Origin of the sequence: Streptomyces sp. NBC_00016, from assembly GCF_045040885.1 — a bacterium.
In the GTDB taxonomy this organism is placed as follows: Bacteria; Actinomycetota; Actinomycetes; order Streptomycetales; family Streptomycetaceae; genus Streptomyces; species Streptomyces coriariae.
Genome location: NZ_CP108304.1, coordinates 796,753 through 854,423 on the forward strand (window position 1 = coordinate 796,753; position 57,671 = coordinate 854,423).

Consider the following 57,671-nt stretch of genomic DNA (forward strand, 5'->3'; position numbering starts at 1 on the left):
CCATCCGCTTCCGGGGTGCCTCGACAGCTTCAACCACAGCCGTGAGCGGTGGGGCCTGCCTCCCTACGAAGACGAACGGGAGACATTCGAGGGAGACCTTGTCCTTCTACCGACTTGCCCGGTACTCGACCCGGTGCAGCCACACACGAACAACGTCCATGTGGGCCCGCTGATGACGCCGCCGGCCCTACCGAATCACCGAAAACGCCGCAGGCCGCTTGTCGTTTCGTACCTGGCGGAGGGAAACAACCGGCCCGCGTCGGACTACCCACGGGCACTCTCCGCGATGGTGAGGGCCGAACGCAACGTCGATTTCGCCGTCCTGGGCGGCGAGCGATACCTCCGCTACTTCCGTACGGGTGACACGTTCCTGGGCATGGTTCCTGCGCAGCAGTATCTGGCTCTGCTGGACGAGGCGGATTTGGTGATCACGCACGGGGGAACCACTTTGGTACACGCCTTGGAGCGTTCCGTTCCGGTGCTGTGCCTGCCCTGGACATCATCGGAGGCTGCCTGGGCGGTACGGGTGGAGCAGCACGGCGCGGGTTTGATGTACCCCGCCTACTACCGTCCGCTCGAATGGCGGGTAGACGACGCCGTCCATCCGTCGATACCTCTGGCCGGACACTGGTCCCTGCAGATCACCGCAGCGGAACTTCTGCACAGTGTGCGGCGAATCCTCGATGAGCCGAGCTACCGAAGTGCTGCCAACGATCTGGGAGAGCAACTGTCGGCGGCCCGGAGCAGCTTCGACCTCGTCGACCTCGTGCGAAGCGCCACTCGTTAGGAGGAACTACCGTCGGCTCGGTCGGCCGGCGGGCCTTTTGAAGAAACGGGGGTGTCCTGCGTGCTTCGCTCTCGTCGAGAACTGCATGTTCTGGCCCAGCAACTGATGGAGCAGACAAGACGCCTTGAACCCGGAGCGAAACACTCGCTGACTGGGATGCTGGGTGACCGACTCCTGTCAGAATTGCATTCACACAACACACCGTCCACTCTTTACTACGTCCTCGCCGACGGCGAGACGTACGTGGTGAAAGTGGAGTTCGGGCACGCACAAACGCTGCGGGACGAGATCCAGTGGTATCGGGACGCGGTACGAAGGAATCTGGCAACAAACCTGTTCATCACCGGCCACGCCGGTCCGACCCTGTCATTCCTACTGCTGAAGTGCTTCGGTGATGGCTCTACCGTGGACGATCTCGCGCTCGCCGGTGCATCGGCCGGTGAGCTCGGCCGTCATATCTCACGTGCCGTGGACAGAGATATGGAGCTGTTTCACCGCACACAGCGTCACGTCAGCCCGTCACACATACACCGGTTGACCAAGAGGCGTCTTTCTCAACGCCGTCGGCAGGCCTCAGCATTCGCCTATTTGCGAGCACTCATGGACGCGGACGTCATAACGATCAACGGCGAAGAGTTGGCGGGTGCCTCTCGGTGCCTGCACCGGATCACCGAAAACCCGCGCCTGGTGTCCCACTTGACGCCCGACCGGATCGGGGTGACCTTCGGAGATCTGCACTGCGGCAACATCATCGTCGATGGAACGTCGACCGAAGTGGTCGACCCCCGAGGCGGCCCATTGCTGCCGATCACCTATGATTATGGAAAGTTGGTGCAATCCATCGAAGGCGGGTACGGCGCGGTCATGGCAGGCCGGTACGTACTGCGCCGGAGGTGCAGAACGGAGTACGAGTTCGCCACGGAGAACGTGCCGGGGTACGCGGACCTCGGTGTGCTCCTGGCGGCCCGCTGCGATGAGCGCCGGTACCTCCAGTCCCTGTATCAGGCCGCGTTGCATTTCGTGGCCATGCTGCCCCACCATGCCTCCGCGGAGGAGGAAACCACGGCCCTGTACCTCTGCGGCGTTTCGCTCTTCGACAAGCTGTTTGCGCGACTTCTCTAGGGCCTGTCCGGCGGATCATGCAACTCGTCGCGGACGGTAGGGTCGCCGGTGGCGCCGTGGAGAAGCGAGGGTTCACCTCATGACCGTCTGCTTTCACCGCAGACCAGGGACCGAGATCCTCCGGCACATCGAAAACCGGAACCTTGTCGACCAGGGACCAGCGCCTGCCATCGCATCGCTGAACTGAACCTCCAGCCCCACGGGCGCGCCCGACTGCGATCGACCCGACCTGACAACTCACACGGCGTCATAGAGCTGTCGGCCTCAGCCGCAAATGGGCGACAGCTCTATGCGCTACCTGGTGTCACACCCTGAACGGGCCAGCCCTCAAGCGTGTTCCTCTCGGCTCCGCAGGCCGTCCAGCGCGGCACGGGTCGCGCGGGCGTCAGGATGGTGCTCTCCCAACACTCTTGTTTGGCCAGCCGCCGCGCTCTCCAACGCTCTTCTCGCTCCCGCGACATCACCCGCTTGCGCCCGCCGCCGACCCAGTTCCGCATAGCTGACGAGCGTGTGGGGATGCTCGGTGCCCAGCACACGCAACCGGTCCGCCAGTACGTCCTCCAACCCTGACAGGGCTGCCTCCAGGTCGCCGTGCTCTGCCTGCCAACGGGCGAGCTCGTGCCGGGTCGCCAGCGTGTCGGGGTGATCGGCACCAAGAATGCGGCTCCGGTCCGGCAGTACGTCCTGGAGGCCCCGCACCGCACCCTCCGGATCTCCTCCGTGCCCGCTCCATCGAGCGACCTCATGCCTGGTGGTGAGCGTATCCGGATGATCCGGCCCGAGAACCCGAAGCCGGTCTATGAGGAGTACCTTGAAAGCGGCGGCCGTATCTATCGACCCATCGGCCTCGCCGCTCCACCTGGACAGGTTCGCCCGGGTGTCGAGTACGTCCGGGTGATCGGGCCCCAGCACCTTGATCCGGTCGCGCAGCAGGTCGCGGAAGGCTGCGGCGGCGCCCCTGGCGTCTCCGGCCTTGCCCCGCCAGTACGCAAGGTTGCTCCGGGTGGCGAGGGTGTGGGGGTGGTCGGCGCCCAGAATCCGAGTCCGGTCGACGAGTAACTGTTCGAGGGCTCGTGCCGCGCCGGCGCTGTCACCCGCTTCCCCTCGCCAGTAGGCCATGTTGTTACGTGTGTTGAGCGTGTCGGGATGGTCCGGGCCGAGGACCCTGAGGCGATCCTCGAGAAGCGCCTCCAGTGCTTGGGCCGCTCCCGTCGCGTCTCCTGCTTCCCCACGCCAATACCCGAGGTTGTTGCGGGCCTTGAGTGTGGCGGGATGGTTGGCCCCCAGCACATCGCGCATATCTTCGAAAACCTCTTCAAGGCCTTTCGCCGCAGCGGTGGCATCACCTTTCTCGCCGCGCCACCGGGCAAGCGTTGCCCGGCTCGCCAGGGTGTCGGGGTGCAAGGGGCCCAGTACGCGCCGTCGAGCGGCGAGAACGTCCTGCGTCGCGGCCAGCGCGCCACCCGCGTCACCCGCGTGGCCTCGCCATCGGGCCAGATCCTGGAGACTGGCCAAGGTGCTGGGATGCTCCGGGCCGAGCAGACTGGACTGTTCGGCCGCCACCTGCCGCAGCGTGCGCACGGCGGCTGCGGGGTCGCCGGCGTGACCTTGAGCCCGTCCGATCCTCGCCCGGGCTGCCAGCATCTCGGGATGGCCGGGGCCGAGAAGGCGTAAAGCGGAAGCGGCCATCTCTGTCCAGTAGCCGATCGCTGCCGCCTGCAAGCCGGCGTCGAACAGGCTGTCACCGGCGAGGTACAGCAAACGGTAACGGTTCGACGTCCAGAGATGGTCCCCGAGCGATCGCGACAGCGCGTCGACGTTGGCGCGCAGCACCGCCACCAGGTCGGCGTCGAGGTAGGTATGGGCCGGCCAGATTTCTGCAAGAGCGTCTGCCGCCGCGTCCGCCGCCTGCGCAAGATCGCGGGGATCGGCGGACTCCCGTACCGCCCGAGCGGTCACCGCATGAACGCCTACGACACGAAGGCCGCCCGCCGAGTCGATGTGCAGCAGACCGTACGAGTGCAATGCCAGACATGTCTCCCAGACGTCCTCCGGCGACGGCATCGGGGCGACTTCGCCGGAGGCGTTCGGTCGAGCCGCATGTGCGGCGGCTGCGTGGGTGTCCCAGACACTCACCGGATGACCCGCCGGATCGAGGAGCGAGGCCATCTCCAACACTTTCCGGGCGGCGCCTACGGGAGGCAGAGCGGCGGCGGCCTCCAGACCGAGCGTAAGCGTGACCGCGACAGGACGCCCGTAAGCCTCGGTGTCCGCCCACCCCGGCAGCAGTTCTGCCAGCGATGCTGACTGCTCCACGTAGCGTGCGAGGTAGTCGGCGCAGGTGAAACGTTGTTTGCGGATCAGGTAAGCGGCGGCGTGCGATAGCGCCAATGGCAGGTGCCCGAGCGCCTCGGCAAGGTCGTCGACCGATGTATCCACCAAATGGCCGAAGCCGGCCGACGACAGCCGCTGACGTAGGTAGGCAACAGACTCTTCCGGCTGGAACGTCCTCACATCGACCACATCTCTGCCTCCGCCGCTCAGCGCGGGCTCCTTCCGCCGAGTCGTGGCAACCACGTGACCCCGGTCACCGGGTCCACGCGGCCAGAGACCGTCGACGTCGCGCATGTCCGCTATGTCGTCAAGAACGACCAACCACGATTTCGTTCCGGCGGTCAGCCAGGACAGCAGGACCTCAGCGTCGTGGACGACGTCGTTCCCGGTGATTCCGTGGATGGCGAGGCGACGTGCCGCATCGGCGTAGGTCAACTGGATGGACTCGCGCGATATGGCAGTCACCCAGATGACGACGTCCCTCCTGTCGCCCTGCGGATCCAGCGCCCGATAGGCGAACGAGGCCGCGAGTTGAGACTTGCCGGCGCCACCTCCCCCGACCAGTACCTGCGTCGGTACCACTCCGGGGGCAGGGGGCCGCACGGAGATCAGCTTGTCACGTAGCGAAGCACGGGGCTGGAACGCCGAAGCCAAAGCCGGAAGAGTTCCTACGACGACGGGCCAGGGATCCGCAGGCTTGGGGACCCCGTGAAAGTTGATCTGCGTGTTCCCGCCTGAGCTGTTCACCTGGGAACCGTGTGCGGTGTCTGCGGACAAGGCGGGCACCACAGGAGCGAGCGGCGCTCGCGAAGGGCCGGCCGATGCCGCCGCACCATCGCCGTCGGCCGAACCCGGGCGGGCCCTGCTCATTCCAGACGCCATGCTCGTCGAGCCCTTGACACTTGGTTGTCTGCGGGTGCGGCTGCCAACCTTCCGGCGCGCGCTGGAGCGGCAACGCTACTCGCCGGTGAGTGCGGCTCACAAGGGCGCGTAAGGGGGCGCCCGGCAACCTGGGGCAGCGCCCTTCCCCCTTCGCCCTTCGCGCGCCTGACCGCCGCAACCCGATCCCGCTAGCATGGCGGCGGGAGCGGATACGTCGTGCAACCGGGGGTATCTCATGGAACTTGAAGCAGCGTCAGTAGTCATCGGAGCGCTTGCGGCCGGAGGTGCTCAAGGTCTGCAGGACACGGCGAGTGCAGCGGTGCGGGACTCCTACACCCGCCTGCGCGAGCTGGTGGTGGCCAGGTTCCGGGGGCACCGCCGGGCAGAGACCGTGCTCGACGACTACCTCGAGGATCCTGAGACGTGGCGCACACCGCTCGAAGTCTTCCTGCGGGAAACGGGAGCGCTGAGCGACCCAGCGGTCCTGGAAACCGCGCAACAACTGATGTCGTTGCTTGATCCCTCAGGCGCCACGCGGGGACAGTATGCCGTCAATATCCACAACTCTTCCGGTCTGCAGCTGAACCATCAGGGTGGAAACGTGCAGGTGAACAACTTCAAGGGCTGACACCGACGATGGGGGGCACCGTAACCGTCGTGGGTGCCGGCTTGTCAGGGGCGGCGGCGGCATGGCTCTTGGCGCGCCGGGGATTCACGGTCGAGGTCTACGAACAGGCGCACGTGGTGGGTGGTCATGTGCGCACGGAGTGGTTCCGCGGCATCCCCTACGAGCCGCATGGAGCTCATATCTTCCACACCAACCATCGCTCTGTGTGGGACATCGTGTCGCGGTCCGTCGAATTTGCCCCCTATCGACATCGCGTCCTCACCCGGCTTCGCGGTCACCTGGTTTCCTGGCCGCCGCAGAAGGCCGAGCTGTGCGCCCTGGCGGACTTCGCCGACATTGCACAGGAGTTGACGGATCGTCCCGGTACCGTGAATGAATCCGACTTCGAGTCCTACTGCGTCTCCGTGCTCGGTCCGACGCTCTACGCTGAGAGCGTTCGCGATTACACCGAGAAACAGTGGGGGCGCCACCCTCGCAGCTTGTCGGCAATGGTCGCAAAGGGACGTGTGGAGCTTCGGGACGACGGTTATGCCCTTCTCTTTCGGGACACCTACCAGGGATGGCCGCGCCGGGGCTACGGAGAACTCGTCGAAGCACTCCTCAGCCGGGCAATCGTGCACCTCGGCTCCAAGGTCACTGTCGACGACCTATCGGAAATAGCCCGAGCGGGCCAGCCGGTAATCGTCACCTCGGCCTTGGACGACTTCCTCGGTGAGCCCGACGCCCTTCAGTGGCGCGGCGTGCGCCTGCAACCGGTATATCTGCCTCAAACCACCCTGGCGCAGCAGGCGATGGTCGTCAACGAACCCGCCGCAACCACCGCGTGGACGCGGTCGATAGAGACGAAGTGGGCGCTTGGTGAACTGCACGACGTACCGGGCACCATTGTGATGCGGGAGTATCCCGGCGCCCAGGCCAAACACTATCCGGTGCTCGACTCGGCCGGCGAGAACCGAAGAGTTCAGCAGGAATTTGAACATCGGCTGCGCGCGTACTCCAGAAACCAGATCCATCCAGCCGGTCGATTGGCCACCTACTCGTACATCAACATGGATGCCGCCATACTGAGCGGGCTACGGGTCGCGGAACAAATAGTGGCTCAGGGAATCAGCTGACCTAGTGCTCCAGCCGTAGATCGTGATCTCGATGGTGAGGGGCGCCGAGGCCAGGGTGGATCATCTCGCCCGAGATCGCCCACGCCGTCACGGGCGTCGGCTCCTTCTTCGTCTACCCGAGTTCACCGAGACGGAGGGCGTCCCGTATCTCGCTGAGCTTCGCGGTCGTTGCCGGGGTACGCTCGTGCGCTTGTTCAGCGAGTCGGAGGGCGTCGTCAATCTCGCTGAGCTTCAGGGAGGACAGGACGGCCTCCCGCTCTATCAGGTCGTCCCGGGACACAGTGGTCAGCCACGTGCACGGGGTGAAGCCTGGACGCGGGAACGCGAGCCGCAGCACGCCTTCGAACGGCAGTCCTTCACCGGCGCCCACCATCACTTCGATGCCCAGACCACTGATGTCGACGCCCGCCGGAGCAACGACCTGCATCACCCGGATCCCGGACGTGTCCTCTCCCGACAGCAGTACGACCAACCTCCGCTCGTCGAACTGAACCCACCAGACTTCGCCACGTTGCACAAGTCCTCCAAATACAGGACGGCAGGCAGACACTGCGCGACCCTGACGCGCTGTGGAGACGGGCGCGGCCACCGTTGATCATCGGTGTGTGAAGACAAACGATCATGCGGTGGCCGCGGTTCACAGCGTAGACCCTGCCCGCCGGCAGGAAGCGTTCGAGGGCCTGATGAGCCGGATAGCGGGACGGTTCACGCGGGTGGAATCCCGGCGCCGGGCCCGGAAGTTGGTACTCGGCCCGCTGTCCGACCTGCCGCGCAAGAACTGCTGGACCATCGCCGAATGGGCCGGGGACAAAACCCCGGACGGCATGCAGCACCTGCTCGGGCGGACCAAGTGGGACGCCGACCAGGTCCGCGACGACGTGCGCGCCTACGTGGTCGAGCATTTGCACGACGACGAGGCAGTCCTGGCTGTCGACGAGACCGGCGACGTGAAGAAGGGCACCGACACTCTCGGTGCTCAGCGGCAGTACACCGGCACCGCGGGCAGGATCGAGAACGCCCAGGTCGCCGTCTATCTGGTCTACGCCGGCCGCCGCGGGCACGCCGCGGCGGACCGGGAACTGTACGTTCCGCGTTCCTGGACCTCCGACCCCGACCCCGACCGCTGCCGGGCAGCCGGCCTTGGCGACAAGACGGAGTTCGCGACCAAGCCGGAGCTGGCCGCTCGCATGGCCGATTTCTCGACGCCGACCACCGGGCCGCCTGGGTCGCGGGAGACGAGGTCCACGGCGGCAACCCGAGGCTGCGCGCTGGCGCACGCCTTCCTCGCAGTCGTCCACGCGAACGAACACGACCGTCATCCCTCACCCGACGAGCTGATACCGCTCACCTGCAACGAGATCCAACGACTGTTCATCACGCTTGTCATCCAACGCGCCTTTGACCCTGTCCACCGGCTTCGCTGCCCGTCTGGCGACGCCGCCACCAGGCTCGATCCCAGACCAGCCACTACCGGCGACAAGCCGCTCAAGCATGAAGATCACGATCTACGGCTGGAGTACTGGTGCTCCTTGCTCACCGGCAGGAACGGCTGCGTTCGGCGGGTCACGCGACGATCGCGTGGTCCGCGCCCGCGATGGTCTGGCCGAAGCGGGCCGGACCGTACGGCTAGCGGCCGGCCCGGGGCATCCGGACGACCGCGACTCCGCCGTCCAGGTCCACCGTCGTCCGGTTGGGAGGTGCGCCGTCCTCCTCGTCGTCCCGCATCACCAGAGCCGACCGGCGCTCCTTGAGCTCGTTCTGCTTCCCGGGCGAGAAGCTCGCGTGGAGTTGCTCGAACCCGGTCGCCGATATCTGGCCCTGCCGGGCGCTGTTGCGCCAGGGCAGCAGCCCCGCCCGCCCGGCGCGGAGAACCAGCTGGTCGGCGAAGGCCACGACGGTCAGCAGAATGACCAGCCCGGGTAGGGTCACGAACACGGCGAATCCCATACCGCCATTATCCGAGCCTGGACGCGGGGTGGACAGGCGGCCTCGGCGGATTCCCGGGGCCGATGTCCGGGGTCGGTGTCCGGAGCCGATGTCCGGGGTCGGTGACCGGGGTCGTCCAGGGCCGCCGGGCGGGCGGTTACGGCTTGCGTCCCACGCCGCAATAGGCGTCGACGGCGGCGAAGTTGGCTGAATCATCGGGGTTCGCGCGCCACTTCGTGACCTGGACGATCCCCGGTTCCACCAGCTCCAGCCCGTCGAAGAAGCCGCCGATCTCCTCGACGGCGCGGACGTGGTAGGGCACGGCGCCGCTCGCGTTGTACGCCTCCGACGCGGCGATCATGCCCTCGCTGGTGGCCGTGCTGTCGCTGATCACCAGGTGGCTGCCCGAGGGAAGACCGGCCATGAGCCGCCGGACCAGGTCGCGTGCCTGCGCGTAGTCGCCGACGTGGCCGAGCGTGTTGAGGATCATCAGGGCGACCGGCCGGGAGAGGTCGAGCGTTCCCGCGGCGGCTTCCAGCACGGCTTCCGGGTCGTACAGGTCCGCGTCCAGATAGGCGGTCCTGCCTTCCGGTGTGCTCGTGAGCAGGGCGTGCGCATGGGCCAGGACCACGGGGTCGTTGTCGACGTACACGATCCTGGCGTCCGGGGCCACGCTCTGCGCCACCTGGTGGGTGTTGTCGGCGGTGGGCAGCCCGGTACCCACGTCCAGGAACTGGCGGATGCCCTGCTCTTCGGCGAGGTGCCGCACCGCGCGTCCAAGGAAGTACCGACTCGCGACCGCCACGTCGACGAGGCCGGGGAAGATCTCCTTGATGTGGTCGCCGATCTCCCGGTCGACCTCGTAGTTGTCCTTGCCGCCGACGAAATAGTTCCAGAACCGGGCCGAGTGCGGCTTGGACGTGTCGATCCGGCCGGGTGTTCCGGCGGTCGTGGTGGTCTGGGAAGTCGGGTCCGACACGGCAAAGCCTCCTGCACGGCTACGTAGTTGATCAGGGCACCAACGTAGGCGAACTTTCTTTCCGGGCAGGGAAGTTGAGAGCGCTTACTGTCGTCTGCCGTGCCGTTTCGGCCATTCGACAGCTCCGTGCGGCGCGTCGGCTCCGGTGAGCGGTTTCTCGAGGGTGGTCCACGATGGCGGACGGTGAGCGACGGCCGCGGCAGCGCGGCGCGGGTTCGTCATGCGCCGCGCGAGCACCCGCCGGCGGGCTGGCGGTTCAGCCGGCGCTGTAGCCGAGTTGGCGCCTCATGTACGGCGTCATGAGGGTCTTCGCCTTCGCCAGCACCGAGGCGCGACCGCCCAGTACGGCGCTCTCGCCGCCCGGCACGGGCAGCACGGTCAGTCCGTCGGCGGGGCCGAAGGGCACGATGAGCGGGGTGCGCTGGACCGGCCGGTAGAGGCGCGGTTCCTTGCGGTGCCGGCCGGAACTCCTCAGGTGGACACGGATGTTGTGCGCCGCGAGATCGGCCTGGGCCAGCGCGGCGGGGGTGATCTTGAGTTCGGTGGCGTCGTTCACGTCACCGACCGCGAACACGTCCGGGCGCCCCGCGACCCTGAGCCTCCGGTCGACCTTGATGTGTCCGGCCGCGTTCAGCCAGTCGCCGTGTCCGGCCAGTCGCAGCCAGAGGGTGTTGGGTGTGGTGCCCGTGGCCCAGAAGGAGAGGTCCGCGTCGATGATGTTGCCGCGCGCGTCGCGATAGGTGCCGAAGTCGTTTCCGGGCGACATGAACGAGTCGAGGCGCACCTCCACGTCGTGGGACTCCAGCCAGGCCAGTGCCCGGCGCCCGGCCCGCCGGCTGCCGGCGGAGTTCAGCAGCGCCGCCCCCGCGTGGGCGAGCGTGACCCGGGCGTCCGGCCGGGCCAGGCGTATCTCGGCGCTGAGCTCGACGCCGGAGGGCCCGCCGCCGACGACGAGAACGTGTTCGGCGGCGGCGATCTTGCGCTGGTGGCCCGCGAAGGACTTGATCGTCTCCTCGGTGGTGGTGCCGGTGAAGCGGGCCGGTTCGGGGTAATCGGCGCCGGTGGCGATCACGACGACGTCGTAGGGAAGCCGCTCGCCCGTCGCCAGGACGACCTGCCGTTCGTCGGTGTCGACGCGGACCGCCTTGCCCACGACGATCCTGCCGTCGCGCAGCAGCCGGTCGTACGGGATGAAGGGGGTGACCGACCACTCAGGGCGCACGCCGGCGCGGAGCGAGGCGATGCGGTGGAAGAACACCTCTTTACGGTCCACCAGGGTGACCCGGGCCGTCGCGTCCAGTCGTTTCGCCAGCCGGACGCCCGCGTATCCTCCGCCGATCACCACTATGTCGCCGTCGCGCACGCGCGTCTCCTGAGCATGGGGGAAGCGAGCGGCCGCGCCGTGGGGACTTCCTCGACCACTCGAACTGCCGACGAGCGTAGCGCTTGAACTTTTAAGTTCACGTGGAGGCGTGTGCAGCTGTGTGCACGTTCGGTGAAGCCGTGCAGCCGTGAAGTCACGCGGGGTTCAGGTGCGCGCTGGGTCAGGTGGCGCGCGGGGTTCAGGTGGCGCGCGGCCAGGCGCGCAGCAGCGCGGCGATCCTTGCGGCGGTGCAGGACGGATCCCGCAGCAGGTCACGCAGGGCCACCGCGTCCTCGCGGGTGGGCTTGACCGGGATCCCGGAGGCGTCCAGGTACATCACGCCCGTCGCCGCGGCGACGGCCATGTTGGACCGCTCGAGCCAGCGGCAGCGGCCGAGGACGTGCACCAGGGCGGCGGCGCGGGCGTAGGGCCCGTCGTAGACGGGCTGCTCGAGCAGTTCGGCGCGGTGGCAGGCGACCGCCGCCACCGGTACCCCGTAGTCCTCGGGGGTGGGGTCGGCCGCGCCGGCGATCTCGGCGACCTGGAGGATCCAGGGGACGTCGATGTGGAGTTCCATCAGGCGGCGTGCGCTCCCGGGACACGCCGGTCGGCGTCCTCGGCCTCGTCGAAGACAGCCTGGTGCTCGTCCAGGAAGCGCCGTGCCGCGTCCAGGCCGCGCTGCCGCAGCCCGTCGGCGTCCTCGCGGACCAGGGCGGCGATGTACTCGCCGAGCGGCAGACCACGGTCCTTGGCCCGGGCCTTGGCCAGCTCCGCGATCTCGTCGTCGACGCGCGCACCCAACTGTGTCTTCGCCATACGCCGACGGTAACAGCTGTTACCAGCCCGCGGCAGCCCCCTTCTTCAGCGGCGCAGGTTCGCCGCGCCCGCGGCCGCGACGACACGGTCCCGCTCGGACCGCGCGAAGAGGCCCTCCGCCAGCCAGACGTCGGCCAGGGCACGCACCGCCTCCACGAAACGGGCGGCGGTCGCGAACGGCGCCTGCTGCCAGAGGACGTCGAGGAAGGTCAGGCCGTCCCCGCGGGCACGGTTCGCCACCCCCGAGTCGGTGGTGCCGAAGACGACGACCGGCTCGGTGCGCCTGAAGTAGGCGTGGTACGCGGCGTCGTCGGCGAGGTGGAACGGGGCCAGGGTCAGACCGTGCGTGGTGAAGTGCTGCGGGCGTCCCTCGGGCCGGACCGAGTCGGCCAGATCGCCCCGCAGGGTGAAGTCACGGTAGAAGGAGAACTGCCGGAGTGTTGTTTCCCGGCTCCGCGCGACCAGCAGGACCGGCCCGTGGAACAGCGACTGGACGGTGGGATCGTCCAGCGCCCTCTCGACGCGCAGGCGGTAGGGGGCCGAGACCGTGACCCGGTCGCCGCGCCGCCAGTTCCTGCTCAGGGTGAGGTAGCTGCCGGGCACGGCCCGAGCCGGTTGCGGGACACCGTTGACCGCGACGGTGAAGCCCGCGGTGGCCCAGGACGGCACCCGCAGCTTCAGATCGAGTGCGCCGCCGCCCTCACGGAACGTCAGGGTGCGCACGCCCTCGGTCGGATAGGTGCTCGTCTGCTCGATGACCAGCCCCCGTTCCGGAAGGCGCAGGGTGGAGGCGAGGTGGAGGTTGACGTAGACCGCGTCGCCGTCGGCGGAGCGGAAGTAGACCGAGTCCTGGTACTTGGTGTGGTTCTCCATACCGGTACCGCCGCAGCAGGTGCCGGTGTTGTCGTACTCGCGCACCACCCCCGGCCCCATGCCGACGAAGTAGGTGACCTCGGGACTGTCCGTGCCGGGGGCGTCCCGGCGGGAGGCGAGGATGTGATTGGTCAGGCCCCGCTCGTAGTGGTCCATGTAGGCGGGGTCCGGCTCGTGGAAGAACAACTGCCTGCTCAGCTTGAGCATGTTGTACGTCGCGCAGGTCTCGGCGTTGTTGTCGCCCAGGGTGGCCGCGATGGCGTTCCGGGCCCGGAACATCTCGCCCTGGCCCGTGCCGCCCAGGCTGTACGTCCGGGGGCCCGCCACCATGTGCCAGAAGTTGCGGGCGGCGGCCGCGTACTTCTCGTCCCCCGTGTGGTCGAACAGCCGCACATAGCCGGTGAACTGGGGAATGTGCTGGTTCGCGTGCCGGCCCTCCAGGATGTCCCGGCCGTCGGCGCAGGCGTCCAGCAGCGCGGTGTTGTCGAAGCAGCGGGCGGCGGAGAGGTGCTCCGCCCGGCCGGTGAGGGCGTGAAGATCCGCCATCACCTCGTTCATCCCGCCGTACTCACCGGCGATGTAGATCGACCACATGCGCTCCAGCTGCGCCTTCGGCAGCCGTCCCAGCCTGCTGTGCACCCAGTCGCCCATCTTCGAGACGATGGCGAGGGCCTGTGCGTTCCCGGCCAGGGTGTACGCGTCGAGGAGCCCACGCATGATCTTGTGGCAGGTGTAGTAGGGCGCCCAGATGGTGGGGTAGGTCGTGTAGCTCTCCAGCAGGATGAACTGCGTCTCCGGGTACGCCGCCAGATAGCCGGGGTGGCTCGGTCTCGGCGAGCCGTGCTCGGCCAGGGCCTGCTGGCATTCGCCGAGCGCCGCCACCAGCTGGTCGAGCTTGGCCTTCAGGGCCGCCTCGCGCGTGTCGGCGTACGCCTGGGAGACGAGGGTGAGGAAGTGGCCGCCGTAGTGGCCGCGCAGATTGCCGTCGGCGGTCTCCCAGCCGCCCGGCGGCCGGGCCCCTCGGGTGTCGAGCCCGGCGTTGGCCCGGAAGACGGCCAGGATGCGGTCGGCGGGGTAGGTCCTCGCGTAGTCGAGCATCAGATCGCGCTTGCGACGAAAGACACCGTCACCGAGGGTCACCTGGTCCAGCGGGAAGGGACGCACCGCCCAGGTCGCCGGGACGGCTGCCGGGACGGCTGCCGGGGCAGCGGCGGACGGGACATGTGACGGAGTCCCGGCGAGCGGCGCGGTGGCGGCGTCGGTGGTGGCGCTGGACGTGGTACGGGCTGTCGCCGGGGTCGCGTGCAGCAGCGGGGCGGCGGCCGCGGTCCCCGCGGCCAGCCTCAACAGATGTCGGCGAGTGGGGGGTTGGGACATGCTGGGCTCCGTTTGTGTGTGGGGGGGTGGGACGGAAGCGCGTGGTGGTGGAAGGTGTCGGTGAGAGGGGCGGGCGCGCGTGGTGGTGGAACATGTCGGGGGGCCGGACACGCATGGTGGAACGTGTGGGGCGGGCGTCGCTCGCTGTACGCGCGCACTGCCGGTCGCCCACCGGTGCACGACTACTCCCCGGGGGGCGCGGTCGGCGGCTCCGTCGTGGTCGGCAGCCATACGCGCATCGTCGAGGGCCCTCGGCGCGCCCAGGAGTGGTAGGGCACCAGGACGATGCCCGCGCGCTCGGCAGCGGGGGCAGGGGTCTGGCCGAGCGGCTGGTAGGGCCAGGTGGCGTCGTGCGGCTCGTCGTGCGGGGCGACGAGTTCACCGGGCGCCAGGACCGTGTCGTCCGGCCCGTCCTGCGGCGCGGCGGACGGATCCACGCGTACGGCGTCGACCTCGTGCCCGTCCGGCAGGTCCACGGACTCGGCGCAGTACACCAGCGGACCGCGCTGGACGGCGGCGGTGCCGCGCACCGCGTCGATGCGCGGGTCGGGCGTGATCCAGCGCGGGATCACGGGCAGTTCGAGCCGTACCTCGTCGCCCGGCCGGAACAGCCGGGTGACCGTGGCCGTGCCGGGTGCCACGGCTCGGCGCGTGCCGTCCGGGCCGACCAGCCGGGCGGGGGCACCCTGCGTCCACGCGGGGACGCGCAGCGACAGCGTCCAGGGGTGGTCCGGCGACCGGTCGACGCGCACGCTCACGTTCCCGCCGGTGGGGTAGTCGGTACGGACGCGCAGCGCGACGCCGTGGCCGGCCGCGAGGGAGGTGGCGATCTCGGCGTCGGCGTACTGGTGCAGTTGGATGCCGTGGTCGTCCGCCGTCGCCAGGTAGCCGGGCAGCAGTGCCAGGGTCCGGGACACGTTGGTCGGGCAGCAGGACACGGCGAACCAGGGGGCGCGCAGGCTCGATTCGGCACGTGGGCTGTCGGCGTCCGGCGACGGTACGGTGCCGCGGCGGCGCCGGTGCAGGGTGTTGGCGTAGAAGAAGGCGCGGCCGTCCTCGGACGGGGAGGTCGCGACCACGTTGAACAGGGTCCGCTCCGCAAGGTCGGCGTAGCGCGGCTCGCCGGTGGCGAGGAGCAGCCGCCAGCTGAGCATCACGGAGGCCACCCCGGCGCAGGTCTCCGAGTAGGCGCGGTCCGGCGGCAGCACGAAGTCGTCGCCGAAGGACTCGTCCCGGTGGTGCGAGCCCATGCCGCCGGTCAGGTAGGTGCGCCGGGCCACCCCCGTCTCCCACTGCCGTACGACCGCGTCGAGCAGGGCGTCGTCCCCGGTCTCCACCGCCACGTCGACGGCGCCGGCCGCGAGGTAGAGGGCGCGGACGGCGTGGCCGCGCAGCGCCGTGGCCTGTCGGACGGGCAGGTCGTCCTGGTAGTAGACGCGGCCGAACTCGGGGTCGGCGAGGGTGCCGTGCCCGCGGCGCTCGACGAAGAGCGCGGCCTGGTCGAGGTAGCGCTGCTCCCCCGTCGCCCTGGCCAGTTCGACCAGGGCCGTCTCGATCTCCGGGTGCCCGCAGACGCCTTCCCTGCCGCCCGGGCCGAAGGTGGCGCACACGTGGTCGGCGGCCCGCCGGGCGATCTTCGCCAGCTCGCCCTCGCCGCGGGCCCGGGTCTGGGCGACGCCCGCCTGGATCAGGTGCCCGTAGCAGTACAGCTCATGGCCCCATTCGAGGTCGCTGTAGCGGGGCTGCTGACCGGGGCGGCCGAAGGCGGTGTTGAGGTAGCCGTCCGGTTCCTGGGCGGGGGCGATGGCCTCGGTGAGCGCGGCGATCCGCGTGTCGAGCGAGCCGCCGGGAGACTGTCCGGCCTGCCAGGCCATGGCTTCGAGCAGTTTGTAGACGTCGGAGTCGGCGAACTCCCGGCCCCGCCGGTCCCGGTGGATCCGGCCCTCCACGGCGGCCCGGAAGTTGCCGATCCAGCCGACGCGTTCCATCCAGTCCCGGCAGTGGTCGAGTGTGGCGGTCGCGTTGGTCTGCCGGCGTCGGGCCCAGAAGCCCCCGGTGATCCGGACCTCGTCGAGGCCGAGCGGCCGCAGCCGTCCCCGGCTCGGCGCCACCGGCACAAAGGATGAGCGCACCGTGTTCTCCCTCACCAGTTCATGCCTTCGGTTCGTCCCTTCGGTGGGTCCGTCAGGTGATCGCGCGGGTCGGGCAGCGCTTCAGCCCTTGAGCGCGCCCGACATGAAGCCCCGTACGTAGTGCCGTTGCAGCAGCAGGAAGAGGAGCAGGCAGGGCACGGCGAGCACCACCACCCCGGCTTCGGTGGCGCCGTAGTCGACGGCGCCCATGCTCTGCTGGCGCAGGTTCGCGACGGCCAGCGGCAGCGGCGCCTTCTCGCTGTCCGAGATGAGGATCAGCGGTGCGATGAAGTCGTTCCAGGCCGCGAGGAAGGCGAACAGCCCCACCGTGATCAGCCCCGGCCGCACCGCGGGAAGGAGCACCCGGCGCAGCGCGCCCGCGGTTCCGCAGCCGTCGACCAGTGCCGACTCCTCCAGTTCGCGCGGCACCGCCTCGAAGGAGATCCGCATCATGAAGGTGGCGAACGGCAGTTGGAACATGGCCAGCACCAGGCTCAGCCCGAGCAGCGAGTTCTGGAGGTGGAGCCTGCCGAGCAGCACGTAGAGCGGGATGAGGAGCGTGGCGTACGGGACCATGAGGATGGCCAGGGTCAGCAGGAACAGCAGGTTCTTGCCCGGGAAGTCGAAGCGGGCGAAGGCGTAGCCGCCGAGCAGGGAGACGCCGAGGGTCAGCGCGACGGTGAGCGCGGAGACGATGGTGCTGTTGCCGAGGTACCGCCACAGGCCGGCGTCGTAGTCGAGCAGCGTGCGGTAGTTGCCGAGGCCGTAGCCGGTCTCCTGCGCGGTGCCGGGCTGCCCGTCGACCGAGGCCCAGGCGTTCCACAGCAGCGGGAAGAGGAAGATGACGGCCAGTCCTGCGGCGACGACGTAGTAGGGCGTCCGGCCGAGGGCTCTGGTGAGCACCGAAGTCTCCTGTCTCGAGCGGGTCATGACTCGTCGGCGCGGCGAAGACCGCGGAACTGCAGGGCGTTGAGCAGGAGCAGCGCGGCCAGTACGACGATCGACAGGGCCGCGGCGGTGCCGAGGTTCAGCCGCTGGAACGCCTCGCGGTAGATCAACTGCACGACGGTGACGGTGCTGTTGTCGGGTCCGCCCTTGGTGAGGACGAAGAACTGGTCGAAGGCGAGCAGTGATCCGGTGACGCAGAGCAGCAGGGAGAGGGCGAGCGAGGGACGCAGCAGCGGCAGCGTGATGGAACGGAAGACCTGGCCGCGGCTCGCGCCGTCCATCCGGGCCGCCTCGTACACCTCGTGGGGGATGCGCTGGAGTCCGACGAGCAGGATCAGCATGTAGAAACCGGCGAACTTCCAGACGACGAGGAACACCGTCGACAGAAGGGCCGAGGTCGGCGTGCCGAGGAAGGAGACCGGGTCGTCGACGAGGCCGAGCCGCTCCAGGAAGCGGCTGAGCGGCCCGGTGGTGGGGCTGTAGAGGCCCCAGAAGAGCAGCGAGGCCGAGGCGAGTCCGAGGGCGCCGGGCAGGAAGTACACCGTACGGAAGAAGCCGGCGCCGGGGCGGGACTCCTGCACCAGCAGGGCGAGGAGCAGCGCCAGGCCGAGCAGGACGACCGTGACGATCCCCGTGTAGAGGAGGGTGAAGCGCACGGCCGGCCAGAACAGGGGGCTGTCGGTGACGTCGGTGTAGTTCTCCGGGGCGTTGCCGCCCCGGTCTCCGGCGAGCAGCGGCCAGTCGCTGAGCGACATCCGGCCGACGAGGAGGAGGGGCAGCAGGAAGAAGACGGTGACGAACACGGCCGTGGGGGCCGCGTAGCCGAGGCCCTGGATCGTGCGGGAGTGCCGGCGGGGCGCGGCGGTACGGGGTCGGCGGGCCGGGCGACGCACCACGGGCCGGTCCGCGGTGGTCGCTCGGTCGGGCGCCTTGACCTGCATGGCTCTCCTCTGCCGGGTGACGTGGGAGGGGTCGTGCCGGGGTCCGTGCGTCCGGTGGTGCATCCGGTGCGTCCGGTGGTGCATCCGGTGCGTGCGGTGCGTGCGGTGGGTGCGGTGCGTGCCGGTCAGTCGGCCAGTGAGGCGGTGACCGCCTCGTTGTCCTTGTCGACGGACGTTCCGTCGCCGAAGACGGCGTCACGCATCAGGGACAGCCAGGGCCCGTTGGGGTCGTTGAAGGTCTGGCCGAACTTCAGGGCGTACGGGGTGCGGCCGTTCGCCACGAGCTTGTTGATGGCGACGAGGCGCGGGTCCGCGGCGGAGTACTTGTTGGAGGCGAGGTCGGTGCGGGCCACGACGTCCTTGTGTGCGGCGACGACGTCGACCTGGGCTTCGTCGCCCAGTGACCAGGCGAGGAAGTTCCAGGCCTGGTCGGCCGACCCGCTGGTGGCGGAGATGCCGATGGCGTCACCGCCGACGAAGGTGGAGCTGCCGCCGTCGGGTCCGGGGATGGGTGCGACACCGAGGTCCAGGTTCTTGGGCATCAGACCCAGCGTGGTCGACGGCATGGGCATGACGCCGACCTTTCCCTTCGGGAAGACGCCGGTCCAGGTGGTGCCGGTCTCGTCGCGTGCGCCGGGGGCCACGATGTCGTCCTTCACCCAGCCCCGGTAGGTGTCGTAGACCTTCTTCGCGGTGGCGGAGTCGAGGTTCGCCTCGGTTCCTTCCTTGTTCAGGACCTCCTCTCCCCCGGCCCAGATGGACGGCCACCAGGTGAAGACGCCGCAGCCACCGCAGTTGCCGCCGAAGAAGGTGCCGTCGACGCCGCCGCCCAGCGCGTCCACGGCCCGTGCCTGCCGGTCCCACTCGCTCAGCGTGGTGGGCGGTTCGGCGGGGTCTAGCTTCGCCTTGCGGTAGAGATCCTTGTTGTAGAAGAGCACCGACAGGTCGAGGGTGTGCGGGACGACGTACTTCTTGCCCTCGTAGGTGCCCGCCTTGATGTGTGACTGGGCCAGGTCGGCGGCGAAGGGCAGGGCGTCGACGCGCTCGGTGAGGTCGGCGAAGAGGCCGCTGGTGGTGTAGTTCGGCACGAACACCACGTCGGAGGCGAAGAGGTCGGGGAGGTCCCGGGAGCCGGCCGCCGCGCCGACCTTGGCCTGGTAGTCGTCGGTGGGGACGACGGTGAGCTTGATCTTGTTCTTGTGGGCCGCGTTGTACGCCTCGACCAGCGCCTCGCTCTGCGGGCGGGTGGCCGCGCGCGTCCACATCGTCAGTGTGGTGCCGTCGTCGACGCCCTTGGCGTCCGCTGCCCCGCCCCCTCCCCCGCCGTCCGAGTCGCCGTTCCCCGACCCGCAGGCCGTGAGCAGGCTCGCCGCGGCGAGGAGCGCGACGGCGCCGGTGGTGAGCCGGCGGACGGGTCCACGTGGTCCGGTCGTGCTCCCCATGACGATCCCCCTTGGATGGGTTCTGCGACGGAAAGAAACCGAAAAGGCTTTCTGAAAAGTAGAACCCGGCTCACGACCCGTCAATCCCCTTGCAGGCAACGGTTGTACGGGCCACCGCACCGGGAGGCGCCGAAAACTGTGAAAGCCTCCTGCGGGCACCCCGGCCGAAACATCTCGCGTACGGTTTACGCACGCGCCGCGAGACAGGAGAACCTCCATGACACCGGCCGTCGGCCCCTCTCGTTCGCAGCCCGCCACGCTCAGCGATGTCGCCCGGCTGGCCGGAGTGTCCATCGCCACCGCGTCCAAGGCCCTCAACGGCCGCACCCAGGTGCGCGCGGAGACACGGCAGCGGGTGATCGAAGCGGCCGAACGACTGGCCTTCCGGCCGAACCAACTGGCCCGCGGGCTGCTCGTCGGACGGTCGGGCACGGTCGGACTGCTGACCAGCGACCTGGAGGGCCGGTTCAGCATCCCGATCCTGATGGGTGCCGAGGACGCCTTCGGGGCCGGCGAGGTCGCGGTGTTCCTGTGCGACGCCCGCGGCGACGCGATCCGCGAGCAGCACCATGTCCGCGCACTGCTGGGGCGCCGCGTCGACGGTCTCATCGTGGTGGGCAGCCGGACCGACCCCCGGCCCTCCCTGGGGCGTGAGCTGCCCGTGCCCGTCGTCTACGCCTACGCGCCGTCGGACGATCCGGCCGATCTGTCCATCGTGCCCGACAGCGTCGACGCCGGCCGGATCGCGGTCGAGCACCTGCTGGCCTGCGGCCGCACCCGGATCGCGCACATCACCGGCGACCCCGGGTACCTCGCGGCGCAGGAGCGGGCCGAGGGCGCCCGGGCCGCGCTGGCGGACGCCGGTCTCGCCCCGGTCGGCGAACCGCGGTTCGGGGCGTGGTCGGAGGGCTGGGGGCGGGCGGCCACCGCGCTGCTGCTCGACCGGCATCCGGATCTCGACGCCGTGCTGTGCGGCAGCGACCAGATCGCCCGTGGCGTCATGGACGTCCTGCGCGAGCGGGGCCACCGGGTTCCGGAGGACGTGGCGGTCATGGGCTTCGACAACTGGCAGGTTCTGACCGCCGCCTCGCGGCCGCCGCTGACCAGCGTCGACATGAATCTGGAGCAGGTCGGCCGCGCGGCGGCGCACGCCCTGTTCGGCGCGATCGGCGGGGTGCGGCGCTCGGGTGTGGAGACCGTGCGCTGCCGCGTGGTGATCAGGGGGTCGACGGCGCCCCTGTCCTGAACCTCCCGCCGCCCCGGACTCCCGGGCCTCCCGCTGCCCCGACCTCCTTAACCTCCTGAACCTCCTGGCCTGCCTTCCCGGTCCGATCCGGTCCGCACCGCCCTCTCTTGACACTTCATCAGGTCGCTCCTACGTTGCGAAAACCTTTTAGGTCAGTTTCCGTTTCGCATGTCAGGCACATGCCATTGCCCGCTCGCCGTCACCCTGACAGGGAGCACCTCATGAAGCGCCTGCTCGTCGCACTCGTGCTCATCCTCTGTTCCGTCTGTTCCGTGACCCCGGCCGCCGCCGCGCAGACGATCGGGTTCCCCTCCTTCAGCGGCCCCGCGATCCCGGCTCCGCCCGTCGCCTACACACCGGGCGACATGATGCGGAGCATCTACGACGCGGAAAGTTCGGGAACCGATTTCTGGATGGACCGTCTGCTGGCCCGCACCGGCGACGACCCGGCCGGGCCCTGGCTGATGAGCCGGGGCCGGGCGGTCTTCATGAAGACCCACAACCCCGCGGTCCTGGGCTTCGGCGGTCATGTCGCCTACTGGGAGAGCGTCAACGACAACAACGCCTACACCGTCGCGATCAGCCCGGGAACCTTCACCGAACAGGTCGCCCAGCGCCGGCAGGTGCCCAGCCACTGGAAGAGCGTGCACACCAACGGCTCGATCACCGTCACCCAGACCAAGTTCATCACCGAGAACAACGTCGCCGTGACCAACCTGTCGATCAGGAACAACGGCACCGGCTCCACCACCCTCCAGTTACGGGCGACTTCGCCGATCGCCACCACGGGTACCGGCAGCGAGCTGACCGGGCAGGTGAACGCCTACAACAACCTCACCACCATCCGGCCGAGACTCACCGGCGACGGATTCAGCGTGTCCAGCGGCGGCCTGAACCGGTCCGTGACCGTCGGTGCCGGAGCCACGGTGACCGCGAAGGTGGTGATGGGCTTCGTCACCGACGAGATCCCCGAGTCGCTCACCGAGTACAACGCCTACGCCGGCTACTCCGACACCACCGCCTTCGCCACCCACGTCAAGGCGTACAACCTGTGGTGGGCGCAGAACGTGCCCTACATCGACGTGCCCGAGCCCGCGATCAAGAAGAACGTCTACTACCGCTGGTGGCTGATGCGCTTCAACAACCTCGACGCCGACATCCCCGGGCAGACCTTCCAGTTCCCGACCTCGACCGAAGGCGTCCTGGGCTACAACAACGCGATCGCGCTCACCCAGCCCATGCACATCGACGACCTCAAGTACCTGCGCAACCCGGCCTACGCCTACGGGGACTGGCTCAGCGCCGGCCAGACCTCCAAGGGCGGCCGCTTCCTGGACAACCCCGGTGACCCGGAGAACTGGTCCAACAGCTACACCCAGTACATCGCCGAGGCGGCCTGGAAGAGCTACCAGATCCACGGCGGGCAACCGGCGATCGCCGGCAACCTCGCGCGCTACGCGGAGGGAGACGTCAAGGGACAGCTCTCCTACTACGACCACGACAACAACAAGCTCATCGAGTACGACTGGGGCGCTCTGACGGGCAACGACGCCGACGCCGTCTCCTTCCACTGGAAGCCCGGGAACATGGACCGCGCCGAGTCCGCCTACCAGTACAGCGGCGCGCTCGCCGCCGCCCAGGCCTACGAGGCGGTCGGCAACACGTCCAAGGCCACCGAGATGCGCACCCTCGCGACACAGATCAAGGACGCCATCGTCAACGTCCTGTGGAACCCGAACCGGCAACTGTTCGAGCACCGGCTCAAGTCGACGAACGAGTGGGTGCCCTGGAAGGAGATCAACAACTACTACCCGTTCGCGGTCGGAGCGGTCCCCGACACCGCGACGTACAAGCAGGCCCTGCGCCTGTACGACGACCCGGCCCAGTACCCCGTCTTCCCCTTCTACACGGCCAACCAGGTGGACAAGAAGGCGGCGGCCGACGCCGGGAACCCCGGCTCCAACAACTTCTCCACCATCAACTCGACCGTGCAGTTCCGGCTCTACTCCTCCGTGCTGCGCAACTACCCCAACTCGTGGATGAACGCGACCGACTACAAGAAGCTGCTCTACTGGAACACCTGGGCGCAGTACATCGGCGGCAACACCCAGTGGCCGGACGCGAACGAGTTCTGGGCCGACTGGAACGGCACCGGGATCGACTACCGGTCCTGGATCCACCACAACATCCTGGGCAGCAGCAACTGGACGGTGATCGAGGACGTCGCCGGGCTGCGGCCGCGCAACGACGCGAAGGTCGAGCTGTCCCCGATCGACATCGGCTGGAGCCACTTCACCGTCAACAACCTCCGTTACCGGGGCGCCGACCTGACCGTCGTCTGGGACGACCCGGCCGACGGCGTGGTGCGCTACCCCGGCGTCCCGGAGGGCTACTCGATCTTCATCAACGGCAGCCGGGCCGCGACGGTCGGTTCGCTGGTGCCCTTCACCTGGGACCCCGCCACCGGAAACGTGACCACGAGCGGCACGGTCACCCACCACACGGCCGTCGCCGGACTCCAGGCCCCGAACCAGGTCGTGCAGAACAGCCCCCGGATGGTCGACATGCTTGCCAAGGCGGGCGTCGACCTGACCGCCGACCTCACCAACCTCGCCGCCGGGGCGACCGTGTCCGCCTCCGCCACCGGATCCGGCAGCAGCACCGCCGGCGCGATCGACGGCTACCCCACCAACGAGCCCTTCTGGGGCGCCGGCGGGTCCGCCAACAGCCAGGACTGGTACGAGCTGAACTTCGGCACCGCCCGCACGCTCGACGAGTTGCGCCTGTACTTCAAGGACAGCCGCCCGGCCAGTACGACCTACCGGGCGCCGTCCGCGTACACCGTCCAGTACTACGACGGCAGTTCATGGGTGAACGCGCCCGGCCAGACCAGGAGCCCGGCGGTGCCACGCGCCAACTACAACCTCGTACGGTTCCCGGCGATCACCGCCCAACGCGTACGGGTCCTGGCCACCAACGCCTCCGGCGCCAAGACGGGACTCACCGAGGTCAAGGTGTACAACCGGGGCGGTGTGCAGCCACCGGCCAACCTGGCGACGTCCGCGACACCGTCCGCGTCGTACACCTCCCCCTGGGAGGCCGTCACCGCCGTCAACGACGGCATCGACCCGCCGTCGTCCAACGACACGGCGAACCCGCGCTGGGGGACCTGGCCGGAGACCGGCCAGCAGTGGGCGGAACTGACCTGGCCGTCGGCCAGGACTTTGAACAGGGCCGAGGTGTACTTCTTCGACGACGACCAGGGCATCGACATGCCGGCCGCGTGGAAGCTCCAGTACTGGAACGGCAGCGCCTACGTCGACCTGCCCGGAACCGGCGGCTACCCGCTGGCCAAGAACCAGTACAACACCGTCGCCTTCACCGCCACGAGCACCACCCGGCTGCGGGTGCTGCTCACCGGCAACGGCACCAACTCCGTCGGCCTCCTCGAAGCAAAGGTGTACGGACCGTGACCCGTTCCAGATGCCTGGCCGCGCTCATCGCCCTGCTGACCCTGGCGGTCGCCCTCCTCGTGGCGCCGCCCGCCTCCGCCGCCGTCGCGTTCACCTCGACGGGGGTGAACCAGAACGGCGGCAACTGCCTCGATCTACCGGGCAGTTCGACGACCAACGGGACACAACTGCGCGCCTTCGCCTGCGACTCCGGAGCGAACCAGAACTTCGCCCACACCCTGGTCTCCGGGACGAGCGACACGTACACGATCACCACCCGGTCCGGCCAGTGCGTCGACGTCCACGGGGCGTCCACGGCGGACAACGCGGCGATCATCCAGTGGCCCTGCCACGGCGGGACGAACCAGCAGTGGCGGCTCGTCGCGGTGTCGGTCGGCGGCACCGACAAGACCTTCAACCTGGTCTCCGTGAGCTCGGGCAAGTGCGTCACGCCCAGCGGCGGGTCCTCGGCGTCCGGCACCGTTCTGGTGCAGCTGCCGTGCGCCGCCGCGAACGGCAGGGTGTGGCGGCTGCCCGGCTCCACCGGCGGCGGCACCGGTCCGCACACGTTCACCAACCCCCTGTCCCAGCACGGCCCCGACCCCTGGCTCACGTACTACGACGGCTCCTACTACCTCGCCACGACCACCTGGAACTCGACGGTCACCATGCGCAGGGCCGGCACCCTGGCCGGGCTCGCCACCGCCACCGACCAGGTGATCTTCAACCTCACCCGGCCCAACGGGGCGGGCACGATGTGGGCGCCGGAGTTCCATCTGCTCGACGGCCCGAACGGCAAGCGGTGGTACTTCTACTACACGGCCGGCCGTGAGCCCTACGACCTCGGCACCCAGCGCATCCACGTGCTCGAGAGCGCGGGCCTGGACCCGATGGGCCCGTACAGCTTCAAGGCCGACCTGCTCGACCCGACCCAGGACAACACCTGGGAACTGGATCCGGGGATCCTGCAGCTCAACGGTCAGCTCTACCTGTTGGGCACCTTCTACAACGGCTCGCAGCCGATGTTCATCCGGCCGCTGTCGAACCCGTGGACCGCGAGCGGCACCCGCCGAGTGCTGTCCACGCCGACCTACGGCTGGGAGACGGTGGGCGGCGCGGTCAACGAGGGCGCCGAGGTGCTCCAGCGGGACGGCAGGACGTACATCGTCTACTCCGCCAGCCACTGCTCCACGCCCGACTACAAGCTCGGGATGCTCACCTACAACGGCGGTGACCCGCTCAGCTCCTCGTCGTGGGTCAAGTCACCGAACCCGGTCTTCCAGCGGTCCAACGCAAGCGGCGTCTACGGCCCCGGCCACAACGGCTTCTTCAGGTCGCCCGACGGGACCGAGGACTGGATCGTCTACCACGCCAACAACTCCACGGGCGGCGGCTGCGACATGAACCGGACGACCAGGGCGCAGAAGTTCACCTGGAACACCGACGGCACGCCGAACTTCGGCACCCCGGTGGCTCTCGGCGTCACACTCACCGCCCCCTCGGGCGAGTAGCCGGCCCCGTCATCCATCGGCGCAGTGGGCGGGAAGCGTCACGGCATTCACGCCGCCTGGTCCCCCAACAGCTGGTCCGGAAGGGCCGGTTGGGGGATCGAGGTGGCGGCGACGGCCGGCTTGCGGATCAGCAGCAGCGCCGCGTCGTCGTGCAGTCGTCCGCCTACGTGCTCCAGCAGTTCGTCGTGGATCGCGCCGACCGTGCGCGCCGGATCGTCGCAGAGGTGGTGCTCGAGGCCCTCGACGAGCGGGTAGAACTCCCGGTCGCGGTCCCGGGCCTCGATGACCCCGTCCGTGTAGAGCAGCAGTTGGTCACCGTCGGCGAAGGGAAGCACCTGCAGGCTCGGGGTCTGGTCGGTCAGGGCGCGCAGCCCGAGGGGCGGGGCGGGCTGCGTGGGCTCCACCGCCACGACGCTCCGGCGGGCGCCGACCAGCAGCGGTGGCGCGTGTCCGCAGTTCACCATCTCCAGCTCGCCGGATCGCGGGTATCCGGCGACCACGGCGGTGACGAAGTCGTCGGTACCGAGGTTGCGCGCGAGGCTCCGCTCGATCCTGTCGACGACGGCGAGGAGATCGGGTTCGTCGTAGGCGGCCTCCCTAAAGACACCGAGGACGAGTGCGGCGGTCCCCACGGCGGGGAGTCCCTTGCCCCGCACATCTCCGACGATCAGCCGTACGCCGTACGGGGTGGGCACCAGCGCGTAGAGATCGCCGCCGATCCGGGCCTCCGCGGCCGCGGCACTGTAACGGACGGCGACCTCGAACGGACCGACGGTCGCCGGTACCGGCCTGAGCAGCGCGTGCTGGGCTGCCTCCGCGACCGACCGGACGTCCGCGAGCACCCGCTCACGGCGCCGGCGCAGCGCGCTGGCCAGGCCACTCGCCAGGGTGACGGCCACCAGTGCGGCCAGTACGGCGGCCACCTCGCGGCCGGGAGCACCGACCCGGGCGCCGAGCGTCGCGCCGACCACCGCGGCGAGCAGGCCGACGCAGAGGACACCGCGCGGGCCGTTGGTCGTGGCGGCCAGCGCGGGCCCTGCCGACAGCATGGGCAGCCAGATCATCCCCGCGTCACCGAAGAGGCCGACGAGCATGATGACCAGGAGGACCAGGACCGGCAGCAGGGGCCCTGCCACCCGGTGTCTGAACGAATTCAACAGCCGTGTCGGGCAGTGATCGCCGCCGTGGTTGCGCTCATGACCCATGCTTCGTCCGCAATCCTCGTCTGTGTGTGCGCCGGGGAACTTCGGAAATGTCCGTTTCATCTAGGAAACGGGTTCGACCCGACTCCTCACAAGGATCAGATTTTCAGATAGTGAACGATCACCTGGTGAGGGAAAGACCCCTGGTCACGCGGCTCGCGGTCGGAAGCAGCCGGGCCCGCACCTGTTCGAGCCGGGACAGCCGGTCGACCGGCAGCGAGACGCCGAGCGAGCCGAGGGTGTCGCCGCTGTAGACGGGCACCGCGACACAGACCGTGCCGAGGGCGTACTCCTCCAGGTCCGTGACGGCCGGGGCCACGGGCGAGGAGTCCAGTTGCCGGAGCAGCTCGGGGGCGCTGGTGATGGTCCTGGGCGTGAGATCGGCGAGGTGGTGGCGGGAGAGGTACTCCTTGCGGGCCTCCTCGTCCAGTTCCCGCAGCACCGACTTGCCGAGCGCGGTGGCGTGTCCCGCGTCCTCGAAACCGACCCACAAATCCACGCGGGGCGCCCTGGGGCCGTCGACGATCTCGGCCACGCGGATCTCGCCCTCCTCGTAGAAGGTGAGGTAGGCGGCGGTGGCGAGCTCGTCCCGCAGTGCGGCGAGGGCGGGCCGGACCCTGCTCAGCAGCGCCTGCCCGCGGCCCGCCGTGTGCAGCGTCTGGAGCCGGTCCCCCAGGATGAACCCGCCGTCCGGGAGTTTGCGCAGGTAGCCGTCGTTCACGAGGGTCCGCAGCAGGTGGTAGGCGGTGGCCAGGGGCAGCGCCGTCTCGCGCGCCAGCTGTTTCGCCGGCGCGCCGTTCTCGTGCGCGCTCGCCGCCTCCAGCAAGCGGAAGGCCCGCTGCACGGAGGTGATGAGCGTGGGGCCGTCCTGCGCACCCATAGGAACAGCCTGCGCCAGACACCCGGCTCGGGCAAGGCGCGCGGGGCCCCGGCTAGGGCATCTGGCCGGGGGCCGCGGCCGTGCCCAGCAGGGCCGACAGCTGCGGGGAGTACGTGGCGTGCAGGACGAGTGCCGCGCTGCCCACCACCGCCGCGTCGGTGCCGAGCCAGGACGCCTCGACGTCGACGACCCGCACGTGCCGGGACAACGGCCGGCTGGCCAGCGCGGCGGCGACGACCTCGACGTAGCGCGACTCGACGTGCTGGATGCCGTGGCCGCCGAGGACGATCAGGTCCACGTCGATGAAGTTCGCGATGTCGACCGCGACCGAGGCGACGTGTTCCGCGGTCTCGTCGATGACCGCCGCCGCGACCGGGTCGCCGGCCGCCGCGGCCACCCCGATGGCGGCGTGGTCGACCGCCTCGGGACGCTCGGCGAACACCCGCGCCAGCGCGCTGTCCGGATGCGGTTCCGCGGCGAGCCTGCGGTGCACCTCGGCGACGATCGCCGTGGGGTTCACGAGCCGCTCGAGGCAGCCCCGGTTGCCGCAGTAGCACTCCGGTCCTTCGGGCAGCACCGAGGAGTGCCCGAACTCGCCCGCGTTGAGTGAACCGCCCCGGTACACCTGGTGGTTGAGGATGAGGCCGCCGCCGACGCCGGTGCCGAAGAAGAAGTAGGCGAAGTCCGCCACCCCCTTCCCCTTGCCCGACCAGCGTTCGCCGACCGCGGCGGCGGTGGCGTCGTTGTCGAGGGTCACCGGCAGGCCGGTCGCCTCGCTCAGCATGTGCTGCACCGGGACCCGCGTCCAGCGGGCCAGCTGGGGCGCTCCGACGATCGTGCCCGCCTCGAGGTCGATCGGCCCGGGAGTGGCGAGGCCGAGGCCGAGGACCTTGCCGCGGTCGACGCCCGTCTCGGCCAGCACGTCGGCGACCAGTTCCGCCATGTCCTTGACGACCTGGGCCGGGTCGGTGCCGGGGTCCGTGGGGCGCTTCTTGACGACCAGCGGCCGGCCGAGCAGGTCGACCACGGTGCAGCTGAGCTCCACGGGATCGAAGTGGAGGCCGACCGCACTGCCCGCGTCGGCGTTGATGCGCAGGGTCGTACGGGGCTTCCCGCCGCTGGACACCCTGCTCGCGCCGTCCTCCCGCACGATGCCCTCGTCGAGCAGACGCCGCACGATGCCCGAGACCGTCTGCGGGGTGAGGCCCGTGTGCTGGGCGATCTCGACCCGGCTGATGCCGTCGGCGAGCTGGATCTGGTCCAGGACGACGGCCCGGTTGTATCGCCCGACCTTGGGAAGGTTCGTTCCTGCCTGCCGCACGCACGGTCCTCTCTCGTTTACCCCTACAACCTATCCCTCGCAGCCCATTGACTTAGTAAAACAAATGGATTTAGTGTCCGGCAGACGAAATCTCGGACACGAAGGCACAGGGCAGTGCCATCGGAGGCAAGTTGATGTCCATGCAATGCCGCAGGCCCGAAGGCTCGGGTGCGCCGATGGGCGTTCCCGGCGGTGGGGAGCACCACTCATGACGCCCACCGCCCCGACCCTGCTGGAGATGCGGTCGATCACCAAGACCTTCCCCGGCGTGACCGCGCTCGCCGACGTCAGCCTCGTCGTGCGGGAGGGCGAGATCCACGCGATCTGCGGCGAGAACGGCGCCGGCAAGTCCACCCTCATGAAGGTGCTCAGCGGGGTGCACCCGCACGGCAGCTACACCGGCGACATCGTCTACCGCGGCGAGCAGGTCCGGTTCCACGACATCCGGGCCAGCGAACAGGCCGGCATCGCGATCATCCACCAGGAACTGGCCCTGGTGCCCGGTATGTCGATCACCGAGAACCTCTTCCTCGGGAACGAACCGCGCCGGCGCGGCGCGATCGACTGGAAGACGGCCCAACGCCGCGCCCTGGAGCTGATGGCGCGGGTGGGGCTCCGCGAGGACCCCGACACCCTGATCAAGGACATCGGTGTCGGCAAGCAGCAACTCGTCGAGATCGCCAAGGCGTTCGCGAAGGACGTGAAGCTGCTGATCCTCGACGAGCCGACCGCGGCCCTCAACGAGCACGACTCGCAGCACCTGCTCGACCTGCTGCGCGGCTTCCGCGAGCGGGGCATCACCTCGATCATCATCTCGCACAAGCTGAACGAGATCGAGGCGGTCGCCGACACCATCACGATCCTGCGCGACGGCCGCACCATCGAGAGCCTCGACGTGCAGGCCGACGGGGTCAACGAGGACCGCATCGTGCGGGGGATGGTCGGCCGGGAGCTCGACAGCCGATTCCCCGACCGCACGCCCGACATCGGCGAGATCTTCTTCGAGGTCCGCGACTGGACGGTACGCCACCCCAGTTCGGACGAGCGGATGGTGTGCAAGGGCTCGACGTTCCACGTCCGCCGCGGGGAGATCGTCGGCTTCGCGGGACTCATGGGCGCGGGCCGCACCGAACTCGCGATGAGCCTCTTCGGCCGGTCCTACGGCACCTGGCTGTCGGGGCGGGTCTTCAAGGACGGCGAGGAAGTCCGGCTGAAGACCGTGTCGGACGCCATCCGGCACGGACTGGCCTACGTCAGCGAGGACCGCAAGTCGATCGGCCTCAACCTGCTGGACGACATCAAGACCTCGATGGTGGCCGCGAAGCTGTCGAAGATCGCCCGGCGGCGCGTCATCGACCCGGTGCGCGAGCACCGGATCGCCGAGGAGTACCGCCAGAGCCTGCGGATCAAGACCCCCAGCGTCGACGAGGGTGTCGTCAAGCTCTCCGGCGGCAACCAGCAGAAGGTCGTCCTGGCGAAGTGGATGTTCACCGACCCCGACCTGCTGATCCTCGACGAACCGACCCGCGGCATCGACGTGGGCGCCAAGTTCGAGATCTACGGGATCATCCAGCGGCTCGTCGCCCAGGGCAAGGGGGTCGTCGTCATCTCCTCCGAGCTGCCCGAGCTGATCGGCCTGTGCGACCGCATCTACACGGTGTTCGAGGGCACCATCACCGGCGATGTGGCGCGTGGCGACGCCGATCCGGAACTCCTGATGAAGCAGATGACCGCTACCAAGAAGAGCCCCACTCCATGAGCCGTATAACCGACCTTCAGAAGAACCTCTTCGGAGGAACGACCTCCAACGCCCGCCAGTTCGGCATGATCTCCACCCTGGTGGCGATCGTCCTGCTGTTCCAGATCTGGACCGACGGCCTGACGCTCACGTCGGGCAACCTCATCGCGGTCGTCAGCCAGTACTCCTACATCCTGATCCTGGCCATCGGGATGCTGATGGTGATCGTCGCCGGGCACATCGACCTGTCGGTCGGCTCGGTCGCCGCGTTCACCGGCATCGTCGTCGCCAAGGCGATGCAGGAGTACGACCTGCCGTGGCCCCTGGGCATCGCGCTCGGCCTGCTCGTGGGCGCCGCGATCGGTGCCTGGCAGGGCTTCTGGGTGGCCTACATCGGCGTGCCGGCCTTCATCGTGACCCTCGCCGGGATGCTCCTGTTCCGCGGCGGCAACCAGTACATCGGCAACGCCGACACGGTTCCGGTGCCCGAGGGCTTCCGCAAGATCGGCGCGGGCTTCCTGCCCGAGGTCGGGCCGGACACCGGGTACAACAACCTGACGCTGCTCCTCGGCGTGGCCGCCTGCGCGGGCGTGCTGTGGCGCGAGTGGCAGGCGCGCCGGACCCGTCGCGAGATGAAGGCCGACCTGGCACCGCTGTGGGTCACGGGCATCCGCCTGGCCGTCATGTTCGGCGTGATCGTCTTCGCGACGCTCCGCTTCGCCGGCGGCCGGATCGGTACCAGCCTGCCGATCTCCGGCATCATCCTGATCGTTCTGGTCCTCGCGTACTCGCACTACACCCGCAACACCATCGGCGGCCGGCACATCTACGCCGTCGGCGGCAACGCGCGCGCCGCGGAACTGTCCGGTGTGAAGCTCAAGCGGGTCAACTTCCTCGTCATGATGAACATGTCGGTGCTGGCCGCCCTGGCCGGCATGATCTTCGTCGCCCGCTCCTCGGCCTCCGGACCGCAGGACGGTCTGAGCTGGGAACTGGACGCCATCGCGGCCGTGTTCATCGGCGGAGCGGCGGTCTCCGGCGGCCTGGGCACCGTCAGCGGCTCGATCGTCGGCGGCCTGGTCATGGCACTGCTCAACAACGGCCTCCAACTGGAGGGCGTCGGATCCGACATGGTCCAGATCATCAAGGGCCTGGTCCTCCTGCTCGCCGTCGCCTTCGACGTCTACAACAAGAGCCAGGGACGGTTCTCGGTCATCGGCGCACTGACACGCCCGTTCCGGCGGGACGACCCGGCGGCACCGGCTCCACCGGCGGCCCCGAACTCCGACGTCGACAAGGCCGGGATCGCGGGCTGACCGCAGAGCCCGCACCGCCTCCCCCGCCGCGCTCGACGGCACACCGCACTCCCGCAATCAGCACACCGTACGAAGGGGCCAACTCCACCATGCGCACACTCGTCATCAGAAGCATCGCCGCCGTCGGCGCCGCCGCCCTGCTCACCCTGGGCACGGCCTGCTCCAACGAACGCGAGGGCTCCACCGGCAGCGACAGCGCCGACGGCAAGGGCTTCGCTAAGGACTCGCTGATCGGCGTCGCCCTGCCGGCCAAGACCTCGGAGAACTGGGTGCTCGCCGGCGACCTGTTCACCGACGGCCTGAAGGACTCCGGCTTCAAGGCCGACGTCCAGTACGCGGGCGCCTCGACGACCGTCGCCGACCAGCAGGCGCAGATCTCCTCCATGGTCACCAAGGGCGCGAAGGTCATCGTCATCGGCGCGACCGACGCCTCGCAGCTCGCGACCCAGGTGAAGCAGGCCAAGGACGAGGGCGCCACCGTCATCGCCTACGACCGGCTCATCACGAACACGCCCGACGTCGACTACTACATCGCCTTCGACAACTTCAAGGTCGGCCAGCTCCAGGGGCAGGCCCTGATCGACGGCATGAAGGCGAAGAAGCCGAAGGGTCCCTGGACGATCGAGCTGTTCTCCGGCTCGCCGGACGACAACAACTCCAAGGTCTTCTTCGACGGCGCGATGGAGGTGCTGAAGCCCTTGATCGACAAGGGCGACATCGTTGTCGGCTCGGGGCAGACCGACATCAAGCAGACCGCGACCCAGGGCTGGAAGGCCGAGAACGCCCAGCAGCGCATGGACTCGCTGCTGACCTCGGCCTACGGCGGCAAGAAGACCCTCGACGGCGTCCTGTCCCCCAACGACACCCTCGCCCGCGCGATCCTCACCTCGGTCAAGGGCGCCGGCAAGCCGGTCCCGGTCGTCACCGGCCAGGACTCCGAGGTCGAATCGGTGAAGTCGATCATGGCCGGTGAGCAGTACTCGACCATCAACAAGGACACCCGCAAGCTCGTCGCGGAGACCGTCAACATGGTCAAGGCCCTCCAGAAGGGCGACAAGCCGACCATCAACGACACCAAGTCCTACGACAACGGCAAGAAGGTCGTCCCGTCCTTCCTCCTGCCGCCGGTCATCGTGACCAAGGAGAACGCGGCCGAGGCCTACGCCAACGACCCCAAGCTGGCAGCGCTCACCAAGTAGTACCGAGTAGTACCGACCACCGCCTTCGCCCGCCCCGAAAGGCCCTCCGGGGCGGGCGAAGGCGGTCATGCTCCAGACACCGGGCCGCAGCAGGTGGTGGCTCCGACCTCGCTCGCGGCGGCCAGGTAGGCGAGCACCGGGGGCCGTCTGTCGTCCCGGGCCGCGGCCACCGCCAGCCGGGACGGGGAGATGCCCCGGACCGGCACGGCGATCACCTTGTCCCGGACGACCAGCGGAGCGTTCCCACTGGCCAGCAGCGCGATCCCCTGACCGCCGGACACCGCCTCATGGGTCTCCTCGGCGCTGGCCACCACCCCGCCGATCCGCGGCGGGCGGCCATCCCTGGCGTCGAGAGCGAGCCAGTAGTCGCGCAACGGGCCGGCCTCCGCGGGAAGGGCGAGGAAAGGCTCCTCCAGCAGGTCGGCGAAGTCCACCTGTCCCTCGGGGTCGGACGCGGCCCGCGCCGCCAAGGGGTGCCCCTCCGGCAGCGCTACCAGGCGAGGCTCGCGGGCCACCACCGCATACCGGTAACGGTCCTCGTCCGGCAACGGCAGCCAGACGAAGGCGACGTCGCTGGATCCGTCCGCCAACCCGGCACTGGGATCGGCCCAGTTGACCTGACGCAGGACCGGCCGCGCCTGCGGACAGCGGGAGACGAGGCGGGTGCGCAGGGCGGGCAGCAGGCCACGGCCCGGGCTGGTGGACATGCCGATCACCAGAGTGCTCCGCTCGGCGGTCTCCGCCTCCCGCACCGCCGCCTCCGCGGCGTGCCAGGCGGCCAGCACCTCGTGGGCGTGCGGCAGCAGGGCCTCCCCCACCGCGGTCAACCGCACCGTCCGCCGGTCCCGTTCGAACAGGACCACGCCCAGTTGCTTCTCCAGCATCCGTATCTGTTTGCTCAGCGCGGGCTGGGAGACGAACAGCCGCTCGGCGGCGCGGGTGAAGCTCAACTCCTCGGCCACCGCGGTGAAGTAGCGCAGATCGCGTCCGTGGATGTCCATGACTCATGGCTATCACAAGGGGTCTTGGACGCCGCCCCGATGTCCGGCGAAGGATGGCAGGCGTCGGACGGGGAGCCCCGAACGGCAACCGACGAGGGAGACGAAGATGAGCGAGAACGCCAAGGTCTGGCTGGTCACCGGCGCGAGCAGCGGTTTCGGGCGGGCCATCGCGCAGGCCGCGGTCGCCGCGGGTGACACGGTGATCGGCACGGCCCGCCGGACCGAGGCGCTGGACGACCTGGTCGCCGCGCACCCGGACCGCGCGGAGGCGATCAGCATGGACGTCACCGACGGCGAGCGCGTCGACGCGGTGGCCGCCGACGTCCTGGCCCGTTACGGCAGGGTGGACGTGGTGGTGAACAACGCCGGCCGTACCCAGGTCGGGGCGTTCGAGGAGACCACCGACCAGGAGCTGCGCGACCTGTTCGAGCTGCACGTGTTCGGCCCGGCGCGGCTGACCCGGGCGCTGCTGCCGCAGATGAGGGAGCGGGGCAGTGGATCGGTCGTGAACATCAGCAGCTTCGGCGGTCAGCTGTCCTTCGCCGGGTTCTCCGCGTACAGCGCGACCAAGGCGGCGCTGGAGCAGCTGTCGGAGGGCCTGGCCGACGAGGTGGCGCCGTTCGGCATCAAGGTGCTGATCGTGGAGCCCGGCGCGTTCCGTACCAACCTGTTCGGCAAGGGTGCGGCGTACTTCTCCGAGGAGAACCCGGCGTACGCGGAGAAGGTCGGCGCGACCCGGCAGTTGGTGGAGGGCGGCAACGGCGACCAGCCCGGCGACCCGGCGAAGGCCGCGGCGGCGATCCGGCTGGCTCTGGACGCCGGGAACACCCCCCTGCGCCTCGCCCTCGGCGGTGACGCGGTCGACTTCCTGACCAGGCACCTGGACTCCGTACGGGCCGAGCTCACCGCGTGGGAGAAGGTCTCCCGGGGGACGGACTTCGACACGGAGTGACGGCGTGACGGCGTGATCTGCGGGCCCGGCGGCGCACCGTTCGGTCCGGCTCTGCTTGCCGCGGAGGCATACGCTATTGCCCATGACGCAAGAATCCGGTGAGCTGGAGAGCCTGGTACGCAAACGCATCCGCGCGCTGCGTCTGGCGCAGGGCTGGTCCCTGGAGGAGCTGGCGGCCCGCGCCCAGGTCAGTCAGTCCACGCTCAGCCGTATCGAGAACGGCAGGCGCCGGCTGGCCCTGGACCAGCTCGTGACCCTCGCCCGCGCCCTGGAGACCTCCCTCGACCAACTGGTCGAGACCGCCGCGGACGACGTCGTCTCCAACCCGATCGTCGACGCGGCCCACGGGATGCGCTGGCTCGTCAAGGCGGAGCCCGGCGTGACCGTCGTGCGTCAGCGCATGACGGACCCGCCGCCCGACAACCCCTCGCGCATGCGCGCCCACCCGGGCCGCGAATGGCTCGTCGTCCTCTCCGGCACCGCGATTCTGCTGCTGGGCAACCGGCGCTTCCGGATCGAGACCAACCAGGCGGCGGAGTTCCCCACGATGCTCCCGCACGCCATCGGCGCCGAGGGCGGGCCGTGCGAGCTCCTGGGCATCTTCGACCGCGACGCCCGCCGCGGCCACCAGCGCGGCGAGGGAGCCGGAAAGGCGAAACGCCCGTCAGCGTGACCGCCTTTTTGCGTGTCACGCAATCCAGCGGGCCATCGCCTTGCGCATTCCGCAACGGGCGCCGCCTCCCGCCGTCGGCCCGCTTAGCGTGAGCGCATGACCCACCCCTCCCCGCACACGACGCATCCCGCCGCACACCGTCCTCACGAGCAGGAGCACGTGAACGAACACGAACACGGCCACGACCACGGCCACGACCACGAGCACGAGCACGAGCACGAGCACGAGCACGAGCACGAGGCAGGCGACCAGTCGGAGATCCTCGACCTGGACGCGGAAGTGCTCGCCGAACACATCGCGTCCATCACCGCCTGGCTGCCCGTCGGGACCAGCCCCTCCCGCATCGTGGACCTGGGCTGCGGGACCGGAGCGGGCACCCTCGCTCTGCTCGAACGCTTTCCCGGGGCCGAGGTGACGGCCGTCGACGTCTCGGACGCCCACCTGCACCGCCTGCGGGAGAAGGCCGTCGCGGCCGGGGCGGCCGACCGCGTGCGCATCGTGCGGGCCGACCTCGACGCGACGGCATGGCCCGAACTCGGCGCGCCGGAACTGGTCTGGGCATCGGCCTCCCTGCACCACATGGCCGATCCCGGCCGCGCCCTGCGCCAGGTCCACGACCTGCTGGCACCGGGCGGACTGCTCGCCGTCGTCGAGCTGGCGGGCTTCCCCCGGTTCCTGCCCGAGAGCGCCCCGCAGGACGCTCCCGGGCTGGAGGAGCGCTGTCATGCCGCACTCGACCGCCATCACGCCGAGCACGTCTCCCACCGCGGCGCCGACTGGGGAACCGAGCTGGCGAAGGCCGGCTTCACCGTCGAGCGCGAACGCACCGTCACCGTCGACATCGGCCCGACGCACACCGACGCGGTCGGCCGCTATGCCCTCAGCAGTCTGCGCCGCATGCGGGCCGGCATCGCCTCCGCCCTGACGGCCGAGGACCTGACCGCTTTCGACCGGCTGCTCGACACCGACGGCCCGCACGGCATCGTGCACCACCCGGACCTCGGCGTGCGCACCGAACGAACGGTGTGGGCCGCACGCCGCACCTGACGGCCCGTGGGCGGTTCACCTCACGGGTGGTTCACCAGGTTGGCCACATTGGTGGTGGAGTTGGACGGTCCGCCCCGGTCGTTGATGACGTGCCGGATGGTTCCGGTGCCGCCGAGCGAGACCGTCACCATGTTCTGGAAGCGCACGTTCGGATTGGCGGGCACCTCGAAGGCGTGCTCGGCGGTGACGCTCGGGTTGACATTGAAGTAGCAGTAGCTGCCGAGCCCGTAGGCCTGATGGCTGGTGACCGAGTTCGCGACCTTGTAGGCGGCGTAGCCCTGGGTGGTGCCGTTCATCCAGGCGGCCTGGTTGGGCGGGTCGTAGGGCATCTCGTTCTGGTAGAAGTACGTCCGGCCGCCGTTGCCGTTCCAGAGCGTCTGGTGCTTCTGGTAGTGCTCGACGAACAGGCCGTACATGGTGACGTCGTCGCCGTTGACGACGAGTCCGGTGTCGGCCGTGTTGGTGGTCCAGCCCACTCCGCTGCCGTGGTCGGCCCGCCAGATCCACATGTGGTCGCCGATGACGTCGTCGCTGTTGACGACGAGGCTGGTGGTCGCCTTGCCCACGGCGGCCCCGCCGATCCGGAAGTAGACGTCGTGCAGGGAGGTGGGGTTCGCGGTGTGGTCGGCGGCGGCGCCGGCCGGGCCGATCTCCATGAGGGTCTGCGAGTTGGTGGTGCCGGCGTCGAAGAGGACGCCGGCGACCTTCACCCCGTCGACGTCGGCGACGGTCATGGCGGTGACGCCGTTGTCCGGGACGAACGTGGCGAGGCCGAGACCGAGCACGACGGTGTCGGGGCGGGTCACCCGCAGGGTCTCGTTCAGGTGGTAGACACCGGGGGTGACCAGCAGGTTCTTGCCCGCGGCGAGGGCGGTGTTGATCTGTGCGGCGGTCGCGCCCGGCTTGACGACGAAGAACTGGTCGATGCCGAGCGAGCTGCCGGCGGCGGTCCCGTTCGCCCAGGTGGTGGCCGAGGAGTTGGCCCGCAGGGAGGGGACGAACACCTGGTAGGCGCCGGCCGCGTCCACGTACAGGAAGGGCTTCTCGCGCACGGTGGGGGTCTGGTTGACCGTGGTGTAGGGCGGGTTGGGGAAGCTGTTGCCGGGCACGCCCTGGCTGCCGACGAAGACCATGTTCCAGTTGGAGCCGGTCCAGCTGCCGAGTTGGGAGTTACGGGTCAGCCACTGCTGCTGGGTGCCGGACCGCACCTGGCCGTCGATCTTGCTGTCGGCCATGAACCCGCCACTGGACCAGCCGCCGTCGCTCAGCTCCAGGTTGCCGCGGACGTGCATACGGCGGTAGCCGGACGCCTGGGAGACCGCCCACCGGTCGGTACCGCCGGTCGGGTTGACCGACAGGTTCTCCGCGCCGCGCCAGAAGTTCTGGGTGGCGTTCTGCGGCGGGAACCAGTCGGCCTCCACATGCACGGCGCCGTTGATCGTGACCGAGTCGGGCGACTGACCGAGCCCCAGGACCTGGGTGTAGAAGCCGACGTTGACGTCGTTGCTGTACGTGCCGGGCTTGAACATGACCGCGTAGCGCTGGGAGCCGAACTGGTTCGTCTCCTGCTGCTGGAAGATCGAGTTCAGCCGGCTCTGGATCGTGGACGACGGCATCGACGGGTCGAAGACGACGACGTTGGGGCCGAGGTCGACGTCACCCGGGGAGGTGCTCACCGGCGCGACCTGGAAGCGCTGGGCGGCCGTGCCGTTGCAGGTGTACTGCACCAGTTGGACGCTGTCGGCCGTCGAGGCGGACGGGACGTCGAGGCATTTGCCGCTGTTGCGGTTGACGAAGTGGTAGGCGCCGCCGCCCTCGTCGACGGCCTGCCACTGCTGGTTGGCGCCGCCGCCGTACGTCCACAGGTGCACGGCCGCGTTGTCGGCGGTGGACACGTCGCTCACGTCCACGACCTGCTGGGCGTCGTTGCGGTTGCCGATCCGCACGAAGCCGTCGGTGGTCGCGGTGAAACTCCACTGCTGGGCGGTGCTGTTGTTGCAGGCGTACTGCTGCACGGCGGTGCCGTTCACGGATGCGGCCGCCCGGGCGTCCAGGCATTTGCCGCTGCCGGAGTTCACCACGGTGGACCAGCCGGTGGGCAGGGCGGTGGCCGCGTCGGTCGCGGCCCGGACGGGCTGGACGCCGGTGAAGAGCGAGACCGCCGTGGCCGCGGCCACGGAAGCCGCGACCCAGGGGCCGGCGAGGGATGGTCGGGGGATGCGGAGCACGTCTTCTCCTGTGCCGCCGGGACGGCGTGAGTGGGGATCGGGGGGAAGGCAGGGACGGGTCGGCGGGGTGCGCGGGCGGGTCAGCCCGCGTACTGCGCGAAGACCCGGGTGAAGTCCCAGGGCTGCTGGGCGATGCCCGAGCAGGTGTCGGCGCCGCCGCCGGTGCAGGGCCGGTCCCGGTTGACCGACCAGAAGGTCAGCCGGGCCAGGTGGCGCTGCTGGGCGTACGCCAGGATGGTGCGGAAGTCGGCGACGGTCACCGTCTCGCTGTTGTCGGTGATGCCGTTCATCGAGGAGATGCCGGTGCGCCGGTAGGCCTGGTCGTCCGAGTAGCCGTAGGCGTTCTTCACCGCGGTCTTGAGTCCCTCGGCGGCCCGGACGGTGAGCTGGCCCATGTTCTGGCCCGCGCCGCCGAAGTTGAACGGCATGATCGTCCAGCTGTCCACGGTGAGTCCGGAGGCGGCGGCTCTGCCGATCAGGCTGCTGTCGGGGCCGTTCTGTCCGGTGCCGAAGGTGATGTACACCTTGATGCCGGGGTTGTTGGCCTTGATGGTCTTCAACGCGTCGACGGTGCGCTGCTGCACGGTCGGGCTGTCGTACGCCGCCGCCTCGATGTCGATGTCGATCGCCTTGAGCCCGTAGGCGTTGATGACCTTCTGGTACGCGGCGGCCAGTTCGCCCGCGCTGCCGCAGGAGCTCTCCAGCTTGTTGCCGCTCCAGCCGCCGAAGGACGGGATCACGTCACCGCCGGCCCCCCGGACGGTGGTGACGGTCTGCTGGTCGACTCCCCCGGTCAGCGGGCGGCTGCCGTCCCACTGCGGGTTGCAGTAGCCGTTGCTGAGGACGAAGGCGAGCGTGAACCACTTGACGCCGGTCGCGTTCATCACGGTGGTGGGACTGGGCGGACTGCCCCACCCGTTGTAGAGGTACGGCGCGACGGCCATGGCTCCGGGGCCGGGCGCCGGCTCTCCGCCGCCGCCCGGCGCCGTCCACTTCTGGTTGGCGGATCCGGTGCAGGTCCAGATCTGGAGCCGGGTGCCGTTGGCGGAGCTGTTGCCGGTCGCGTCCAGGCACTTGTTCGCCTGCGGGTTGACGATGTCGCGGGCGGCGGTGACGGTCCATTGCTGGGCCGCGCTGCCGTTGCAGTCCCACAGCTGGGTCCGGGTTCCGTCGGCGGTACCGCCCGAGGTCACGTCCAGGCACTTGCCGAGCGCGCGGATCGTGCCGTCGTCGCTCACCGTCCACTGCTGGGCCGCGCTGCCGTTGCAGTCGTAGAGCTGGACGGCCGTGCCGTTGGCCGTGGCGGCACCCGCGATGTCGACGCACTTGCCGCCGATCCCGGTGATCTGCCCGGCGGCCGCCGCGGCACCGCTCGCCGGCGTGCCGTTCAGGCCGGTGAGCAGGGCGGCCACGGCCGCCGCGCCCAGCGCGCCGCGTACCGCGCGCCGGTGCGGGAACGTCCGGGTCATCGGGTCACCGTCCACTTCTGCTGAGAGGCACCGGTACAGGTCCAGATCTGAAGCCGGGTGCCGTTGGCGGAGCTGCCGCCCGCGGCGTCCAGGCACTTGTTCGCCTGCGGGTTGACGATGTCGCGGGCGGCGGGGACGGCCCACTGCTGGGCCGCGGAGCCGTTGCAGTCCCAGAGCTGGACGGGGGTGCCGTCCGCGGTGCCGCCGGAGGCGACGTCCAGGCACTTGCCGAGCGCGCGGATCGTGCCGTCGGCGCCCACGGACCACTGCTGGGCGGCGGTGCCGTTGCAGTCGTACAGCTGCACGGCCGTGCCGTTGGCGCTGTTGGCCCCGGCCACGTCCACGCACTTGCCGGCGAGGCCCGTGATGGGGCCGCTGCCGCCCGGCTGGGCGGTGTCGGTGCTCACCCGGACGTAGTCGACCAGGAGTTGCTGGGGGAGGACCGTGCTGCCGTCGGGGTCTCCGGGCCAGTAGCCGCCGACCGCGAGATTGAGGATCAGGAAGAAGGGCTTGTCGAAGACCCACTGCCGTCCGCCGAGGTCGGCCGGGGTGCGCCGCTGGTAGACGGTGCCGTCGACGGACCAGGTGATCGCGTTCGGGCTCCAGTCGACGGCAAAGGTGTGATAGGCGTCGGCGAAGGCCTGTCCGCCGGGCAGGGTGTACCCGGCACCGATGCCACCGGAGCCGGAGTATCCCGGGCCGTGCAGGGTGCCGTGGACGGTGGCCGGCTCGAAGCCCACGTTCTCCATGACGTCGATCTCGCCCGAGTTGGGCCAGCCGACCTGGCCGATGTCGTTGCCCAGCATCCAGAAGGCGGGCCACATGCCCTGCCCGCGCGGGACCTTCATCCGGGCCTCGACCCGGCCGTACGTCGTGGTGAACCGGCCGGCCGTGTTCAGCCGGGCGGAGGTGTACTCACACCGGCCGTACCAGCACTGGTAGTTGCCCGGGTTCTCCCGACGTGCGGTGATCACCAGATGGCCCTGGCCGTCCAGAGCGGCGTTGCGGTTGCCCGCGGTGTAGTACTGCCGCTCGTGGTTGTTGACGTTGTCACCGGTCTCGGTCTGCCATCGGGCACCGTCCACGGCAGAACCGGCGGGCCCGTCGAACTCCTCGGAGAACGTGACGGCGGCCGCCTGGGGTGCCGCGACAGCGCGTGCGGAGGAGTCCTCCGCGGATGGAGACACGCCCAGCGCCGGTCCGGTGGACAGCGACGCGAAGGCGAGGAGCGAGGCCAGCGACAACAGCAGGCGCCGGGGCAGGCGCGGAGAGGCCATGGCTCTCCCTTCCTGGCACATGACGGACAGTCACGACATGGTCATGACATCCGTGGGCGCGGCCGGGCGGCTCACCGCTGACCGCGCCGAATGGGTGGGGGGTGCGAACCGGCCCTGACGCGGGCTTAGTTCACTACGTGATTTAAGAAGTGAGTAATGACCCTGTCAAGAGTTTGGTCTGGACCAGATTCGCGGGGCCCTGATTCGCGAGACCCGGATCCGGAGGCCCGGATTCAGGAGAGGGGCCTCCGGAGCCGGAGCGGGAGCCGGATGTCACGGAGGGGGCGGTCCGCCGCCCGGCGGTCGCGGGAGGGCAGGATGGGACCATGAGCGTAGTCAAGATCAACGTACTGACCGTCCCGGCGGAACAGCGGGAGACCCTCGAGAAGCGGTTCGCCGCGCGAGCCCACGCCGTCGAGAACTCGGACGGCTTCGAGTGGTTCGAGCTGCTCCGCCCGGTCGAGGGCACCGACACCTACCTCGTCTACACGCGCTGGCGTGACGAGGCGTCGTTCCAGGCCTGGCTCGAGGGCCCGATGAAGGCCGCCCACCGGGGCGACACGGAGGGGGAACGGCCCAAGCCCGCGGCATCGGGCTCCACCCTCTGGTCCTTCGAGGTGGTGCAACAGGCGGCGCCGAAGGGCGAGTAGCCGCTCCCGTGGCGGGTGGCCGCGCCGTCCACCCGCCGCCGGCCGCCGCCGGCCGTCACCGGCGACGGACGGCCATACCGGTCGGCGTCGGCGCGTACCGCTCCGTCGCGACCTTCCGGGCTCCTCAGGACGTCGGGCCGCTCGACGCCAGAGCGGGCTCGGGGAAGGTGACGCCGGTGAGCTCCTCGGACACGGTCCACAGCCGCAGGGCGGCGGCCGGGTCGCTGGCCGCCGGGGAGCGGCCGACCAGGGTCGGGGCACCGCGCATCTCGAAGAGGCCGTCGGGGCCGACGTAGCTCGCGCCGGGCAGGTCCCGGACGGCGGCGTACAGGGTGGGCAGCGCGCCGGCCCGGCCGTCCTGGGCGACGAGCCGGTTGCCCAGCCGCATGAAGAGGCGCCGCAGCAAGCTGGCGTCGTGCCCCTGGAGGTTGGTGGCGGCCCAGCCGGGGTGTGCGGCCAGGGCGCGCACGGGCGAACCCGCCTCGCCGAGCCGCCGCTGGAGCTCCAGGGTGAAGAGCAGATTGGCCAGCTTGGACTGACTGTAGGCCGCCATCGGGGCGTACTCGCCGGTCAGGTCGAGGTTGTCGAAGCGGATGCGGGGGCTGCCCGGCATCCTGTGCGCGCCGGACGACAGGACGACCACACGGTCGGTGATGTGCGGCAGCAGCAGGTTGGTCAGGGCGAAGTGGCCCAGGTGGTTGGTGCCGAACTGCGTCTCGAAGCCGTCCTTGGTGCGGGCCTCGGGGACGTTCATGACGCCGGCGTTGTTGATGAGCAGGTCCAGGTCTCCGCGCCAGCCGGCGGCGAACTCGCGTACGGAGGAGAGGTCGGCCAGGTCGAGCCGGCGTACCTCCACGCTGCCCGGCACGGCCGCGGCCGCCGCCTCGCCGCGCCGGGGGTCCCGCACCGCCAGGACCACATGGGCGCCCGCGCGGGCCAGTGCCTCGACGGTGGCGAGGCCGAGCCCGCTGTTGGCGCCGGTCACCACGGCGGTGCGGCCGGTCTGGTCGGGGATGTCGGTGGTGTTCCAGGGCTGGGTGGTCTTCATGTCCTTTGCCATGACCCCAATGTATGCGGTGCTCACAATGTTTGCAACGATAACAATGTGAGCGCTGCTCACGCCCGACTAGGCTGAGGGCATGAAAAGCCGCCCCTACCACCACGGAGACCTCCCTGCGCAGCTGCTCGCACGCGCCGAGCAGACCTTGCGCGAGAGGGGATCGGGAGCACTGTCCCTACGGGAACTGGCCCGTGACATCGGGGTGAGCCCCGCCGCGCCCAGCCGCCACTTCAAGACCAAGCAGGCATTGCTGGACGCCTTGGCGCTGACCGGCTTCGAGCGGCTGGCCGCCGTCATCTCGGCCGCCCAGGAAGGCGTCGGCGAGTCGTTCGCCGAACGGCTGGACGCCGCGGCCCGCGCCTACGTCGGTTTCGCCGTGACCAACGCCGCGCTGCTCGACCTCATGTTCTCGGCCAAGCACAGCCCGCAGGCGTCGGAGGCACTGGGCGCGACGGCCCATCTGTGGTCCGAGCAGCTGCTCGAACTGATCCGCGACGGGCAGCGCCGGGGCGAGGTGCGGCAGGGCGAGCTGGAGCGCGTCGCCCTGCCGATCTTCGCGGCGCTGCACGGCTACGCCGGGCTCACGGTGAGCGGGCTGCTGCCACCGGAGGTCACCGAGCCGGGCCTGGACGACGTGATCGCGTCCGCCTTGCGCGGGTGCGAGCCGGAGTAGGGCGAGGACGGCGGGCCGTCGGCCGCGACGGCGCTCAGACGACCGGCTCGCCGATGCCCAGGAGGTTTCCCTCGCTGTCCCGGAACCAGGCCGCGCGCTCCCCCCGTGCGCCCTTGCCCGGGTAGTTCCCGTCGATCTCGGCGATGCCGTCCTTCGTGCCGAACCCGGGTACGTCGACCTCTTCGAACACCACGCCTCGCCGCTCGAGCTCCGCCACGACCGCGTCGAGGTCGTCGACCTCCCACCCCATCTGGGTGAAGGTGCCGGGCGAGGCTCCCGTCGACGCGAACAGGGCGAACTCCGCCCCTCCGCATCGGTACAGGAGCCCGCCGGGCCGTTCGTCGACGGGCTCCAGCCCGAGCCGCTCGGCATAGAAGCGCCGCGCCCGCTCCAGGTCCTGGGTGGGCAGCCTGGTCGCCACACGTCCCCGGGCCAGAATGTTCCTGTCGTCTGCGTTCATGCCTCCACTGTCACGCAAACCCGCGCCGAACGGCGGGCGACTCCGGCCTCATGACGGCCGTCCGCCGAACTGCCAGTCGTGCACTTCGACGTCCGCATACCGGTCCGGCGCCAGGACGGCGCGCGCCGCGTCCGCATCCGGGGCTCTGAGCAGCACCGCGGTACCCACCCGGGTGGCCCCGTCGTCGGACAGCAGCGGCCCGTACGCGATCAGCTCGTCCCGGTCGGGCGGCACGACGAGGCCGTCGTCCGTGCCCGGGCCGAGGCCGAGCACCGCATAGCGGTTGCCGCCGCTGCGCCCACCGGGGAAGTCCCACATGGTGCGCCTCAGCGTGTTGCGCCACCGGCGCAGCAGCACGTCCCGGTAGACACCGGCCTGGTAGTTGGGCTCGTCGAAGGCGAACGCGCGGGCGGCGGCGGCATCCGGGAGGTCGACTATGTGCACGCTGCCGGTGGGCGTGTCGCCGTCGAAGGTCGGACCCCGGGCGATCATCTGCGCCGCGTACCCGTCCATGTAGGACCAGTGCTTCTCGAGCAGTTCGTCGCGCAGGGCGGCGGAGGCGGGCCGGTCACGGTGGTAGCAGAAGAACTCCATACTTCTCATTGTCCGTGCAGGAGAAGTCGTCCGCGTCGAACACCTCCGCGAACGACTCGTCGATCCGCCCGGGTGACGTGCCGCTCCGCCTGAAAGCGCGGGGTTCGACCAGCATCCGACGCCCGCGTGGAGGCGTGCGAATGCGGACGGGCTCCGGACGGGCGAGGCTGGCGGCATGGGCTCCGTGATGCCCGTGGACTCGTATCCGCCCCACGAGGACGGCGGACGGCGGGCCGAGGAGTCCGGTTACGGTAAGGGAGACAATCATGACTGTCCGTACCTACGTATCAACCACCGTGCGAAACGACCGGGTCGACGAGGTTCTCCACGCGCTGGAGGAAATGGATCCCGATGCGATCGTGTCGTCCGTCAACCGCCCGGATGCCCCCGACGTCCCCGCCGAGGTGTCGGTGTCACTGGCCGGCGATGTCCGTGAGGCAGTGAGAAACCAGCTCGACGTGATCCCCGATGTGGAGTGCGAGATCGACGTGCGGGACACCGGGAACCTGTGAGCCGGACCGGCGGGCGGGAAGAATCAGCGAGCACCTGCGTCGTGCGTGCGGCACCACGCGTTGTGTGCCCGTCGGCCGGAGGCCCGCCGGAGGCCCGCCGGAGCTTGCGGCCACGGCAGCGCGAGCACGTCCGCGGCCTCCCCGACGCCCGATCTCGTCGGGTTGCCGGGCTTCGGAGGGTCGAGCCGCTCTCGGCCGTCCCGACCGGGCCGCCCGGAGCCCGCTTGCCGTGGCTCGGCCGGCCCGCGGTGGCACCCTCTCACCCGCGCGAAGTCGCCCGGCCGGCCCCGAGCGGTCGGACCGCCGCCACGGCCTGGCAGCCGGTGCGGCAACTGGGCTTTGGGCCCGGTGACTTGACGCGCCATCATATAGTTGCGACGGCACGCGGTGCTCCCCCTGTCTCCCGCCGCGCGGCCGGCCCCCATTGAAAGGCACGACCCTGCGGAACCAACCGCGCAGCGGCACCGACGACGTCGTTGCCGCCCTGCCCTCGCCCCGTCGGTCGGTGTTCTCCCCCGCCGCCGACGTCATCGGCTCGGAACTCGATCTGCTGATGACCGGCAGCCATGTCGTGCACGCGCTGACCCCCGGATTCTGCGACGCGGCCTCCCTCTACCTGCTGGAGCGGTGGCGCGTGGAGGAGAACGCGCACATCGGCGTGGACGCGCCCAGGATCGAGGCACGCCGGATGGCACTGCGTGTCGGGCCGGGCGCGCGCGAGGACTGGGAGAGCATGCTGCCGGTCGGCGAGGTGGTCGCCTTCCCCCGGGACACGCCGTACGTCCGCGCGCTCGCCGCCGGGCACGCTCAGGTGCTCGACGCGGTGGACCCGCACACGTCCGAGCGGCTCATCGCCGCCGGGGACGGCGAGGCCCGCGTCTGCGACCTCCTGAGCGTGGCGGCCTTCCTCGTGGTGCCGCTGCGGCTGCGGGACCAGGCGATCGGCTTCGTCACCTGCACCAGGGGACCGGGCCGTACGCCGTTCGGCCCGGCGGCCGTGGCCGCCGTGGAGGCACTGGCCGCGCGGGCCGCCGTGGCCCTCGACAACGCGCGCCGCTACGAGCGCGAGCGCCGGACCTCCCTGGCGATCCGCAACAGCATGCCGCCCGGCACGGCGCAGGAGTTCGGCGGCTGCCGCACCGCGCACGGCTGTCTGCCCGCCGGGCAGGGCAACCTCGTCGGCGGTGACTGGTCCGACGTGCTGAAGCGGCCGGGCGGCCGGGTCAGTCTGATCGTCGGGGACGCCATGGGACACGGTCCCGAGTCCGCCGTCGCAATGATCCAGCTGCGCACCGCCGTCCGTACCCTGGCTGCGCTCGACATCCCCGCGGCCGACCTCATAGGACGGCTCGACACCCTCGCCGGCGACTCCCCCGGCGTGTCCTTCGCGACCTGCATATACGCCGAGTGGGATGCCCGGCGGCGCACCTGCACCCTGGTCGGGGCGGGCCACCCTCCCCCGTTGCTGCGCGGCCCGGACGGCCGCACGGCGCCGGTCACGCTGACCGGGGCGGGTCTGCCCCTCGGGCTCGGGGCGGGCAGCTACGAGGAGACCGTGCTGAGCGTGCCGGATCCGGCCCTGCTGGTGCTCTACAGCGACGGTCTGGTCGAGTCCCGCGACGCCGACATCGACCAGGAGATCACCCGCCTCGCGCGTACCGTGGACGCGGCGGCGGCCGCCGCCGAGCCCGTGGACGGCGACGGGCAGGACGCGCTGCCGTCCCTGTGCCGTCGGCTCCTGCACGCCCCTGCCGGCACGGCCGGAGCCGACGACCGCACCCTGCTGCTGGCCGAACTGACCCCGGCCGGGTGCTGAGTCGCCGAGCTCGGCCGGTGCGTGCCGGGTTCCCGGGGCCGCTCAGGCCGTCATGGTCGCCCAGACCGCGTTGCCGCCGGTGAGCCTCGACCGGTCGACTCCCCAGGTCTCGGCGAGCTGCTCCACGAGGAAGAGGCCGCGACCGCCCTCGTCGTCCGGTCCGGGCTCGCGGCGGGGCAGACCCCGTCCCGTACGGTCGTGATCGTGCACCTCCAGGCGCAGCCGACCGAGCGTGACGAGTCCTACACCGCACAGGAACCGGGTGCCGAGCGTGTGCCGTACGGCATTGGTGGCCAGCTCGGACACGAGCAGGACGGTGTCCGCGCACAGCTCTCCCGGCAGCCGCCAGGCGGTCAGCCGCGCGCTCATGGCGCGGCGGGCCACCGAGACGCTGGAGCGGTGTGCCGGGAGTTCGATCCAGTGCGTCCGGTCGGGGCTCCAGGTGTCCAAGGACTGGGGTGAGGACGTCGTGTGGGGGGACACGGTGGTCGCCTTCCGTGGGGGGCGGCAGCAGCCAGAGGCGGGGAATGGTGAGCAACGGACCTACGAGGAAGGGGTGTTCCGGACGGGCCCGGTGCCGCGACCGTCCGAGCGATCCAACTCCTTTGGGGGTGGCAGGGGTTGGCTGGGGAACGCTCGAGTTCGGCAGCACGCTTCACACAAGTAACTATGGTCGCAACGAAGTTCAAGCTGCAACCGACTGCCTGATAATTTCAGCGAGCCGGTATCCGTCCGATGGGGGCACGGGCAGCACCGGTGCGGGCCCGGCCCCCGGGTGTCAGTGTTCCCGGGCGGGTAGGCGGTCCAGGCCCGTGTCGAGCAGGATGCGGTCGACGGTCTGCGGGAGCGTGCTGTCGGCGCCGATGACCGTCTCGACGTCGCCCGGCAGCAGATCGAGCTCCCGGTACCAGGCGCACAGGTCCGCCTCGCCGACCTCGTGGGCGATCGGCTTCGTGGCGTGACGCACCAGGGTTTCGGCGAGCGGCACATGGAGGTAGTAGCCGTGGGTCGGGCCGCGGTGCTCCCTGCGCAGTCGTTCGAGCATGGGCCCGTACCGGTCGGCGTCGAGGATGCCTTCGAGGACGACGTGGTAGCCGGCGTCCAGCGCATAGCGCGCGACGGCCTCGATCAGCCCGATGTTCGCCGCGCCGGGGCGGTCGTGCTCGCGCAGCACGACCCGGCGGAGGTTGTCCTGCCCGACCAGGGCCAGGCCCCGGCCGAACCTCTCGCGAATCGCGGCCGCCACCGCCGACTTGCCCGAGGCGCTGTTGCCGCGCAGGACGACCAACCGGGTCTCTGGGGTGCCCACCATCACGTCGCTCACGCTACCGGCCCGGCGGACATCACCGCGCGCAGCCTCGCTGCCCGTTCCGCGCGGTGGCAGGGGTCAGCCGGACACGTACGCGTTGAGCGGCGACAGCCCGTCCAGGTCCGCCTGGAGGCCCTTCAGGCCGGAGCTGTGGAGGAACGTGCGTACCGGCACGTACACCGGAATGGCCGCCGCCTGCTCCATCACCCGACGGTCGACCGTGGACCACTTCTCGCCCGCCGCCGCCAGGTCGGTCGTCGCGTTGGCCTCGTCGATCGCGGTGTTGACGGCCGCGCTTTCGAGCCGGGAGAAGTTGGAGGTGGTCGGGTAGGTGTAGCGGCCGTCGAAGGAGTCCGGAAGATACGCCGACGCCAGCGGGAGGCCGCTGGCGTTCATCGGCAGACGGACCAGGTCGTACTCGCCCTTCCCCGCGTTCTCGTAGATGTCGGAGACGTCGACGTTCTTCAGCGTCACCCGGAAACCGGCCTTGTCCAGGGCCTTCTTCACCGCTTTCGCCCGTGCTTCGTCGGCTGTCGTCGCATAGGCGACGGTGAGCGGGAAGCCCGTCTCGCCGGCCTCGGTGAGCAGCGCGCGGGCGCCTTCGGGGTCACCGTGCGGCCCGGCGCCGTACAGATCGAAGTCGCGCGAACCGCGGATGCCCGGCGGCATCAGATGGTGCGTGGCGACACCGTCCTCGCCGCTCGCGGCCAGGACGTCCGCCGCCGGATACGCGGTGGCGATGGCCTGGCGGACCTTCAGCTTCGGCACCCGCTCGGTGTCGACGCAGTACGCGTGGACGTAGGGGGCCGGTGACGTCACCCGCACCGTTCCGCTGCCGGTGGCGCCGTCCGTCGTGCCCAGCCCGTCCTTGTCCAGCGAGCCGGAGAACGTCATCACGGCGGAGTCCGGACCGGCCGCGCGGATCCGGGACCTGATCTCGTCGAGGGTGAGCGCGCCGGTGATCTCGTACCGGTCGGGGTACGCGGTGCGCACCGGGTCCGTGTCCGCGCGCCACTTCGGATTGCGCGTGAGCGTGAGGTTCTTGGCACCTGTGAAGGAGCCGATCTGGTACGGGCCCGTCGACGGCAGGAGGACGGAGGTGCCCGAGATCTCGGAGACCCGCTCCGGCACCGGAGCGCCGTTGGGGCCGGCCAGGACGACGTTGAAGTCGGGGTGGGCGCCGTCGAGATGGAAGACGACCGTGCGGTCGTCCGGGGTCTCGATGACGCCCGGCGGCATCGCGTGCTCATCGCCGATGCCGTCCGCGTCCTCGGGCCCGAGCAGGAAACTGCGCAGGGTGCGGTCGCCCATCGGGAACTCGTCGGGGTCGAGGGCACGCTCCACGGCGTACGCGAAGTCCCGGGCGCGTACGGGCGATCCGTCGTTGTAGGTGAGCCCCGCCTTGAGGGTGAACGTCCACGCGCGGCCGTCCAGCGACGACCGGCCCGTGTCCTGGGCGAGGTCCCCGACGAGCCGGACGGACCCGTCGGGCAGGGTTCTGAGGGCGGTCAGGCTGCGGTGGACGAGGCGGGAGATCAGCCGGTCGGCGCCGGACCACATGTTGCCCGGGTCGACGGTGGTGATCTCGCCGGGTTCGAGGACCGTGACCGTGCCCCCTTTGCGGGCGTCGCGCACCGCCGGGGCCGGGCCCTTGGAGTCGGCGGCGGAACCGAGTGTGAGCGTCTGGGTCTTCGCCACCGGCGCCACGGTGGGGGCCTTCGACCCGACCGAGCCGTTCTTCCCGCTGCCCCCGCCGTCGCCGTCGTCGCCGCCGAAGGGCTGGAGGACGGCGAGTGCCGCCACGAGCGCGACGGCGACCACGGAGGCCCCGATCCACGCGACGCGCCCGCGTCGGCGTGGGGGCGCGGCAACGGTCGGCGGCTGCCTCGGGCGCGGCGGTGCGAGGAGGTACGAGGTGACGTCGAGGCCGGGGGGCGTGACATCCGCCGCGACCGGCCCAGGGGCCGGGACAGGGGCCGGGACAGGGGCGGGATCCTGCCGACCCCGGTGCGCGGAGATCCGGGCCGGGCTCCCCGGTGGCGTGGCGGCGGAATCCCGCCCCGGCGGGGCGGTGTGGTCCGGGAGCCGGGGCGCGGACGCGGAGAGCGGCGGCGCGGGCGCGGCCAGATTCTCGAACAGCGCCCGTGCCTCGTCCGCCGTCGGTCGCTCACCGACCGGCTTCGCCAGCATCCGCCCCACCAGCTCGTCCCACTCGGGGGCCAGCCCCGGACACCGTACCGACGGCTTCTGCGGTGTCTCGTACACATGGCAGTGCATCAGCGCGGGCGCCGACGCCGAGTCGAACGGCGGTGCGCCGGTGAGCATCTCGTACACCGTGCAGCCCAGCGCGTACACATCCGTGCGGCCGTCGTCCGCGCCACGGGTGAAGCGCTCCGGCGCCATGTACGGGAGGGTGCCGACGGGCGAGTCCGTGGTGACGGTGAGCCGGCCGCCCGTCGTCGCGTCGAGGAACTTGGCGATACCGAAGTCGAGCACCTTCACCATGCCCTCGTCCGTGACCATCACGTTCGCCGGCTTGATGTCACGGTGCACGATGCCGGCCCGGTGCGCGGTCGCCAGGGCCCGGCAGACCTGCGCCGCGAGCACCGCGACCCGCTCCGGCGGCAGCGGCCCCTCGGCCACCGACTCGCGCAGGGTCCGTCCCGAGAGCAACGGCATGACCAGGTAGGGGACTTCGCCGTCCGCGCCGTGGTCGAAGACCGGCACGATGTAGGAGCTGTCGAGGGCGGCGGCGGCCCGCGCCTCCCGCCCGAACATGGCGAGCAGCCGTTCCCGCTCGGCGCCGGCCGTGCCCGGTGGCAGACTCAGCAGCTTGACGGCCACCGTGCGTTCGAGCCGCGCGTCCCTGGCCCGCCACACCACGCCCATACCGCCCGCACCGATCCGCTCCGTGAGCGTGTACCGGCCGTCCAGGACCGTGTCGCGCATCCTCGCCCCCACTCGCTCAAGGATTCGGCGGTCTCAATGTACCTATGCACAGGGCGAGTTGAGGGCTCCGGGGAGAGGTGCGGGCGGTGTGCCCGACGGTGCGGGCGGACCGGCCGACAGCCGGGCGCGAAGCCGGTCGTTTCCACGAGAGCACTGTTCGAACCGACCGAAAATGTGAACGGGTGTACGTACCAGGGTCGTTGGGACGTAAGTTGTGCCTCGAACTGCCCACGCCTCGGCCGAAAGACGGACGCCCCTCATGACCGACCATGTGACCACGCCCGGTTCAGCGGCACCTCAGAAGATCGACACCTCGGTGCCGCACTCGGCCCGCATCTGGAACTACTGGCTGGGCGGGAAGGACAACTACCCCGTCGACGAGCAGGCCGGTGACGCCTACACCGCCGTCTTCCCCGGCATCGTCACCATCGCGCGCAGCAGCCGCGCGTTCCTGCGCCGCAACATCACGTACCTGGTCTCCGAGGCGGGCATACGGCAGTTCCTGGACGTCGGCACCGGCCTGCCGACCGCCGACAACACCCACGAGGTCGCCCAGCGTCTCGCCCCCGAGACGCGGATCGTCTACGTCGACAACGACCCGCTGGTCCTGGCCCACGCCCGCGCCCTGCTCTACTCCACCGCGGAGGGCGCGACCTCCTATGTCGACGCCAACGTGCTGGACCCGGAGCGCATCCTGGCGAGCGCCGCGCAGACGCTGGACTTCAGCCGCCCCACCGCGCTCATCCTCAGCAACATCCTGGGGCACGTCGCCGACCACGACCAGGCCCGCTCCATCGTCACCAGCCTGATGGCGGCACTGCCGTCCGGCAGCTACCTCTCCATCAACGACGGTTCGCGGGGCATCGACCCGGTCTTCGAAGAGGCCCAGGACGCCTACAACGAAAGCGGCGCCGTCCCGTACAACCTGCGCTCCGTCGACGAGATCACGGCGTACTTCGACGGCCTGGAACTCCTGGAGCCCGGCGTCGTCTCGGTGCCCCTCTGGCGCCCGGAGTCCACCTCCCCCGCCCCGGACGTCATCGGCGAACACGGCGGTCTCGCCCGCAAGCCGTAGCGTCCACGCCGCCGCCCTCCTCACCGGACGGGCTCACCGGACGGGCGGCCCGCGCACTGACGCCGCTCCGTCGCACCCGCCTCCAGGCCGGTGCGACGGAGCTGTTCAACTCTCCTACCGATATTGACGGATAATCCCAGTACTCCGTAAGATCGACCCCGGCATTGAGTGTCAGCATCAAGCCCTGGCTAGCTGACCGGCAACCCTCCTGCGCGGTGGGGTGCTCCAGGTGAAAGCCCGGCAGGGTCACCGACTCTGCAAGCGCGTGGCCCCGGTCCAGGGGCCTGAGATGTGGAGGACCAGCGTGCGGCACAGCGGCAACCTGAGCGCCTCGATCGCGACCGCGGCACTGTTCTCCGGATTCTCGCGCCGCCGCCACATCGACCTGCAGCGCTCCGCCAGCTGTCTGTGTCAGGGCTGATCACGCCCCACCCCGCAGGCTGACCCTCGCCCACGGCGCGGTCACGCCGTCATCGACGTCGCCATCAACCCGGTCGTCGACGTCCCCTCCCCCTGAACAGTTCTGAGCAGTGCCGGCCCGTGCGTGGCCGGCACCCTCCGCGCATCGCCATGGCCGCGTTCCGCACCGGCATGTGCGCGGTGACCTTGGAGTAGGAGAACCATCCCGTGACAGCGCATCCGGATTCCCGTACCCCCCGGTGGGCGGCGCTCGCCGCACTCGCGACCGGCAGCCTGCTGCTCAGCGCCTGCTCGTCCAGCGGCAGCGGCAGCTCGAGCGGCGAGGGCGGCAGCCCGAAGTCGGGTGGCACCCTGACCTTCGCGGTGGGTTCCGACGCCGGCTGCGTGGATCCGCAGCAGGTGGGCAGCAACGACACCATCTACTCACTGCGTCAGGTCGTGGACTCGCTGACCGACCAGGACCCCAAGACCGGCAAGATCGTGCCGTGGCTCGCGAAGAGCTGGGACATCAGCTCGGACACCACGACGTTCACGTTCCACCTGAGATCAGGGGTGACCTTCAGCGACGGGACACCGCTCACCGCGCAGGTGGTCAAGGACAACTTCGACGCGGTGCCGAAGCTCGGCGCCCTCGGCACACTCGCCCAGGGGTACCTGAGCGGCGTGGAGAGCACCACCGCCGTGGACCCGCTCACGGTGCGGGTGAGGTTCAAGCAGCCCAACGCGCAGTTCCTCCAGGCCACGGCCACCCACTCGCTGGGCATCGAGTCGTCGGCGAGCGTGCACAGGAGCCCGCAGGAGAAGTGCAGCAAGGGCGTGGTCGGATCCGGGCCGTTCGTACTGAGCGCCTATGTGCAGAACCAGTCGATCACCCTGGCCAAGCGCGCCAAGTACGCCTGGGGTTCCTCGCTGTGGACCAAGCAGGGCGAGGCGTACCTGGACAAGCTGGTGTTCAAGGTGGTGCCCGAGGCGGGCGTGCGCACCGGCAGCCTCCAGTCCGGCCAGGTGGACGCGATCGGCAGCGTCGGCAGGGCCAACGAGGCGGCGCTCAAGGGCGGCGCGGTGAACCTCCAGGCACGGGCCAACCCGGGCGTGGTGTTCAACCTGGGGCTCAACAACTCCCGGCCGCTCTTCAAGGACGCGAAGGTACGCCAGGCGATCCTGTTCGCCATCGACCGGCAGCAGATCGTCGACGCCGTGTTCCCGACCGGCACCGAGCCGGCGACCAGCATCCTGGCGCACACCACACCGGACTACACCGACCTCGGCTCCGACCTGGCCTTCGACGCCGCCAAGGCGAAGTCCCTGCTGGACGCGGCCGGTTGGAAGGCCGGCAGCGACGGCGTCCGGGTCAAGGACGGCAAGAAGCTGAGCCTGACCGTCAAGTGGTTCGCCAACGCGGCCACCAACCAGCCCGCGCTGGAACTGATCCAGCAGCAGCTCAAGGCCGTCGGTGTCGAGGTGGTGCTCAAGCAGCTCCAGATCGCCCAGTTCTCCCCGACCCTTCAGTCCGGCGACTTCGACGCGGTGTGGGGCAACGTGACCCGCGCCGACCCGGACATCCTGCGCAGCTCGTACTCCACCCGGCTGGCCAACTTCTACCACCTGCCGGCCGGCCCGCTGGACACCGCGCTGACCCAGCAGGCAGCGACGACCGACGCGGCGAAGCGCAAGCAACTCGTCATCCAGGCACAGCAGTTGCTTGTGCAGAACGCCTACGTCGTACCCGTGGTGGAGCTTCAGACCCAGCTGGGGGTGGCGAAGAAGGTGCACCACCTCGACTTCGAGGCCTCCAGCCGGATCCAGCTGCACGACACCTGGATCGGATAGCGGCCGGCATGCGTCTCTATGTGGTCAAGCGACTCGCGCAGGCCCTCGGGGTGCTCTGGGCGGCCTACACGGTGTCCTTCCTCGTGCTGGACTACCTGCCCGGTGATCCGGTCTCGGCGATGGCCGGCGCGGGAGCGGACACGGGTCAGGTCGATCCGGCCCAACTCGCCGCGCTGCGGCACGAGTACGGCTTCGACAAGCCGATTCTCGCGCAGTACGCCGACTATCTCGGCAGGGCGGTACGCGGCGACTTCGGCGACTCCGTGTCCACCGGCCGGCCGGTGACCGCGACGCTGGCCGACGCGCTGCCGCAGACCCTCCAGCTGACCGGGGCGGCACTGCTCCTCGCCGTGTTCCTCGGCGGCGGGCTCGCGGTGCTGGCGACCTACACCACCCGGCGCTGGTTGCGGCAGCTGCTGCTGTCGCTGCCGCCGCTGGGGGTGTCGGTGCCGACGTTCTGGGTCGGGCTGGTCCTCGTCGAGCTGTTCTCCTTCCGCACGAGGCTCTTCCCGGCGTTCGGCAACGACGGGCTGCGGGGCCTGGTGCTGCCCGCGGTGACGCTGGCGGTCCCGACCGGCGCCCTGGTGGCGCAGGTGCTGGCCAAGAGCCTGTTCACGGCGCTCGACCAGGCCTATGTGGAGACCGCCCGGGCCAAGGGCGCCGGCCGGCTGCGCATCCATCTGCGGCACGCGCTGCGCAACGCCTCGCTGCCGGCGCTGACGGTCGTCGGACTGCTGGCCGGTCAGCTGATCGCCGGTTCGGTCGTCGTCGAGACGGTGTTCTCCCGCGACGGTCTGGGCCGGGTGACCGCCGCCGCGGTCACGGTCCAGGACATCCCGCTGGTCCAGGGGGTCGTGGTGTTCGGGGCGCTGATCTTCGTGGCGGCCAATCTGATCGTCGATCTCGTCTACCCGCTGCTCGACCCGCGGATCGTGGTGGCGGCGAGCAGGAAGGTGCGTCCCGCATGAGCCGGACACTTGCCGACGGTGTCACCGCCGGAACAGCAGGAACCGCCGGAACGGCAGGAACCGCCGAAGCGGTCGGACCGGTCGGAGCGGTCGGAGAGGTCGGAGCCGCGGCCGGCCTGGCCCGGCCGGTGGATCCCGGGGCCGACCCGGGCCCCGCGAGTGCCGGACGCGGTGTCGGACCGCGACGGTTCCTGCTGTTCCTGCTGCGCCGACCCGGGCTGCTGGCCTCGGTCCTGGTGCTGGTCCTGGTGGTGCTGGCAGCGTTCTGGCCAGGGCTGTTCACCTCGCAGGACCCGCTGCACGGGGTGCCGGCGGAGAACTTCCGCAGCCCCGGCGGCGGGCACTGGTTCGGCACCGACGAGCTGGGACGTGATGTGTTCTCGCGGGTGGTGCACGGTGCCCAGCTGTCACTGAAGGCGACCCTGATCGCGGTGGGGTTCGCGTTCGTGGTCGGCGGCCTCATCGGCCTGGTCGCCGGGTTCGTCGGCCGCTGGGTGGAGGACGTGCTGATGCGCTTCGTCGACGTACTGCTGTCGATCCCGTCGCTGTTCCTGTCCCTGGCCCTGGTCACCGCGCTGGGCTACGGAACGGTGAAGGTGGCCGTCGCGGTCGGCATCGCCAGCGTGGCCGGCTTCGCCCGGGTGACCCGCGCGGAGGTGCTGCGGGTGCGGCAGGCGGTCTTCGTCGAGGCGTCGCGCTCCTGCGGGGCCCGCTGGTACTCGGTGCTGGGACGGCACGTCCTGCCCAACGCGGCGGGCCCGGTGATCGTGCTCGCCACCCTCGAGTTCGGCGCCGCCATCCTCGCCGTGTCGTCGCTGAGCTTCCTCGGCTACGGGGCGCCCCCACCGGCGCCGGAATGGGGCACGTTGATCTCCGACGGCCGCAACTACCTGGCCAACGCCTGGTGGCTCACCGCACTGCCCGGACTGGCGATCGCGGCGACGGGCCTCGCCACCAACCGCATCGCGCGGGCGCTGGACGGCGAATGGTCCCGACCGCGATGACCCGCCCCACGACGAACGAACCCGAGACGGACGTACCCGTGACGGAAGAAACCGTGACCCACGAGTCCGCGACCGACCGGACCGCGCCCGGCCAGGCGGAACCCGGCCAAGGCGTGACCGGCCAAGGCGTGACCGGCCAAGGCGTGACCGGCCAGGGCGTGACCGGCCAGGGCG

47 protein-coding genes, 1 pseudogene and 1 riboswitch (1 of these 49 running past the window's edge) are annotated in these 57,671 nt (G+C 70.0%); of the genes and pseudogenes, 23 read left to right on the top strand and 25 right to left on the bottom strand.

Going from position 1 to position 57,671, the window contains the following annotated elements:
• Both OG933_RS03685 and OG933_RS03690 read left to right on the top strand, forming a co-directional pair.
• A protein-coding gene (locus tag OG933_RS03685) for a hypothetical protein (RefSeq protein ID WP_405625322.1) crosses the window boundary here: on the top strand, positions 1-787 show its 3' portion. 467 nt of this gene lie to the left of the window's left edge; 787 of the gene's 1,254 nt are visible here — the last part of the coding sequence; its start codon lies beyond the left edge, outside the window; its stop codon occupies positions 785-787.
• A gap of 60 nt (positions 788-847) precedes the next feature.
• Complete coding sequence (locus OG933_RS03690) at positions 848-1,909, top strand: phosphotransferase (protein ID WP_405625325.1); 1,062 nt, start codon at positions 848-850, stop codon at positions 1,907-1,909.
• Between the two features lie 327 nt (positions 1,910-2,236).
• Here the strand turns inward: OG933_RS03690 and OG933_RS03695 are convergent, their stop codons facing one another.
• The gene (locus OG933_RS03695) at positions 2,237-4,990 is read right to left on the bottom strand and encodes a tetratricopeptide repeat protein (RefSeq protein ID WP_405625326.1); all 2,754 of its coding nucleotides are present in this window, start codon (positions 4,988-4,990) and stop codon (positions 2,237-2,239) included.
• 370 nt (positions 4,991-5,360) lie between these two features.
• Here OG933_RS03695 and OG933_RS03700 point away from each other — a divergent pair, with 370 nt between their 5' ends.
• Entirely contained in the window at positions 5,361-5,753 is a 393-nt protein-coding gene (locus OG933_RS03700) for a hypothetical protein (protein WP_405625327.1), read from the top strand.
• A gap of 29 nt (positions 5,754-5,782) precedes the next feature.
• The gene (locus OG933_RS03705; RefSeq protein WP_405625329.1) at positions 5,783-6,868 is read left to right on the top strand and encodes a UDP-galactopyranose mutase; all 1,086 of its coding nucleotides are present in this window, start codon (positions 5,783-5,785) and stop codon (positions 6,866-6,868) included.
• Positions 6,869-6,980: 112 nt separating this feature from the next.
• On the opposite strand, the gene OG933_RS03710 is transcribed toward OG933_RS03705, so the two are convergent.
• Positions 6,981-7,385, bottom strand: a complete 405-nt coding sequence (locus tag OG933_RS03710; RefSeq protein WP_266552357.1) for a type II toxin-antitoxin system PemK/MazF family toxin — start codon at positions 7,383-7,385, stop codon at positions 6,981-6,983.
• Between the two features lie 166 nt (positions 7,386-7,551).
• On the opposite strand from OG933_RS03710, the pseudogene OG933_RS03715 reads away from it, so the two are divergent.
• Positions 7,552-8,363: pseudogene (locus OG933_RS03715) on the top strand (IS701 family transposase).
• Between the two features lie 131 nt (positions 8,364-8,494).
• Here OG933_RS03715 and OG933_RS03720 read toward each other — a convergent pair.
• From OG933_RS03720 to OG933_RS03765, 10 genes are all read right to left on the bottom strand, one after another.
• The gene (locus OG933_RS03720) at positions 8,495-8,815 is read right to left on the bottom strand and encodes a DUF6191 domain-containing protein (RefSeq protein ID WP_405625330.1); all 321 of its coding nucleotides are present in this window, start codon (positions 8,813-8,815) and stop codon (positions 8,495-8,497) included.
• 136 nt (positions 8,816-8,951) lie between these two features.
• Positions 8,952-9,773, bottom strand: a complete 822-nt coding sequence (locus OG933_RS03725) for an SAM-dependent methyltransferase (RefSeq protein WP_362521792.1) — start codon at positions 9,771-9,773, stop codon at positions 8,952-8,954.
• Between the two features lie 256 nt (positions 9,774-10,029).
• Positions 10,030-11,136: an NAD(P)/FAD-dependent oxidoreductase gene (locus tag OG933_RS03730; RefSeq protein WP_405625332.1), complete on the bottom strand. Its 1,107-nt coding sequence runs from the start codon at positions 11,134-11,136 to the stop codon at positions 10,030-10,032.
• Positions 11,137-11,335: 199 nt separating this feature from the next.
• Positions 11,336-11,713 carry a hypothetical protein gene (locus OG933_RS03735; RefSeq protein ID WP_020126621.1) on the bottom strand — a complete coding sequence of 126 codons (378 nt, stop codon included), beginning with the start codon at positions 11,711-11,713 and terminating at the stop codon, positions 11,336-11,338.
• The gene (locus OG933_RS03740) at positions 11,713-11,952 is read right to left on the bottom strand and encodes a hypothetical protein (protein ID WP_142267766.1); all 240 of its coding nucleotides are present in this window, start codon (positions 11,950-11,952) and stop codon (positions 11,713-11,715) included. The genes OG933_RS03735 and OG933_RS03740 overlap by 1 nt, the downstream gene beginning before the upstream one ends.
• Positions 11,953-11,997: 45 nt before the next feature.
• Complete coding sequence (locus OG933_RS03745; protein ID WP_405625334.1) at positions 11,998-14,202, bottom strand: beta-L-arabinofuranosidase domain-containing protein; 2,205 nt, start codon at positions 14,200-14,202, stop codon at positions 11,998-12,000.
• Between the two features lie 182 nt (positions 14,203-14,384).
• The gene (locus OG933_RS03750; RefSeq protein WP_405625336.1) at positions 14,385-16,334 is read right to left on the bottom strand and encodes a glycoside hydrolase family 127 protein; all 1,950 of its coding nucleotides are present in this window, start codon (positions 16,332-16,334) and stop codon (positions 14,385-14,387) included.
• An 81-nt stretch (positions 16,335-16,415) separates the two neighbouring features.
• The gene (locus OG933_RS03755) at positions 16,416-17,237 is read right to left on the bottom strand and encodes a carbohydrate ABC transporter permease (RefSeq protein ID WP_054239106.1); all 822 of its coding nucleotides are present in this window, start codon (positions 17,235-17,237) and stop codon (positions 16,416-16,418) included.
• A gap of 23 nt (positions 17,238-17,260) precedes the next feature.
• Positions 17,261-18,223 carry a sugar ABC transporter permease gene (locus OG933_RS03760; RefSeq protein ID WP_362521801.1) on the bottom strand — a complete coding sequence of 321 codons (963 nt, stop codon included), beginning with the start codon at positions 18,221-18,223 and terminating at the stop codon, positions 17,261-17,263.
• Positions 18,224-18,348: 125 nt separating this feature from the next.
• A complete protein-coding gene (locus OG933_RS03765) occupies positions 18,349-19,665 on the bottom strand; it encodes an ABC transporter substrate-binding protein (RefSeq protein ID WP_405625338.1) in 1,317 nt (438 codons plus the stop codon).
• A 217-nt stretch (positions 19,666-19,882) separates the two neighbouring features.
• Between OG933_RS03765 and OG933_RS03770 the strand changes: the two genes are divergently transcribed.
• From OG933_RS03770 to OG933_RS03780, 3 genes are all read left to right on the top strand, one after another.
• Complete coding sequence (locus OG933_RS03770; protein WP_020126628.1) at positions 19,883-20,911, top strand: LacI family DNA-binding transcriptional regulator; 1,029 nt, start codon at positions 19,883-19,885, stop codon at positions 20,909-20,911.
• Between the two features lie 221 nt (positions 20,912-21,132).
• A complete protein-coding gene (locus tag OG933_RS03775; protein WP_405625339.1) occupies positions 21,133-24,384 on the top strand; it encodes a discoidin domain-containing protein in 3,252 nt (1,083 codons plus the stop codon).
• Entirely contained in the window at positions 24,381-25,874 is a 1,494-nt protein-coding gene (locus OG933_RS03780; RefSeq protein ID WP_405625340.1) for a family 43 glycosylhydrolase, read from the top strand. Before OG933_RS03775 ends, OG933_RS03780 begins: the two co-directional genes overlap by 4 nt.
• A 47-nt stretch (positions 25,875-25,921) precedes the next feature.
• Here OG933_RS03780 and OG933_RS03785 read toward each other — a convergent pair whose 3' ends face one another.
• From OG933_RS03785 to OG933_RS03795, 3 genes are all read right to left on the bottom strand, one after another.
• Positions 25,922-27,079, bottom strand: coding sequence for a PP2C family protein-serine/threonine phosphatase (locus OG933_RS03785; protein ID WP_405625342.1), 1,158 nt, complete (start codon positions 27,077-27,079; stop codon positions 25,922-25,924).
• A 118-nt stretch (positions 27,080-27,197) separates the two neighbouring features.
• Complete coding sequence (locus OG933_RS03790; RefSeq protein ID WP_267021914.1) at positions 27,198-27,956, bottom strand: IclR family transcriptional regulator; 759 nt, start codon at positions 27,954-27,956, stop codon at positions 27,198-27,200.
• 52 nt (positions 27,957-28,008) lie between these two features.
• Positions 28,009-29,277, bottom strand: coding sequence for an ROK family transcriptional regulator (locus tag OG933_RS03795; protein ID WP_405625343.1), 1,269 nt, complete (start codon positions 29,275-29,277; stop codon positions 28,009-28,011).
• A gap of 208 nt (positions 29,278-29,485) precedes the next feature.
• On the opposite strand from OG933_RS03795, the gene mmsA reads away from it, so the two are divergent.
• From mmsA to OG933_RS03810, 3 genes are all read left to right on the top strand, one after another.
• Positions 29,486-31,036, top strand: coding sequence for a multiple monosaccharide ABC transporter ATP-binding protein (gene mmsA / locus OG933_RS03800; RefSeq protein ID WP_362521812.1), 1,551 nt, complete (start codon positions 29,486-29,488; stop codon positions 31,034-31,036).
• Positions 31,033-32,331, top strand: coding sequence for a multiple monosaccharide ABC transporter permease (gene mmsB, locus OG933_RS03805; RefSeq protein ID WP_020126635.1), 1,299 nt, complete (start codon positions 31,033-31,035; stop codon positions 32,329-32,331). Before mmsA ends, mmsB begins: the two co-directional genes overlap by 4 nt.
• Before the next feature lie 89 nt (positions 32,332-32,420).
• The gene (locus tag OG933_RS03810; protein ID WP_267021911.1) at positions 32,421-33,530 is read left to right on the top strand and encodes a sugar-binding protein; all 1,110 of its coding nucleotides are present in this window, start codon (positions 32,421-32,423) and stop codon (positions 33,528-33,530) included.
• Between the two features lie 65 nt (positions 33,531-33,595).
• Here the strand turns inward: OG933_RS03810 and OG933_RS03815 are convergent, their stop codons facing one another.
• The gene (locus tag OG933_RS03815) at positions 33,596-34,531 is read right to left on the bottom strand and encodes a LysR family transcriptional regulator (RefSeq protein ID WP_405625346.1); all 936 of its coding nucleotides are present in this window, start codon (positions 34,529-34,531) and stop codon (positions 33,596-33,598) included.
• Between the two features lie 106 nt (positions 34,532-34,637).
• Between OG933_RS03815 and OG933_RS03820 the strand changes: the two genes are divergently transcribed.
• From OG933_RS03820 to OG933_RS03830, 3 genes are all read left to right on the top strand, one after another.
• Positions 34,638-35,483, top strand: a complete 846-nt coding sequence (locus OG933_RS03820; protein WP_405625347.1) for an oxidoreductase — start codon at positions 34,638-34,640, stop codon at positions 35,481-35,483.
• A gap of 82 nt (positions 35,484-35,565) precedes the next feature.
• Positions 35,566-36,156 carry an XRE family transcriptional regulator gene (locus tag OG933_RS03825; RefSeq protein ID WP_362521820.1) on the top strand — a complete coding sequence of 197 codons (591 nt, stop codon included), beginning with the start codon at positions 35,566-35,568 and terminating at the stop codon, positions 36,154-36,156.
• 96 nt (positions 36,157-36,252) lie between these two features.
• Complete coding sequence (locus OG933_RS03830) at positions 36,253-37,203, top strand: class I SAM-dependent methyltransferase (RefSeq protein ID WP_405625348.1); 951 nt, start codon at positions 36,253-36,255, stop codon at positions 37,201-37,203.
• 20 nt (positions 37,204-37,223) lie between these two features.
• Here the strand turns inward: OG933_RS03830 and OG933_RS03835 are convergent, their stop codons facing one another.
• The 3 genes from OG933_RS03835 to OG933_RS03845 form a co-directional block, all read right to left on the bottom strand.
• On the bottom strand, positions 37,224-39,431 hold the full coding sequence (locus OG933_RS03835) for an RICIN domain-containing protein (protein WP_405625349.1): 2,208 nt from the start codon (positions 39,429-39,431) through the stop codon (positions 37,224-37,226).
• An 80-nt stretch (positions 39,432-39,511) separates the two neighbouring features.
• The gene (locus OG933_RS03840; protein ID WP_405625350.1) at positions 39,512-40,900 is read right to left on the bottom strand and encodes a ricin-type beta-trefoil lectin domain protein; all 1,389 of its coding nucleotides are present in this window, start codon (positions 40,898-40,900) and stop codon (positions 39,512-39,514) included.
• Positions 40,897-42,177, bottom strand: a complete 1,281-nt coding sequence (locus tag OG933_RS03845) for a ricin-type beta-trefoil lectin domain protein (protein ID WP_362521828.1) — start codon at positions 42,175-42,177, stop codon at positions 40,897-40,899. The genes OG933_RS03840 and OG933_RS03845 overlap by 4 nt, the downstream gene beginning before the upstream one ends.
• 326 nt (positions 42,178-42,503) lie before the next feature.
• Between OG933_RS03845 and OG933_RS03850 the strand changes: the two genes are divergently transcribed.
• Positions 42,504-42,827 (top strand): antibiotic biosynthesis monooxygenase, encoded by a 324-nt coding sequence (locus OG933_RS03850; protein WP_057606645.1) that lies wholly within the window; start codon positions 42,504-42,506, stop codon positions 42,825-42,827.
• A gap of 124 nt (positions 42,828-42,951) precedes the next feature.
• On the opposite strand, the gene OG933_RS03855 is transcribed toward OG933_RS03850, so the two are convergent.
• Entirely contained in the window at positions 42,952-43,887 is a 936-nt protein-coding gene (locus OG933_RS03855) for an oxidoreductase (RefSeq protein ID WP_405625352.1), read from the bottom strand.
• 79 nt (positions 43,888-43,966) lie between these two features.
• Between OG933_RS03855 and OG933_RS03860 the strand changes: the two genes are divergently transcribed.
• Positions 43,967-44,560 carry a TetR/AcrR family transcriptional regulator gene (locus OG933_RS03860; protein ID WP_362521832.1) on the top strand — a complete coding sequence of 198 codons (594 nt, stop codon included), beginning with the start codon at positions 43,967-43,969 and terminating at the stop codon, positions 44,558-44,560.
• 34 nt (positions 44,561-44,594) lie between these two features.
• Here the strand turns inward: OG933_RS03860 and OG933_RS03865 are convergent, their stop codons facing one another.
• Together OG933_RS03865 and OG933_RS03870 are read right to left on the bottom strand one after the other, a co-directional pair.
• Positions 44,595-45,020, bottom strand: a complete 426-nt coding sequence (locus OG933_RS03865; protein WP_362521834.1) for a VOC family protein — start codon at positions 45,018-45,020, stop codon at positions 44,595-44,597.
• A 48-nt stretch (positions 45,021-45,068) separates the two neighbouring features.
• Positions 45,069-45,614 (bottom strand): YciI family protein, encoded by a 546-nt coding sequence (locus OG933_RS03870; protein WP_405625354.1) that lies wholly within the window; start codon positions 45,612-45,614, stop codon positions 45,069-45,071.
• Positions 45,615-45,880: 266 nt separating this feature from the next.
• Here OG933_RS03870 and OG933_RS03875 point away from each other — a divergent pair, with 266 nt between their 5' ends.
• Positions 45,881-46,126, top strand: coding sequence for a hypothetical protein (locus tag OG933_RS03875; protein ID WP_362521838.1), 246 nt, complete (start codon positions 45,881-45,883; stop codon positions 46,124-46,126).
• A 505-nt stretch (positions 46,127-46,631) separates the two neighbouring features.
• Positions 46,632-47,942 (top strand): PP2C family protein-serine/threonine phosphatase, encoded by a 1,311-nt coding sequence (locus OG933_RS03880; RefSeq protein WP_405625357.1) that lies wholly within the window; start codon positions 46,632-46,634, stop codon positions 47,940-47,942.
• 42 nt (positions 47,943-47,984) lie between these two features.
• Here OG933_RS03880 and OG933_RS03885 read toward each other — a convergent pair whose 3' ends face one another.
• The 3 genes from OG933_RS03885 to OG933_RS03895 all read right to left on the bottom strand — a co-directional run bounded on the left by OG933_RS03885 (position 47,985) and on the right by OG933_RS03895 (position 52,200).
• On the bottom strand, positions 47,985-48,425 hold the full coding sequence (locus OG933_RS03885) for an ATP-binding protein (protein WP_405625358.1): 441 nt from the start codon (positions 48,423-48,425) through the stop codon (positions 47,985-47,987).
• Positions 48,426-48,720: 295 nt separating this feature from the next.
• Positions 48,721-49,254 (bottom strand): kinase, encoded by a 534-nt coding sequence (locus tag OG933_RS03890; RefSeq protein ID WP_405625360.1) that lies wholly within the window; start codon positions 49,252-49,254, stop codon positions 48,721-48,723.
• 75 nt (positions 49,255-49,329) lie between these two features.
• Complete coding sequence (locus OG933_RS03895; protein WP_405625362.1) at positions 49,330-52,200, bottom strand: protein kinase domain-containing protein; 2,871 nt, start codon at positions 52,198-52,200, stop codon at positions 49,330-49,332.
• A gap of 259 nt (positions 52,201-52,459) precedes the next feature.
• Between OG933_RS03895 and OG933_RS03900 the strand changes: the two genes are divergently transcribed.
• The 5 genes from OG933_RS03900 to OG933_RS03920 all read left to right on the top strand — a co-directional run bounded on the left by OG933_RS03900 (position 52,460) and on the right by OG933_RS03920 (position 57,497).
• Entirely contained in the window at positions 52,460-53,275 is an 816-nt protein-coding gene (locus OG933_RS03900) for an SAM-dependent methyltransferase (RefSeq protein ID WP_054239081.1), read from the top strand.
• Between the two features lie 160 nt (positions 53,276-53,435).
• Positions 53,436-53,545, top strand: a riboswitch (SAM riboswitch).
• A gap of 19 nt (positions 53,546-53,564) precedes the next feature.
• Positions 53,565-53,696, top strand: coding sequence for a putative leader peptide (locus tag OG933_RS03905; RefSeq protein ID WP_323178995.1), 132 nt, complete (start codon positions 53,565-53,567; stop codon positions 53,694-53,696).
• A 206-nt stretch (positions 53,697-53,902) separates the two neighbouring features.
• A complete protein-coding gene (locus tag OG933_RS03910) occupies positions 53,903-55,525 on the top strand; it encodes an ABC transporter substrate-binding protein (RefSeq protein ID WP_405625365.1) in 1,623 nt (540 codons plus the stop codon).
• Positions 55,526-55,533: 8 nt separating this feature from the next.
• Positions 55,534-56,493 (top strand): ABC transporter permease, encoded by a 960-nt coding sequence (locus OG933_RS03915; protein ID WP_267021895.1) that lies wholly within the window; start codon positions 55,534-55,536, stop codon positions 56,491-56,493.
• Positions 56,490-57,497: an ABC transporter permease gene (locus OG933_RS03920; protein WP_405625368.1), complete on the top strand. Its 1,008-nt coding sequence runs from the start codon at positions 56,490-56,492 to the stop codon at positions 57,495-57,497. Before OG933_RS03915 ends, OG933_RS03920 begins: the two co-directional genes overlap by 4 nt.
• Positions 57,498-57,671 lie beyond the last annotated feature (174 nt).

Excerpts from the sequence above, each read along its gene's own strand:
- OG933_RS03700 (WP_405625327.1), top strand. The coding sequence starts at position 5,361 with ATGGAACTTGAAGCAGCGTCAGTAGTCATCGGAGCGCTTGCGGCCGGA.
- OG933_RS03720 (WP_405625330.1), bottom strand. The coding sequence starts at position 8,815 with ATGGGATTCGCCGTGTTCGTGACCCTACCCGGGCTGGTCATTCTGCTG.
- OG933_RS03735 (WP_020126621.1), bottom strand. The coding sequence starts at position 11,713 with ATGGAACTCCACATCGACGTCCCCTGGATCCTCCAGGTCGCCGAGATC.
- OG933_RS03740 (WP_142267766.1), bottom strand. The coding sequence starts at position 11,952 with ATGGCGAAGACACAGTTGGGTGCGCGCGTCGACGACGAGATCGCGGAG.
- OG933_RS03745 (WP_405625334.1), bottom strand. The coding sequence starts at position 14,202 with ATGTCCCAACCCCCCACTCGCCGACATCTGTTGAGGCTGGCCGCGGGG.
- OG933_RS03760 (WP_362521801.1), bottom strand. The coding sequence starts at position 18,223 with ATGCAGGTCAAGGCGCCCGACCGAGCGACCACCGCGGACCGGCCCGTG.
- OG933_RS03765 (WP_405625338.1), bottom strand. The coding sequence starts at position 19,665 with ATGGGGAGCACGACCGGACCACGTGGACCCGTCCGCCGGCTCACCACC.
- OG933_RS03770 (WP_020126628.1), top strand. The coding sequence starts at position 19,883 with ATGACACCGGCCGTCGGCCCCTCTCGTTCGCAGCCCGCCACGCTCAGC.
- OG933_RS03775 (WP_405625339.1), top strand. The coding sequence starts at position 21,133 with ATGAAGCGCCTGCTCGTCGCACTCGTGCTCATCCTCTGTTCCGTCTGT.
- OG933_RS03785 (WP_405625342.1), bottom strand. The coding sequence starts at position 27,079 with ATGGGTCATGAGCGCAACCACGGCGGCGATCACTGCCCGACACGGCTG.
- OG933_RS03790 (WP_267021914.1), bottom strand. The coding sequence starts at position 27,956 with ATGGGTGCGCAGGACGGCCCCACGCTCATCACCTCCGTGCAGCGGGCC.
- mmsA (WP_362521812.1), top strand. The coding sequence starts at position 29,486 with ATGACGCCCACCGCCCCGACCCTGCTGGAGATGCGGTCGATCACCAAG.
- mmsB (WP_020126635.1), top strand. The coding sequence starts at position 31,033 with ATGAGCCGTATAACCGACCTTCAGAAGAACCTCTTCGGAGGAACGACC.
- OG933_RS03810 (WP_267021911.1), top strand. The coding sequence starts at position 32,421 with ATGCGCACACTCGTCATCAGAAGCATCGCCGCCGTCGGCGCCGCCGCC.
- OG933_RS03815 (WP_405625346.1), bottom strand. The coding sequence starts at position 34,531 with ATGGACATCCACGGACGCGATCTGCGCTACTTCACCGCGGTGGCCGAG.
- OG933_RS03820 (WP_405625347.1), top strand. The coding sequence starts at position 34,638 with ATGAGCGAGAACGCCAAGGTCTGGCTGGTCACCGGCGCGAGCAGCGGT.
- OG933_RS03825 (WP_362521820.1), top strand. The coding sequence starts at position 35,566 with ATGACGCAAGAATCCGGTGAGCTGGAGAGCCTGGTACGCAAACGCATC.
- OG933_RS03830 (WP_405625348.1), top strand. The coding sequence starts at position 36,253 with ATGACCCACCCCTCCCCGCACACGACGCATCCCGCCGCACACCGTCCT.
- OG933_RS03840 (WP_405625350.1), bottom strand. The coding sequence starts at position 40,900 with ATGACCCGGACGTTCCCGCACCGGCGCGCGGTACGCGGCGCGCTGGGC.
- OG933_RS03845 (WP_362521828.1), bottom strand. The coding sequence starts at position 42,177 with ATGGCCTCTCCGCGCCTGCCCCGGCGCCTGCTGTTGTCGCTGGCCTCG.
- OG933_RS03850 (WP_057606645.1), top strand. The coding sequence starts at position 42,504 with ATGAGCGTAGTCAAGATCAACGTACTGACCGTCCCGGCGGAACAGCGG.
- OG933_RS03855 (WP_405625352.1), bottom strand. The coding sequence starts at position 43,887 with ATGGCAAAGGACATGAAGACCACCCAGCCCTGGAACACCACCGACATC.
- OG933_RS03860 (WP_362521832.1), top strand. The coding sequence starts at position 43,967 with ATGAAAAGCCGCCCCTACCACCACGGAGACCTCCCTGCGCAGCTGCTC.
- OG933_RS03865 (WP_362521834.1), bottom strand. The coding sequence starts at position 45,020 with ATGAACGCAGACGACAGGAACATTCTGGCCCGGGGACGTGTGGCGACC.
- OG933_RS03870 (WP_405625354.1), bottom strand. The coding sequence starts at position 45,614 with ATGGAGTTCTTCTGCTACCACCGTGACCGGCCCGCCTCCGCCGCCCTG.
- OG933_RS03875 (WP_362521838.1), top strand. The coding sequence starts at position 45,881 with ATGACTGTCCGTACCTACGTATCAACCACCGTGCGAAACGACCGGGTC.
- OG933_RS03890 (WP_405625360.1), bottom strand. The coding sequence starts at position 49,254 with ATGGTGGGCACCCCAGAGACCCGGTTGGTCGTCCTGCGCGGCAACAGC.
- OG933_RS03895 (WP_405625362.1), bottom strand. The coding sequence starts at position 52,200 with ATGCGCGACACGGTCCTGGACGGCCGGTACACGCTCACGGAGCGGATC.
- OG933_RS03900 (WP_054239081.1), top strand. The coding sequence starts at position 52,460 with ATGACCGACCATGTGACCACGCCCGGTTCAGCGGCACCTCAGAAGATC.
- OG933_RS03905 (WP_323178995.1), top strand. The coding sequence starts at position 53,565 with ATGTGGAGGACCAGCGTGCGGCACAGCGGCAACCTGAGCGCCTCGATC.
- OG933_RS03915 (WP_267021895.1), top strand. The coding sequence starts at position 55,534 with ATGCGTCTCTATGTGGTCAAGCGACTCGCGCAGGCCCTCGGGGTGCTC.
- OG933_RS03920 (WP_405625368.1), top strand. The coding sequence starts at position 56,490 with ATGAGCCGGACACTTGCCGACGGTGTCACCGCCGGAACAGCAGGAACC.